Origin of the sequence: Dactylosporangium sp. NPDC050588, from assembly GCF_040654975.1 — a bacterium.
Taxonomy (GTDB): domain Bacteria; phylum Actinomycetota; class Actinomycetes; order Mycobacteriales; family Micromonosporaceae; genus Dactylosporangium; species Dactylosporangium maewongense.
This window is the reverse complement of record NZ_JBFAJA010000048.1, coordinates 56,094-104,016: the sequence shown is the minus strand read 5'-3', so window position 1 is coordinate 104,016 and position 47,923 is coordinate 56,094. Positions and strand designations below refer to the sequence as shown.

The 47,923-nt window shown below is 72.8% G+C and carries 45 protein-coding genes and 4 pseudogenes; 10 read left to right on the top strand and 39 right to left on the bottom strand.

Annotated elements, in window-relative coordinates:
* Nucleotides 1–92 precede the first annotated feature (92 nt).
* The gene (locus AB0I21_RS30770) at nt 93–713 is read left to right on the top strand and encodes a hypothetical protein (RefSeq protein WP_360566370.1); all 621 of its coding nucleotides are present in this window, start codon (nt 93–95) and stop codon (nt 711–713) included.
* A complete protein-coding gene (locus AB0I21_RS30765) occupies nt 686–826 on the top strand; it encodes a hypothetical protein (RefSeq protein ID WP_360566369.1) in 141 nt (46 codons plus the stop codon). The genes AB0I21_RS30770 and AB0I21_RS30765 overlap by 28 nt, the downstream gene beginning before the upstream one ends.
* A 3-nt stretch (nt 827–829) precedes the next feature.
* Here AB0I21_RS30765 and AB0I21_RS30760 read toward each other — a convergent pair whose 3' ends face one another.
* A complete protein-coding gene (locus AB0I21_RS30760) occupies nt 830–1,567 on the bottom strand; it encodes a VOC family protein (RefSeq protein WP_360566367.1) in 738 nt (245 codons plus the stop codon).
* 10 nt (nt 1,568–1,577) lie between these two features.
* The gene (abc-f, locus tag AB0I21_RS30755; RefSeq protein WP_360566365.1) at nt 1,578–3,308 is read right to left on the bottom strand and encodes a ribosomal protection-like ABC-F family protein; all 1,731 of its coding nucleotides are present in this window, start codon (nt 3,306–3,308) and stop codon (nt 1,578–1,580) included.
* A 249-nt stretch (nt 3,309–3,557) separates the two neighbouring features.
* Between abc-f and AB0I21_RS30750 the strand changes: the two genes are divergently transcribed.
* The 4 genes from AB0I21_RS30750 (at nt 3,558) to AB0I21_RS30735 (ending at nt 6,873) form a co-directional block, all read left to right on the top strand.
* On the top strand, nt 3,558–3,872 hold the full coding sequence (locus tag AB0I21_RS30750; RefSeq protein ID WP_360566364.1) for a hypothetical protein: 315 nt from the start codon (nt 3,558–3,560) through the stop codon (nt 3,870–3,872).
* 409 nt (nt 3,873–4,281) lie between these two features.
* Complete coding sequence (locus AB0I21_RS30745; RefSeq protein ID WP_360566362.1) at nt 4,282–5,463, top strand: hypothetical protein; 1,182 nt, start codon at nt 4,282–4,284, stop codon at nt 5,461–5,463.
* 154 nt (nt 5,464–5,617) lie between these two features.
* Nucleotides 5,618–5,962, top strand: a complete 345-nt coding sequence (locus AB0I21_RS30740; RefSeq protein ID WP_033364323.1) for an RNA polymerase-binding protein RbpA — start codon at nt 5,618–5,620, stop codon at nt 5,960–5,962.
* A 65-nt stretch (nt 5,963–6,027) separates the two neighbouring features.
* Complete coding sequence (locus tag AB0I21_RS30735; protein ID WP_360566381.1) at nt 6,028–6,873, top strand: pentapeptide repeat-containing protein; 846 nt, start codon at nt 6,028–6,030, stop codon at nt 6,871–6,873.
* On the opposite strand, the gene AB0I21_RS30730 is transcribed toward AB0I21_RS30735, so the two are convergent.
* Nucleotides 6,791–7,183, bottom strand: a complete 393-nt coding sequence (locus tag AB0I21_RS30730; RefSeq protein ID WP_360566360.1) for an STAS domain-containing protein — start codon at nt 7,181–7,183, stop codon at nt 6,791–6,793. The two genes, AB0I21_RS30735 and AB0I21_RS30730, sit on opposite strands and share 83 nt — an antisense overlap.
* Nucleotides 7,184–7,312: 129 nt before the next feature.
* On the opposite strand from AB0I21_RS30730, the gene AB0I21_RS30725 reads away from it, so the two are divergent.
* Nucleotides 7,313–8,593, top strand: coding sequence for an MFS transporter (locus AB0I21_RS30725; protein WP_360566359.1), 1,281 nt, complete (start codon nt 7,313–7,315; stop codon nt 8,591–8,593).
* 123 nt (nt 8,594–8,716) lie between these two features.
* On the opposite strand, the pseudogene AB0I21_RS30720 reads toward AB0I21_RS30725, so the two are convergent.
* The 21 genes and pseudogenes from AB0I21_RS30720 to AB0I21_RS30620 form a co-directional block, all read right to left on the bottom strand.
* Nucleotides 8,717–9,445, bottom strand: a pseudogene (locus AB0I21_RS30720) (amidase); the annotation flags it as partial.
* Between the two features lie 113 nt (nt 9,446–9,558).
* A complete protein-coding gene (locus AB0I21_RS30715) occupies nt 9,559–10,053 on the bottom strand; it encodes a hypothetical protein (protein WP_360566357.1) in 495 nt (164 codons plus the stop codon).
* 184 nt (nt 10,054–10,237) lie between these two features.
* The gene (locus AB0I21_RS30710; protein WP_360566355.1) at nt 10,238–10,714 is read right to left on the bottom strand and encodes a GNAT family N-acetyltransferase; all 477 of its coding nucleotides are present in this window, start codon (nt 10,712–10,714) and stop codon (nt 10,238–10,240) included.
* 44 nt (nt 10,715–10,758) lie between these two features.
* A complete protein-coding gene (locus AB0I21_RS30705; protein ID WP_354890730.1) occupies nt 10,759–11,304 on the bottom strand; it encodes a hypothetical protein in 546 nt (181 codons plus the stop codon).
* A gap of 71 nt (nt 11,305–11,375) precedes the next feature.
* Nucleotides 11,376–11,546: a hypothetical protein gene (locus AB0I21_RS30700; protein WP_360566383.1), complete on the bottom strand. Its 171-nt coding sequence runs from the start codon at nt 11,544–11,546 to the stop codon at nt 11,376–11,378.
* Between the two features lie 19 nt (nt 11,547–11,565).
* Nucleotides 11,566–11,697: pseudogene (locus AB0I21_RS30695) on the bottom strand (DUF4037 domain-containing protein); the annotation flags it as partial.
* A 35-nt stretch (nt 11,698–11,732) separates the two neighbouring features.
* The gene (locus AB0I21_RS30690) at nt 11,733–12,347 is read right to left on the bottom strand and encodes a uridine kinase (protein WP_360566354.1); all 615 of its coding nucleotides are present in this window, start codon (nt 12,345–12,347) and stop codon (nt 11,733–11,735) included.
* A 31-nt stretch (nt 12,348–12,378) separates the two neighbouring features.
* Nucleotides 12,379–12,906 (bottom strand): FxsA family protein, encoded by a 528-nt coding sequence (locus AB0I21_RS30685; RefSeq protein ID WP_360566353.1) that lies wholly within the window; start codon nt 12,904–12,906, stop codon nt 12,379–12,381.
* A gap of 9 nt (nt 12,907–12,915) precedes the next feature.
* Nucleotides 12,916–13,710, bottom strand: coding sequence for a polyprenol monophosphomannose synthase (locus tag AB0I21_RS30680; RefSeq protein ID WP_360566351.1), 795 nt, complete (start codon nt 13,708–13,710; stop codon nt 12,916–12,918).
* Nucleotides 13,707–15,305 (bottom strand): apolipoprotein N-acyltransferase, encoded by a 1,599-nt coding sequence (gene lnt / locus AB0I21_RS30675; RefSeq protein WP_360566380.1) that lies wholly within the window; start codon nt 15,303–15,305, stop codon nt 13,707–13,709. The genes AB0I21_RS30680 and lnt overlap by 4 nt, the downstream gene beginning before the upstream one ends.
* Nucleotides 15,306–16,148: 843 nt before the next feature.
* Nucleotides 16,149–17,354 carry a glutamate mutase L gene (locus tag AB0I21_RS30670; protein WP_360566350.1) on the bottom strand — a complete coding sequence of 402 codons (1,206 nt, stop codon included), beginning with the start codon at nt 17,352–17,354 and terminating at the stop codon, nt 16,149–16,151.
* Between the two features lie 11 nt (nt 17,355–17,365).
* Nucleotides 17,366–17,755: a hotdog domain-containing protein gene (locus tag AB0I21_RS30665; protein ID WP_360566349.1), complete on the bottom strand. Its 390-nt coding sequence runs from the start codon at nt 17,753–17,755 to the stop codon at nt 17,366–17,368.
* Between the two features lie 8 nt (nt 17,756–17,763).
* The gene (locus AB0I21_RS30660) at nt 17,764–18,495 is read right to left on the bottom strand and encodes an OAM dimerization domain-containing protein (protein WP_354890735.1); all 732 of its coding nucleotides are present in this window, start codon (nt 18,493–18,495) and stop codon (nt 17,764–17,766) included.
* On the bottom strand, nt 18,495–20,045 hold the full coding sequence (locus AB0I21_RS30655) for a lysine 5,6-aminomutase subunit alpha (protein ID WP_360566347.1): 1,551 nt from the start codon (nt 20,043–20,045) through the stop codon (nt 18,495–18,497). The genes AB0I21_RS30660 and AB0I21_RS30655 overlap by 1 nt, the downstream gene beginning before the upstream one ends.
* Nucleotides 20,046–20,067: 22 nt before the next feature.
* The gene (locus tag AB0I21_RS30650; RefSeq protein WP_360566378.1) at nt 20,068–21,624 is read right to left on the bottom strand and encodes an amidohydrolase family protein; all 1,557 of its coding nucleotides are present in this window, start codon (nt 21,622–21,624) and stop codon (nt 20,068–20,070) included.
* Nucleotides 21,621–21,905 (bottom strand): annotated as a pseudogene (locus AB0I21_RS30645) (hypothetical protein); the annotation flags it as partial. The gene AB0I21_RS30650 and the pseudogene AB0I21_RS30645, both read right to left, overlap by 4 nt.
* A 735-nt stretch (nt 21,906–22,640) precedes the next feature.
* Nucleotides 22,641–23,306, bottom strand: a pseudogene (locus AB0I21_RS30640) (zinc-binding alcohol dehydrogenase); the annotation flags it as partial.
* 62 nt (nt 23,307–23,368) lie between these two features.
* Nucleotides 23,369–23,950 carry an ATP/GTP-binding protein gene (locus AB0I21_RS30635; protein WP_344504939.1) on the bottom strand — a complete coding sequence of 194 codons (582 nt, stop codon included), beginning with the start codon at nt 23,948–23,950 and terminating at the stop codon, nt 23,369–23,371.
* Complete coding sequence (locus AB0I21_RS30630) at nt 23,931–24,245, bottom strand: DUF742 domain-containing protein (RefSeq protein WP_360566376.1); 315 nt, start codon at nt 24,243–24,245, stop codon at nt 23,931–23,933. The genes AB0I21_RS30635 and AB0I21_RS30630 overlap by 20 nt, the downstream gene beginning before the upstream one ends.
* Before the next feature lie 356 nt (nt 24,246–24,601).
* Nucleotides 24,602–25,012, bottom strand: a complete 411-nt coding sequence (locus AB0I21_RS30625) for a roadblock/LC7 domain-containing protein (protein WP_344504941.1) — start codon at nt 25,010–25,012, stop codon at nt 24,602–24,604.
* On the bottom strand, nt 25,009–27,492 hold the full coding sequence (locus tag AB0I21_RS30620) for a nitrate- and nitrite sensing domain-containing protein (protein ID WP_360566345.1): 2,484 nt from the start codon (nt 27,490–27,492) through the stop codon (nt 25,009–25,011). Before AB0I21_RS30620 ends, AB0I21_RS30625 begins: the two co-directional genes overlap by 4 nt.
* Nucleotides 27,493–27,636: 144 nt before the next feature.
* Here AB0I21_RS30620 and AB0I21_RS30615 point away from each other — a divergent pair, with 144 nt between their 5' ends.
* Nucleotides 27,637–29,040 (top strand): lysine 2,3-aminomutase, encoded by a 1,404-nt coding sequence (locus AB0I21_RS30615; RefSeq protein WP_360566374.1) that lies wholly within the window; start codon nt 27,637–27,639, stop codon nt 29,038–29,040.
* Nucleotides 29,041–29,475, top strand: coding sequence for a hypothetical protein (locus AB0I21_RS30610; RefSeq protein WP_360566343.1), 435 nt, complete (start codon nt 29,041–29,043; stop codon nt 29,473–29,475).
* Nucleotides 29,476–29,804: 329 nt separating this feature from the next.
* On the opposite strand, the gene AB0I21_RS30605 is transcribed toward AB0I21_RS30610, so the two are convergent.
* The 11 genes from AB0I21_RS30605 to AB0I21_RS30555 form a co-directional block, all read right to left on the bottom strand.
* Nucleotides 29,805–30,533: an SDR family NAD(P)-dependent oxidoreductase gene (locus AB0I21_RS30605; protein ID WP_360566341.1), complete on the bottom strand. Its 729-nt coding sequence runs from the start codon at nt 30,531–30,533 to the stop codon at nt 29,805–29,807.
* A 63-nt stretch (nt 30,534–30,596) separates the two neighbouring features.
* Nucleotides 30,597–30,911: a hypothetical protein gene (locus AB0I21_RS30600; protein WP_360566339.1), complete on the bottom strand. Its 315-nt coding sequence runs from the start codon at nt 30,909–30,911 to the stop codon at nt 30,597–30,599.
* On the bottom strand, nt 30,908–31,891 hold the full coding sequence (locus tag AB0I21_RS30595) for an LLM class flavin-dependent oxidoreductase (protein ID WP_360566337.1): 984 nt from the start codon (nt 31,889–31,891) through the stop codon (nt 30,908–30,910). The genes AB0I21_RS30600 and AB0I21_RS30595 overlap by 4 nt, the downstream gene beginning before the upstream one ends.
* Nucleotides 31,888–32,865: an enoyl-CoA hydratase/isomerase family protein gene (locus AB0I21_RS30590; RefSeq protein WP_360566335.1), complete on the bottom strand. Its 978-nt coding sequence runs from the start codon at nt 32,863–32,865 to the stop codon at nt 31,888–31,890. Before AB0I21_RS30590 ends, AB0I21_RS30595 begins: the two co-directional genes overlap by 4 nt.
* Nucleotides 32,866–32,875: 10 nt before the next feature.
* Nucleotides 32,876–33,865 carry an LLM class flavin-dependent oxidoreductase gene (locus AB0I21_RS30585; protein ID WP_344504952.1) on the bottom strand — a complete coding sequence of 330 codons (990 nt, stop codon included), beginning with the start codon at nt 33,863–33,865 and terminating at the stop codon, nt 32,876–32,878.
* The gene (locus AB0I21_RS30580; protein WP_360566333.1) at nt 33,862–35,394 is read right to left on the bottom strand and encodes a class I adenylate-forming enzyme family protein; all 1,533 of its coding nucleotides are present in this window, start codon (nt 35,392–35,394) and stop codon (nt 33,862–33,864) included. The genes AB0I21_RS30585 and AB0I21_RS30580 overlap by 4 nt, the downstream gene beginning before the upstream one ends.
* Complete coding sequence (locus AB0I21_RS30575) at nt 35,391–36,389, bottom strand: LLM class flavin-dependent oxidoreductase (RefSeq protein ID WP_360566331.1); 999 nt, start codon at nt 36,387–36,389, stop codon at nt 35,391–35,393. Before AB0I21_RS30575 ends, AB0I21_RS30580 begins: the two co-directional genes overlap by 4 nt.
* Nucleotides 36,386–37,492, bottom strand: coding sequence for an LLM class flavin-dependent oxidoreductase (locus AB0I21_RS30570; protein WP_360566330.1), 1,107 nt, complete (start codon nt 37,490–37,492; stop codon nt 36,386–36,388). Before AB0I21_RS30570 ends, AB0I21_RS30575 begins: the two co-directional genes overlap by 4 nt.
* An 85-nt stretch (nt 37,493–37,577) precedes the next feature.
* Nucleotides 37,578–38,549, bottom strand: coding sequence for an acyl-CoA dehydrogenase (locus tag AB0I21_RS30565; RefSeq protein WP_360566329.1), 972 nt, complete (start codon nt 38,547–38,549; stop codon nt 37,578–37,580).
* Between the two features lie 12 nt (nt 38,550–38,561).
* A complete protein-coding gene (locus AB0I21_RS30560; protein ID WP_360566327.1) occupies nt 38,562–39,713 on the bottom strand; it encodes an acyl-CoA dehydrogenase family protein in 1,152 nt (383 codons plus the stop codon).
* Nucleotides 39,700–41,232 (bottom strand): AMP-binding protein, encoded by a 1,533-nt coding sequence (locus AB0I21_RS30555; RefSeq protein ID WP_360566325.1) that lies wholly within the window; start codon nt 41,230–41,232, stop codon nt 39,700–39,702. Before AB0I21_RS30555 ends, AB0I21_RS30560 begins: the two co-directional genes overlap by 14 nt.
* Before the next feature lie 67 nt (nt 41,233–41,299).
* Here AB0I21_RS30555 and AB0I21_RS30550 point away from each other — a divergent pair, with 67 nt between their 5' ends.
* Nucleotides 41,300–42,268: an MBL fold metallo-hydrolase gene (locus AB0I21_RS30550; RefSeq protein ID WP_360566324.1), complete on the top strand. Its 969-nt coding sequence runs from the start codon at nt 41,300–41,302 to the stop codon at nt 42,266–42,268.
* A 302-nt stretch (nt 42,269–42,570) separates the two neighbouring features.
* Here AB0I21_RS30550 and AB0I21_RS30545 read toward each other — a convergent pair whose 3' ends face one another.
* The 4 genes from AB0I21_RS30545 to AB0I21_RS30530 all read right to left on the bottom strand — a co-directional run bounded on the left by AB0I21_RS30545 (nt 42,571) and on the right by AB0I21_RS30530 (nt 47,851).
* Nucleotides 42,571–43,224, bottom strand: coding sequence for an ATP-binding cassette domain-containing protein (locus AB0I21_RS30545; RefSeq protein WP_360566322.1), 654 nt, complete (start codon nt 43,222–43,224; stop codon nt 42,571–42,573).
* Nucleotides 43,221–43,904, bottom strand: a complete 684-nt coding sequence (locus AB0I21_RS30540; RefSeq protein WP_360566321.1) for an ABC transporter ATP-binding protein — start codon at nt 43,902–43,904, stop codon at nt 43,221–43,223. The genes AB0I21_RS30545 and AB0I21_RS30540 overlap by 4 nt, the downstream gene beginning before the upstream one ends.
* Nucleotides 43,891–46,545 (bottom strand): hypothetical protein, encoded by a 2,655-nt coding sequence (locus AB0I21_RS30535; protein WP_360566319.1) that lies wholly within the window; start codon nt 46,543–46,545, stop codon nt 43,891–43,893. The genes AB0I21_RS30540 and AB0I21_RS30535 overlap by 14 nt, the downstream gene beginning before the upstream one ends.
* Before the next feature lie 103 nt (nt 46,546–46,648).
* Entirely contained in the window at nt 46,649–47,851 is a 1,203-nt protein-coding gene (locus AB0I21_RS30530; RefSeq protein ID WP_360566317.1) for an FAD-dependent monooxygenase, read from the bottom strand.
* Between the last annotated feature and the right edge of the window lie 72 nt (nt 47,852–47,923).

The following is a 47,923-nucleotide window of genomic DNA, read 5'->3' as shown; positions in this document are numbered from 1 at the left end:
TCTTAGAGTGACCACCCTCTATACCGGAGCTCCGCTGCTTCACGTCTCAGACACGCCCTTGACGAACCACCGAACCACCTAACTGAACGGCGTTGGAACTAGACGACGGGTTCCGGCAGGTCGGCACCGGACCCGCCGCGGTGCGCCTCGAAGCGTTCTGGCCTGGGATCGGTCTCGGCCCGTACCGGCCGTACGACAGGCAGCAGCGGACCTTCGCCCACTTCCAGGCGTACCCGCTGCACACGCTGCCGAGCCTGGACGAGGCGTCGTTCACCGGCGACTTCTCCTGGTTCGGCGACGTCGGCGACCCCTTGGACTACCGCACCGCGGTGACCGACCCGATCGCGGCGGACCTGGCCGCGGACGGGCTGACGCTGCCGGCGGACTTCGTCGCGCTCATCACCCGCGCGAACCTGCACCGCCGCCTGGACCGCGAAGGGCACCACGCCTGCTGGACCGACGTGACCGGGCCGCTGCCGAGCCCCGTGCATCCGGATGACCGGATGGTCCTGGTCTTCCGTGACCAGCAGAGCTGCATCGTGTGGTACCTGTACCTGCACCGCGACGGCGGCAGCTGCGTGGTGTGCTCCGCCAGCGACTTCACCTATGAACCTGGCTGCGCTACGGACCCGACGGCAGCCCCGCGGCGCCGCGCCGCGACACCGTGTACTGGTGCGGGCCGACCGTGGAGCTGTTCGCCTACCGGTTCCTGATCGAGGCGCGGCTCGCTACCGCGATCGACGAGCAGCTCCGCGCCGGTGATCTCGACCCGGAGGTTCTCGCGTACCTCGCCCACTACGTCCCCGGGCAGGCCGTCACGCGCTGATCGTCAGCCGGGGGCGAGGACGCAGAACTCGTTGCCTTCCGGGTCGGTGAGGACGACCCACGAGACATCGCCCTGCCCGACGTCCGCGGGAGAGGCGCCCAGCGCCAGCAGGCGGGCCACCTCCGCCTGCTGGGTGTCGCCGCGGCCCGGCACGACGTCGAGGTGCGCCCGGTGCCGTACGCCTGGAACGTGGGGTGTGCGAGCGAACTCCAGGAACGGTCCGGTGCCCTTCACCGATCGCAGCAGCGCATGGTCGCCGGTCGTCTCGTGCACGGTCCAGCCCGTCGCCTCGCCCCAGAAGCGCGCCATCACCTGCGGGTCGGCGCAGTCGACGACGACCGCGCCGATCGGCCCGGTGCCCCGGTACGGCTCCCGGGGCCGCAGGACGCAGAACACGTTGCCTTCCGGGTCGGCCAGCACCGTCCGCCCGCCGTCGTCCTGCTCCTGGCCGGCGGGCGTCGCACCGATTTCCTGCAGACGTGCGACCAGTTGCAGGTAATGCGCGTCGGAGGTGGTGGCGAGTTCCAGGTGCGCGCGGTAGTGCACCGTCGACGGGTCCGGGACGGCGATGGCGTCGACGCAGACGGGCGCGTCGGGGTCGGTCCAGTCGAAGCCTTCGGGTGCGGCGCTGGTCGCGCCGTGCCCGCCGCGGGCGACCCAGCCGAGCGCCGCCGCCCAGAACCGTCCGAGCGCCGCGTCGTCGCGGGCTTTGAGGTTCACCTGGACCAGTCGCAGCGCCACGCCGCCCACCCTATGCGAGCGCGGAGCCGGGCATACGGACCAGGCCGCCCGGCGCGACGTGGACCTGCCGTGTCGCGGCCGAGGCCCCTGCCCGCGAGCGCCACCGCCGGTCGTGGGTGACGGTGAGCACGGCGCCGGGATAGTCACGCAACGCGTCCTCCAGCTGTTCGAGGAGTTCGGGGGCGAGGTGGTTGGTGGGCTCGTCGAGCAGGAGCACGTCGCTGGGGCGGGCGACGGCGACCGCGACCTCGAGACGCCGGCGCTGCCCGACCGACAGCTGCGCCACCTGCCGGTGCAGGTCGTCGGGGTGGAACAGGCCGAGCCGCAGCAGCGTGTCGGCGGCGACGTCCCGGTAGGCGCCGACGGCGGCGGCGAACGCGTCGAGGAGCGTCGCGCGTGTACCGGTCGTGACGTCCTGCCGCAGCCAGGCGACGCGAATACCGGGTCGCCGCCAGACGGTCCCATGCTGGGGTGCGAGCTCGCCCGCCAGGACGTTCAGCAGCGTCGTCTTCCCGGCACCGTTGGGTCCGGAGATCAGCAGCCGGTCGCCGGGCGCCACCGCAAGCGCGTCCAGCCGCAGCCTCGGCCCGCCGTCGTCCAGGCGGACGCCTTCCGCCCGGATCAGCACGGCGTTCTCGTCGGTGGCGCCGGCGGCCGGGTCGGTGAAGACGGGTGTGAACCGGAGCGGGTCGGCGGGTCGCGGTGCGGGGTCGGCGTGCAGCCGCGCGACCCGTTCCTTCGCCATCCGGATGCGTCCCATCGCGCCGTGGTCCCGGCCGCGGGCCCGGAACGCGCCGTGGCCGAAGACCGCACGTTCCGCCTTCCGTGGTATCGCGTCGAGCCGGAACGCGTTGGCGGCGACGATTTCCTGCTGACGGGCGAGGTCCTGCCGCCATGCCTCGTACTCGTCGAGGAGCCGGCGTCGTTCGCTCGCGCGCGCGATGAGGTATCCGGTGTAGCCGTCGCCGTATCGGCGCAGCGCGCCGTCTTCGACGTGCACGATGTCGGTCGCGAGACGGTCCAGCAGCGCACGGTCGTGGGTGACGACCACCAGCGCGCCGCGGTGCGCGTCCAGGAGGTCCTCCAGCCACGCGATGCCGGCGTCGTCGAGGTCGTTGGTCGGCTCGTCGAGCAGCAGCAGCTCCGCCTCGGACGCCAGCGCGGCGGCGAGCGCGAGCCGGGCCCGTTCGCCGCCCGAGAGCGTGTGCACGGGCCGGGACCGGTCGAGGCCGCCGAGCCCCAGCCGGTCGAGGCCCGCGTCCACCCGCTGGTCGAGCCGATACCCGTCGCGGGCCTCGAACCGGTCGACGGCGGCGCTGAGCTGCGCGAGCAGTCCGCCCCGCTGGTCGGGGCCGGCGGCCGCCAGCCGTTCGGCGGCCCGCTGGGTCTCGGCCTCGAGTGCGCGGATGTCGCCGAGCAGGTCGTCGAGCGCTTCCGCGACGGTCGCGCCCGGCCGGAACCGGGGTTGCTGTTCGGCGAACGCGACACCGCCGGGCAGTTCGACCGCCCGCTCACCGGCGGTCAGCTCCACGGTCCCGGCGAGCACGCGCAGCAGCGTCGACTTGCCGGCGCCGTTGTCACCGATCACGGCGATCCGCTCGGCCGGGCCGACCACGAGGTCGATCCCGGCCAGGACGACCCGTTCGGCGAACCGGACGGTCCCCCCGCGGATCACGCACACCCGGTGCGGGCGTGGTGCCGCCGGCTGCGTCCGGTACAGGGAACTTGGGGAACGGGTCACGGGAACTCCTCCCCGCGACACGCAGGTGACCAAGACCTGCCGTCGCGGAACACGTGCCGCTGTCGGGCACATGGATGGACGGGGACCTCGCGCGGCCGGCGCAGTGGCCGGCGAGCGCGCCAGGGACTCACCGCGGAGAAAGCCTCAACGCGGTGTCCCGTCCTAGAGGAACAGTGAACCCATGACGACCAGGCTACCCAGCGAGCCCCAGCCACGCCCGCGAATTTCCCCGGCGTGGTTCGGGGCTGCTTGCCGCGTGCTGCGCTGGCCCGTCAGGAGCTTGCCGAGGAGGCCGGCCTGCGGGCTGCGTCCCTCACGCATCTGGGCCACCTGTTCGAGGCTTATGGCTTCTCGACCCAGGGCTTCGACGTCTATCTCGCGGAAGGGCTCGCCGAGGGTGAGCCCGACCGGGAGGCAAGTGAGCAGGACATGATCCATCGAGCGTTCACCGATCAGGAGATCGCCGGGATGATCCGCTCGGGACAGATCGTGGATGCGCCGTCGCTCGCGGCGCTGACGCTCTTCCAGCTCCAACTGTCGTCCGGCAACTCCTCTGCTTCATAGCCACGCTCGTGCCTGCCGCTTGCGGGACGAAGCTCGATCTTCGCGTCTGGGACGCGGAACAGCGGCGGCCTGTTCGTAATCACTGATGCGCAGCGCCGGCGGCCGAGGCACCGTCATCGCAGCGTGCACCGCCGCCCGCTCTCGGTGCAGCAGTCATCAAGGTGCCTCGCCTCAAAACTGGCAGACGAATTTCCCGCAGGCGGGGCTGGCGCAGCAACCACCGCCGGTGTCCGTCCATCGACGGCCGCGCGCACATAACGGTGATTATGGTGTACGGCGCCAGCGACTAATTATCGAATTATCGGTAACAACAATTCGGTAATCCGGCGAGTTGCGAGCGGAGAAGTTCTGGACTACCCCTACGCTCATCGGTGTACGAACGCAGCGCGGTGAGACCGGGGAGGGTCGCGTGAGCAGAGCGGTGCAGGAACCAGTCAGCGACATGGGGAACGTGACGCTGGACGAGCAGGCGCTCGACGCCGAAGAACGGCCCTGCGCGCACTGTCACCGGCCGGTGCCGCAACGCAACTCGGTCGGCCGGCCGTTCCGGTACTGCCGCGACAACGACAACGCGTGCCAGAAAGCGGCCCGCAACGCCCGGCTGCGGCACCGGTCCTCCCCCGGCCTGAGCGGGCAGGTCGCGCGGGCGTTCGAGGTCGCCGAACGCCTCGACCAGGTCGTGGAGGCGCTCGTGGACGCCCTGCACGCCGAGGTGTCCCCGACCGGTGTGGAACGGCAGATCGCCCAGGCCAGAGCCGACGCCGCCGCGACGGTCCTGACCGCGCACGCCGAGCGCGACGACGCCCGCGCCGCCGCCCAGCACGCCCAGGCGGCCGCCACCACCGCCGCCCAGCACGCGAAAACGGTCCAGGACCAGGCCGACGCCGCCGTCAGCGCCGCGCACGCCGAGCGTGACGCCGCCCGTACCGACGCCGAAAACGCCAGACGGGAGGCCGCCGCCGCCAGGAGCGCCGCCGAACAGGCCGCGGCAGCGGCCCGCGCCGCCGCCGAGGAGGCCAGGGTGCAGGTCGCGGAGGCCAACGCCGCCGCGGCGCGGCAGGTCGAGGCCGCGGAACGGGTCGCCCGCGACGCCGACGCCGCGGCCTCGGTCGCCGCCGTCGAACGTGACACCGCCCGCCGGGAAGCGGCGACCGAGGCGGCGCTGCGCGCGGAGGCGTACCGGGAACGGGACGCGGCCCGCGCCGCCGCCGCGACCGCCGTCCGGGACCGGGAAGCCCTCGAACGGACCCTCGACAGCCGCGCCGAGGAGACCACCCGGCTACGGCGGCGCCTCGACGCGGCACACGAACGCGCCGAACGGCTGCAGGAGGAAACCACCGCCTCGCAGGGTGAGATCCGCCGGCTCGAGGGTGAACTGGACCGGGCGAGGGACCGCGCCGAAGACCTCCGCGGACAGCTCACCCGGGCCGTGGAACGCGAGGTCACCGCCCAGAAACAGCTGGAGGCGCAGCTGGCGACGCTCAGCGGCGCGCTGGCGCAACTGACCGGTTCCCGTCAACCGGTGACGGCACCTGCCGAAACTACGGGTGGTGAGACGCGCCACGGTGACGCCAAACTGGTCGATCATTGAAACCCAACGTAAAATAACCGTACCGACCCGGCGACTGGACTACCGCCAGACCCGGAAGGTCGTGTAATCTGCCCGCCCGCAGTGGGAATCGTCAGACCACCTGGTGTCGTTGGTTACAACGAAGCGCAACACGATTCGAAGGGGAAGACCGACCATGGGCGAGCGCATGCTGCGCGGCAGCCGTCTCGGAGCCGTCAGCTACGAGTCCGACCGCAACACCGAGCTGGCTCCGCGTCAGACCCGAGAATACCTGTGCGCCAAGGGGCACCAGTTCGAGGTGCCGTTCGCCGTCGACGCTGAGGTCCCAATGACCTGGGAGTGCAAGTTCGACGGCAGTGTCGCCCGGCTCGTCGACGGCAACGAGCCGGAGGCGAAGAAGGCGAAGCCGCCGCGGACCCACTGGGACATGCTGCTGGAGCGGCGCTCGATCGCGGAGCTCGAGGACATCCTCAACGAGCGTCTCGAAGAGGTCCGCCACCGCCGCGGCCGTTCCGCGTAAGCGACAGCGGCATCAGCACACCGGACAGCACGCACGCCCCGGCGGTCGACGACCGCCGGGGCGCTCTGCGTGCGGACTGCGCGAACTGTTTCGGGCTGTGCTGCGTCGCGCCGGCGTTCGCCAGGTCCGCGGACTTCGCGATCGACAAACCCGCCGGGCACGCCTGCCCCAACCTCGCTGCCACGTTCGGCTGCGGCATCCACACCGACCTGCGGCAGCGCGGGTTCGCCGGCTGCACCGTCTACGACTGCTTCGGCGCCGGGCAGAAGGTCGCGCAGGTGACGTTCGCCGGCCGTGACTGGCGGCAGGACCCGGGGTCCGCGCCGCTCATGTTCGACGTGTTCGCGACCATGCGCCACCTGCATGAGCTGCTGTGGTACCTGTCGGAGGCGCGGGACCTGCCCGCCGCCGCGCCCGTGCACGCCGACCTCGACACCGCCCTCACCACGATCCGCCGGCTCACGGACCTGCCGGCCGCCGACCTCGCCGCCGTCGACGTCGACGCCCACCGGACCCGGGTGGTGCCGTTGCTGCGCCGGGCCGGCGAGCTCGCCAGGGCGGAGCATCAGCGTGGGCGGCAGCCGTTCCAGGGCCGGCACCTCGTCGGCAAGGACCTGCGCCGCACCGACCTGCGCGGCGCGGACCTGCGTGGTGCCGTCGCCGTCGGCGCCGACCTCCGCGGCGCGGATCTGAGCGGCGCCGACGTGACCGGCGCGGATCTGCGTGGCGCCGACCTGCGCGGCGCGGACCTGCGACGGGCGCTGTTCCTGATCCAGTCGCAGCTGGACGCCGCCCGCGGTGACGCCACGACCCGGCTCCCGGCGGCCCTCACCCGTCCGGGGCACTGGACGGAGCCGCCGACGCGTCCCCGGGCGGGCCGGCAGGCAGGTCCGCGGTCAGGGCGTCGCTGACCGTTGCATAGACCGGGATCCGGCCGGTGAGCCCGACCGTGTCCAGCAACCTCGCCAGGAACGGCGACGGCGCCGCCAACCGCAGGTGACCACCCTCGGCGACGCACCGGTTGTGGCTGTACGCGAACGTGCCGAGCCCGACCGAGTCGCAGAAGTCGACGTCGCCGAGGTCCACCACGATCCGGAACCTGCCGCGGTCCAGCGCCCCGTGCATCGCCTCACGCAGCTGCGGGGCGGAATCGATGTCCAGAGCCCCGCGCAGCGTCACGAGCACGACACCACCGGCACAGTCCGTCACTGCAACATCCATGATTCGATCCTGCACCGGAACGCCCCGGCGCGCAGGACAGCGAGTGCGTCACCCGTCACACCCCGCCGACACCCGGTTGCTGTCCGGCCTGGTACTGCCGCGGCGGGCCCGGCCGGGTACCGTCACCCGGTGCTCGCCCGGCTCCTCACCGCCGCGGTCCTGGCGCGGACCGCCGAGGCGGGCGCCACGGTCGTGCTGCTCCTCGCGTCCGTCCAGCACTTCGGCGGCCCGGCGACCGGCGCGTCGGTCCTCGCGGCGCTGCTGGTCCCGCACGTCGTCGCCGGCCCGGTCGTCGGTCTCGTCACCGACCGGGCCCGCCGGCCGCGGCTCGTGCACGCGGGGTTCGCGGCGGTGTTCGGCCTGGCCCTCGGCGGTGTGCTGCTGCTCACGGGCGTGGCGCCGCTGCCGGTCGTCCTCGCGTTGGCCGTCGTCGCCGGCACGTGCGGCCCGATGATCTTCGGCGGGCTGTCGAGTCGCGTCGATGACGTTGTACCGGCACCGCGCCGCTCGCACGCCCGGGGCCTGGACGCGGCGACGTACAACGTGGCGGAGATCGCGGGCCCGGCGGCGGGCGCGCTGCTGGTGGCGGCGTTCGGTGTCCCGGTCGCCGCGGTGACCCTGTCGGCGGCGTGCCTGCTCGCGGCGGGCGCGCTGCTGACCGTCGCCCCGGCCGCCGCGCTCACCGTGCCCGGAGCGACGGAGGTCGCCGCCACGGTGCACGCGGCACCGGTCGGTGCGGATGCGGACGGTCCCGAGCAGGGTGACGCCGGTCCTGACCGCGTGCGCTCCGGTGCGGGGAAGCCGGGGCTCCGGGACGGGTTGGCGGCGATGGTACGCAGCCGCCCGCTGCTCGCGGTGACGGCGGCGACCGCGGTCGCCTCCTACGCGGCGGGGATGATCACGCCGGTGGCGGTGGTGCTCGGGGTGGCGGCCGGGCGGCCGGCCGGTGGTGGATTGCTGGTAACGGCATTAGGGGTCGGGGCGTTGTGCGGGTCGCTGCTGGTGGCGCGGTTCCCGGCGCGGGTGCCGGCGCACCGGGTGGTGCTGGTGTGCCTCGTCGCGGTCGGGTTGGCGCTCGCCTGCGCGGCGGTCGGCGTGGCGGCCGGGGCGCCGTGGGCGGTGCTGGTCGGGGTGTTCGCGGTGACGGGTGTGCTCGACGGGCCGCTGCTGTCGTCGGTGCTGGAGGTCCGGTCGCGGGAGGCGCCGCCGGGGACCCGGACGCAGGTGTTCACGCTGGGAGCGGGGATCAAGCTGACCGCGGCGTCGGCGGGTGCCGCGACGTTCACGCTGCTGGCCGGCGCGCCGCCGGCGGTGCTGGTCGGGGTGCTGTCCGCGGGGCATGTGGCGGCCGCGGCGCTCGGCGTGGTGCTGCTGCGGACCCGCCGTGCCACCGCTGCCCGACCGCGGTAGCCCCTGAAACGCCGCCATGGCCCGCGATGGAGGAGCTGTCGGTCCCGCTCGTCGAGCACCACTGAGCTGCCGGTAGAGCGCCCCGTACCGGGGGAACCACTCGGCGTGGCTCTGTGCGGCCTCAAAGCGGTTCACCGTGTACAGGTCTTCGGCGTCATGTGTGAGGTCCGCGAACATGGGGACGCGGCGCACGGGGAACCCGGCGTCCGACAGGGCCGCCACCTGCGCTTCGAATGCCGCACGGGCCTCCCGTCCGGCCTGCTCCAGGTAGGGCCCGTCGGGCACGCCGAGCACTGGGCGCTGCACCTCGGCGTCCCGCACCGGTTGCCAGCCGTCGCACAGCACGGCCGCGGCGATCGCCGCCGCGGCGGTCGTCGCGGCGAAGACCCCGATGGTGTCGAGGGTCGGCGCGTTGGCGATCACGCCGTCGACGGGGATCCGGCGGGCGGTCGGCTTGAACCCCACGACGCCGCAGTACGCCGCTGGACGGATCGTCGACCCGACCCTCTGGGTGCCGATGGCCAGCGGCACCATGCTCGCTGCGACAGCTGCCGCCGACCCGCTGCTGGAGCCGCCGGGCGTGTGGTCGTGGGCGTGTGGATTGCGTGTCGGGCCCGGCGCGGTCATGGCGAACTCCGCCGTCACGGTCTTTCCCGCGATCAGGGCTCCGGCGTTCCGCAGCCGGTCCACGGCTCCTGCCTGTCTGCCCTCGAACACCTCCGGGGGCAGCGCGGAGCCGCCTCGCGTGGGCAGTCCGTCCACGCGCACGATGTCCTTCACCGCTACCGGGACGCCGAACAACGGCGGCCGCGCGGACGGCGAACCGCTCGCCTCGTACGTTGTCGTTCGCACGCGGTCAGACTGTCAGAGCTGGGGCCGCACGCCGCCCGAGCGGCGGGGGCGGAAACGCCGGCGGGCGGCGCCCCGGGTGATGGGGTGCCGCCCGCCGTGTTGTGCCGCCTGGGTCAGCGGTGGTGGTGCCGGCCGCCGTAGACGTGGGCGACGAGCAGGTACTTGCCGTTGGAGCCGACCCGGTAGCAGTCGCTGTCGTCCCAGCGGTCGCGGACCTCGCCGATCCAGCCCGCGAAGTTGCAGGCCTTCTTGTTCGGGTAGGTCTTCACGGCCCAGGAGCGGACCCACCGGTTGTCGCGGCGGTGGCCGTCCCAGTTGCCGTTCCAGCTGCCGTTGTTGTTGCCGTTGCCCCAGCCGCCGGGCCCGTGGTGGTTGCCGTTGTTGTTCCCGCCGGGGCCGTTGTTGCCGCCCGGGTGGTTGTTCCCGCCCTGGTTGTTGCCGCCGCCGTTGTTGCCGCCGGGCCCACCGCCGGGGCCGGGCTGGACGGCGGTGGTGTTGCTGTCGGCGGACGGTGCGGCCGAAGCGGCGGTGGCGCCCATGCCGAGGACCGCACCGGCGGCCAACGTCATGCCCGCCAGGGCCAGGAACCGTTGTGTGGCGTTGCGCATCTCTGACTCCCCCTCATGTCGTGATGACGCGGTAACACTATGTAGTTGAAAGCCGCAAAATGCGCAAAACGCGTCAGCCTTTCAGCCAAAGACTGGACGACTTTAGGGCAGCCCGTGACGCCCGCCGGCGTGCCTCGTTAACCGGACGAACCAGTACAAGAGCGACACGCGGGAAGCGGAAGTCCTACGTGAGCGGGAGCTCCAGGACGGCCCCGCCGGCGGTGAACGGGTCCCGGCCGGTGACGGTGAACCCGGCCCGGGCATACGTGCGCAGCGCCGCGGTGTTCCCGCCGGCGACCTCCAGCTCGACCCGGCAGGTGCCCTGCCCGCGCGCCCATCCGGTGACGGCGGCGACGAGCCGCCCGGCGGCCCCGAGCCCCCGCGCGGCGGGGCACACCCACATGCTGATCAGGTGCGTGACGTCCGGCGCGCCGGGTGTGATCCACCCGCACGCGATCCCGACGGGGTCGGGGCCGTCGAACGCCGCGAAGTAGCTGCCGTGCCGTGGCCAGTCCCGCCATTCGGCCTCGGACCGGGCCGCTTCCCGCAGGTGGCTGCTGGCGAACGCGTCCGGGCTGTCCAGCAGCGCCGCGAGCCGCAGCTGCCGCTTCAGCTGCCAGTCGTCGCCGGTGAGCTGCCGGGTGTCGAAGCGGCGGGGCATCCCTGGACCATGCCAATTCGCCCGCCGCGACACAACTGGGATTTTTACCGTGCCGCGCGGTCGGTGTCGAGTTGCTCGACGACGGGCCGGACGACGTCGTCGAGGTGCCGGACGAGGACGGCGACGGCCCGTTCGGCGGCGGCGTCGATGTGCCGGTTCTCCGTCGGGACCGGCAGCCCGTCCAGCGGCAGCGGCGTCTCCAGCAGCAGGGTGCCGCGTAGGTGCGGGTGCCGGGACAGGTCCTGCGCGGACGGCTGCACGAACTGCCCGAACAGTTCCGGCCAGCCGCGCCACCCGCGGTCCCGCCACCACGTCCGGGACACGGTCAGCGGCGCCGGCAGCGGCGACACCAGCTCGACCCGGGCGGTGAGCCCTCCGTCGAACGGGTTCCGCACGCACATCGCGGACAGGACCCGCCGGTGCCATCGCACGTACCCGGGGTCCAGCAGCGGCGGGGTGGCGACGGCCCAGGCGGCGCACGCGAACCCGACGGGGGCGATGTCGCCGATGGTGTCGGCGAAGTCGGCGGCCCGGTCCCGGACGGCGGTGAGGTACCGGTCCCGGTCGCGGTCGAGCCAGAACGTCTTCACGTAGCCGACGGTAGCCCGTCCGCGTCCGGCCCGTGCCCCGACTGAGCACGTCTCGGATAGGACCCGGACGTTCAGCGGGACCCGAGGACGGCGGCGGCGACAGCCCGGCGCAGCGCCGGCGTGCACAGCAGGTCGGCGTTGTCGACGTACTGGTCGATCCCGCCGACGGGTGGCAGCTTCCGCAGCGCCGGGTCGCTGATCGCGTCGTGGAGCGCGGCCGCGTACCGTCCGGCGTCGATCACGTCGTACGGCCGGCTGGGCGATGTGGGTCCACTGCGCGGCGAGCACGTACCGCCACACGTCATCCGGATACCACGCCACCCGGTTCCGCAGCGCTGTGAGCGTGCCCTGGTCGTCGTGGTAGACGGCACCGCCGACGGTTTCGGCGAACACCTGACACAACTGCACCCCCGGCAGGAACTCGGGGGTCACAGGACGACGGCGGGGTGCCGGGGGTCGTCGGCGCGGACGACGACGTCAGCGTATTCGTGTGGCATGGCTTCGTCGTTGTACCGCTGGAACGCCGGCAGCGTCCACTGCAATTCCGGTGGGGTGCGGCGGGCGATCGCGGCCGCGGTCTGCGTCAGGTGGACGGTGACGTCGAAGTCGAGGCCGGCGCCGAGCAGCATCGTGCCGGACACGACGACGACCGTCCCGGCCGGCAGGTCCAGGTACGGGGCGCGGGTCGCCCGGTCCGTGACGGGGTCCCACAGCGACGGCAGCACCCGCCCGGTCCCGCCGGGCGCGGCGGGGGTGAGGACTTCCCGGGTGATGGCTCGCAGGTCGAGCCAGTCCTCGTAGTACGCGTCCGGGTTCGTCCTGCCCCGTTCGAGGCGCAGCGACGCCTGCCGCAGGAACCCGCCGGCGGGGACGTGGACGGCGTGCCCGCCGTCGCCGTGGACGGCGTCGACGATCCGCCCTGCGAGCACCTCCGGCGCGGCGGTGGGCGCGCCGTCGACCGCGACCCGGGTCGCGCCGGCACGGACGATCCGCGCGGCGATGTCGGACGCGAGCCCTCCGACGGTGACCGGCCGCGCCTTCACCGGACCCGCCCGGGGCAACCGCGGACGGCGGTCACGGCGTGTGGTGACGGTGCTGCGGGTCGATCACGTCACCTTCGATGACCTCACCCTGCAGCACCTCCCCGCCACCCGGCTGGGTCGGGACGGGGCCGTTGTCGGCGCGGGTCGCTTTCACGATCCTGGGCCCGAACAGGTCACCGGCCGCGGCGGCGGAGATCCGCGACTCGGTCGCTTGCCGGATCCGCCGGCCGGTGAACGTCCGGACCGGCGGGATCAGCAGCAGCAGCCCGACGGTGTCGGTGATGAACCCGGGGGCGAGCAGCAGCAGCGCCGCGGCGAGCCCGGCGACGCCGGTCCCGGCGTCACCGCCGGGTGGCCGGCCCTCGTTCACCGCGGTCCGCAGCCGCTGCCACGCCCGGACCCCTTCCCGTTTCAGCAGCACCCCACCGAGGATCGTGGTGGCGAGGCCGGCGAGGACCGCGACCCACCAGCCGATGGCGTGCGCGACCAGCACGAACACGACGATCTCGGCGATCACCAGCAGCAACGCTCCGGCGGCGGCGAACCCCAGCTTCCGCATGAACGCTCCTCAGCCGCCTTGCCGGGCGTCGGCGCGGGCGTCGCGGGGTCCGCCGCCGGCGACGCCGCGGCGCAGCGCCTGCCACCGGTGCGACGCCCCCCACACGGTGACCCGCCACAACGCTTCCCGGACGATGTTGGAGCTCATCTTCGAGTGCCCGCGCTGCCGTTCCGCGAACGTGATCGGGACCTCCTGGACCCGGAACCCGTTGCGGTGCGACCGCCACGCGAGGTCGACCTGGAAGCAGTACCCCTGCGACGCGATCGACCCGATGTCGATCTTGTCGAGGACGGGAACCCGGTAGGCGCGGTATCCGCCGGTCGCGTCCCGCAACGCCATCCCCAACGCCATCCGCACGTACAGGTTGCCGCTGCGGGAGATCAGGTGCCGGTGCCACGGCCACCCGACCGTCTTGCCGCCTTTCACGTACCGGGACCCGAGGACGACGTCCGCGTCCCGGAGCGCGTCCAGCAGCCGCGGCAGCTCCTCCGGCGCGTGGGAGCCGTCGGCGTCCATCTCCACGACGGCGTCATACCCGTGGTCGGTGCCCCACGCGAACCCCGCCAGGTACGCGGCGCCGAGCCCCTGCTTCCCCGGCCGGTGCAGCACGTGCACGCCCGGGTCGGCGGCGGCGAGCTCGTCGGCGATCCGGCCGGTCCCGTCGGGGCTGTTGTCGTCGGCGATCAGCACGTCGACGGCGGGGTTGGCGGTCCGGACCCGGTCCACGATCGGCCGGATGTTGTCGGCCTCGTTGTAGGTGGGGATGATGACGAGGACCCTACCGACCCCAGGGTATTCGTTCACGCGTCCTCCTCGGTCGGTGCTGCCGGGTGCTGACGGGTGCGTCTGCGGACGGCGGCGGCGGCCACCAACGCCCCGATACCCAGCATCACGATCACATATTCGGGTCCGGCGCCGACCGTGGTCGCGACGGTCCTGCCCGACCCGAGGTGCAGCTCCCGCAGGATGACGGCACCCTCGTTGAACCGGGTCTCGTCGCTGGTCCCGCCGGACGGGTCCGCGAACGCGGAGATCCCGACGGTTGACGCCATCAACGCGTCCCGGCCGTGCTCCACGGCCCGCAACCGGACCATGGCCAGCTGCTGCCGGGCCTCGGCCTCGTCGAACGTCGCGTTGTTCGTCTGCACGGCGAGCAGCTGCGCGCCGCCGGTGACGGTGTCACGGACGAGCCCGTCGTAGGCGACCTCGAAGCAGATGACGTCACCGACGACGGCGGGCCCGACCCGCAGGACGCCTGGCGTGTGGCCGGGCGTCATGTCGGAGACCCGGTCGACCTCTTTGCTCACCATCCGGGCGATGTCCCGCAGCGGCATCGTCTCCGCGAACGGCACCGGGTGCCGTTTCGTGTACCGGGCGGACACCCCACCCTGCCGCGGGTTCCCGGCAGCGTCGACGTCGGGCTCCCATACGAGCCCCGCGTTCTCGACCCCGACGGCCGGGTCGGTGAGGACGGCACCGACGAGGATCGGCACCCCGACGGCCCTCGCGGCGGTCGCGATCGCGGCGGCGGCGTCGGCGTTGCGCAGCGGGTCGATGTCCGATGAGTTCTCCGGCCACACGACCAGGTCGGGTCGCCGCGCCCCACCCTCGGTCACCTTCCGGCCGAGCTCGACGGTCGCCCGGACGTGGTTGTCGAGGACGGCGCGGCGTTGCTCGTTGAAGTCGAGGCCGAGCCGCGGCACGTTGCCCTGCACCACCGCCACGTACACGCCGGCACCCGTGGCCCGGTGGACCGGCACGAGCAACGCCCCGGCGACGACGACCGCGGCGGCGACCGGCCCGGCGGCTGGTTTCACCCACTCGAACCACCCGCGGGTGACAGTGTCCTCACCGGCGGCACCAGATGTACTGATGGTCTTGACGAACGGGACGGCGAGGAGGGCTCCGGTGACCGCGACCGCGAACGTGACCAGCGGCGCCCCGCCGACCGCGGCGAGCCGCAGCAGCGGCGACGTGTCCTGCGAGAACGCGAGCCGCCCCCACGGGAACCCGCCGAACGGGGCCCGGTCCCGCAACGCTTCCTGCGCCGTCCACAGCGCCGCGACCGCGCCCGCCCACACCCACGGCCGGGCCCGCAGCCCGCTGACCCATGCGGTCGCCGCGCCGAGCAGCCCGATGAACAGCGCCTGCAGCGTCGACAGCAGCAGCCACGGGACCATCCCGGTGTGCAGGTTCGTCCATTCCAGCAGCGGCGTGAAGAACAACGCGCCGGTGAGGGTCCCGAGCCCGAACCCGGCCCGCAGCCGCCGGCCGTGGACGGACACGGCGGCGAACGCGACCGCGACCGGCGCCGCCCACCACCACCCGTACGGCGGGAACGCGACGAGCATCACAGGCCCGGCGACCGCGGCGAGGAGGACCGCGGCCCACAACGGCAGGGTCCGGCCGGCGGGGGCGGGGCCCGGGCGGGCGGGGACACGCGCGGCGGGCGCCTCGTCGGAACCGTCCGCTGCGCTGCTGGTGCTGACCAACGTCACCTGCGCCAACTCTCCTGGCCGTCGTCACCCGCGCCCGCCGCCGCGGCGCGGGCGTGCAGGGCCGTCGCGGCCTGCGGCGCCAATTATGCGGCCACCCGGCCCCGGACACGGCATCGCAGCGGCGCGGGCGGCTGTGAATGTGCTGGGATGTGGCTGGACTGTGTCCGGACCGCAACCGAACCGGCCGTCACCACACCCTCGCGACCGTTGCCGGTGACCGCCGGCCCGGACCCACCCCGTGCGGGGCGCTGTCGGCGCCCTCACGGGCGTCGTGCCGGGCTGCGCGGCAGGGGCTGAATCGGGGCGCGACCGGAGTCGCGCCCCGCGCTCCCAGGCCCTTTGTCCGGCCGGTGGGCAGGTCGGATACGGCGCGGCCTTCGTTCCGGCGCGGCGCGGGCTGGCTGCCCGGGCCGTGTCGTTGTCTACTGGTCGCGTGACCCCCCTGCCCTGACACCGGTGGATGCCCGGCCCGCGGCCCCCGCCGACCCCCGCCCGCTGGATCAGGTGGCGTCCCGCCGGTTGGCGGGGACGTCCGATCAGTGGGCGTTGGGGAGTAGCGAACCGTGGTCACCCGCGCCGAAGTAGGACGCAAAGACGTTACGCGCTGTCCCGGGGGGACTGTCAACCGTCGCACGCGATGTAATTCACCGCGGTCGGCGTGTCGGGTGTACCGGTCGCGGTGTGTCGGACGGCGCCCGCCGAAGTTCACCCACCGCGGATGAAGGACCGCCGTCCGGCTTTTCGTCACCCATTGTGTATGTGCTCGCGGAGCAGCACGGCCGCCGCGCCGGGGTGGTCGGCGGCGAGGAGCCCGGCGGCGGCGAGGACGTACCGGTCGTCGACGGTCACCGTCGGGTGCCGTGGCAGCGCCCACCCGCCGGCGTGGTCGGTCAGCACCGGCCGCAGCGCCGCGACCGCCGCCGCCCGCGCCGCGTGCCGGAACACGCCGCCGGACGCGACGACCGACACGACGTCACGCAGGTCCCGTCCGCTGCGTGCGTGCCGCCGCACCGCGATCACGGTCGCGGCGGCGGCGACGCCGAGCGGACCGTCACCGACGGCGACGTGTTCCCGGGCGGCGGCGGCGTGGACCCCGTCGACGTTCCACCGCACCCCCAGGTCCCCTTCGACGGTCCTGGCCCGCCACAGGGTCCCGGCGACCGCGGTCCCGGCACCGTCGGGGACGAGCGCGGAGTACACGTCCGTCGTCGCCCCGCCGACGTCGACGACGAGCAGGTCCCCGCCGGTGGTGTCGGCGTGCAGCGACACCCCGGTGAGGACCGCGTCCGGGGTCGCCATCCGCACCAGCCGCCCGAACCGGGGGCCGCGGGACAGGTGTTTGCCGCCGATGACGTGCCGCAGGAACACGTCCCGGATCGCGGCGCGGGCCGGGACCGGGTCGACGACACCGATGCGCGGCAGCACGTTCCCGGCGCCGACCGCCGGCACCTTTCGCGCCGTGAGCAGGTCGACGGCGGTGTCGCGGACGTCGGTGTTCCCGGCGACGACGACCGGCACCCGCCACCGGGCCGCGGCGAGCCGGCGCGTGTTGTGCAGCAGCACGTCGCTGTCGCCGCCGTCGGTGCCGCCGACGACCAGCACCACGTCCGGTGCCGCCGCCCGCACCTGCCGGATCCCGTCCGGGGTCTGCGGCCCGGCGGCGACGTGCACGACCCGCGCCCCGGCGGACAACGCGACCCGGTGCGCGGCGTCGGCGGACACGAGGTGCTCGTAGCCGATGACGGCGAGCCGCAACCCACCACCCGCCGACGAGCAGCAGTACACGTCCTGCACGGGTCCGGCGTCGGCGAGGAGCGCGTCGACGCCGGACAGGACGTCACCGCGGGTCGTCGGGTGCGTCCCGGTCCGTATCAGGGTCCCGTCGGTGACGTCGACGACGGCGAGTTTCGTGTCCGTCGACCCCACGTCCAGGCACGCGACGAGCGTCATGTCGGGCGTCTTCAGCTGCCGGGGACGACCACGGTGCCGGTCGCCGACACCGCGAGCAGCGGCGGGTCGAGCACGGCGGCTGCCGACGCGCCGGCTTCCGGGGTACCGCGGCAGACGACGTGACACGTGAACTCGACGGTCCGGGACCGGGTCCCGACCCTGACGACCGTCGCCGTCACCTCCAGGACGTCACCGGCGCGGACCGGCGCGTGGAACGCGACCGTGCTGTACCCGGCGAACAACCCTTCGTCGCCGTCGGTGCGGATGCACAGCTCGGTGGCGACGTCACCGAACAACGCGAGGCTGTACGCGCCGTCGACGAGGTTCCCCGCGTAGTGCGCGTGCGAGTACGGCACATACCGGCGGTGCTGCACCGTCACCCCGACCGCCGCGCCAGTCACCGGGCCAGTCACCGGGCACCGACCGCGTGGACGAGATACGACGCGACCTCCCGCGGGGTCGTGCCCCGCCCGAAGATCCGGTCGACGCCGAGGTCCGCGGTCTGCAGCTCGTCGAACCTGGGCCCACCGACGACCAGCAGCGGCCGCCGCGCCGCCGGGAACGCCTCACGGAACGCCGCCGACATCTCCCGCGTGTTGTGCAGGTGCGCGTCGCGTTGCGTGACGACCTGACTGACGAGGACCGCGTCGGCCTTCTCCGCCCGCGCCTGCTCGACCAGCGCGGGCACGGCGACCTGCGCGCCGAGGTTCACCACCCGGCACTCCCGGTAGTACTCGAGGCCCTTCTCACCGGCGATCCCTTTCACGTTGAGGATGGCGTCGATCCCGACGGTGTGCGCGTCCGTGCCGATGCACGCACCGACGACGACGAGTTTCCGGCGCAGCTTCGCCCGGATCCCGGCGTTGACCTCCTTCGCCGACAGCAGCGGATAGTCCCGTTCGGCGACGACGACCTTCCCGGGTTCGACGAGGTGGTTGACCCGCCCGTACACGACGAAGAACGTGTGCCCGTCACCGATCTGCTTCGCGTGCACGACCATCGCCGGGTCGATCCCCATCTTCCCCGCCAGCTGCAACGCCGCGCCCTCGCCGCGCTTGTCCGCGATCAGCGGCAGCGTGAAACTGACCTGCACCATCCCGTCGCCGGTCGTGTCGCCGTACGGGCGGATCACCGCACTCATCACACACCCCCGTCCAGCAGGTCGATCGCCGGGTTCCAGTACCCGGCCTCCCGCGCCGCGACCCCGTCGAGACCCTTCCCACGGTCGGCGGGCCGCCGCATGATCCCGAACGTGCCGGCACCGATCGCGTCCAGGAGCCCCTGGTCCCCGATCTGCCGCAGCAACGTCACCGCCTCACCGAGGACCGTGTGCGCACGGCCACGGATGAACGCGCCCGGCGTGAAGTCCTCGTGCAGGTTCCCGGCGGCGTTCAGCACGTACCGCACGTTCTGCAACGCGATGTCCCGGTCCGACAGCCACGGCGTCACCACCGCCTCCGTCATCATCCCGACGAGAAGGATCCCCTGCCCGGTGAGCGCACCGGCGAGGTTGAAGAACCCGTCCAAAAGGTTCCCGCGGAACACGTCCCCGGTCATGTGTTTCGTCGGCGGCATCCACTTCAGCGGCGCGTCCGGGAACAGCTCCCGCGCCAGCAGCGCGTGCGCGAGCTCCAACCGGAACGACTCCGGCACCTCCGGGTTGATCTCGAACGCGTGCCCGAGCCCCAGCTGCCAGTCCTCAAGCCCCGCCTCGTGCGCGAAGTACTCGTTCAGCAGCTGCGACACCGTCACCGTGTGCGCGGCGTCGACCGCGTCCGCCGTCGTCAGGTAGTTGTCCTCACCGGTGTTGATGACGATCCCGGCCCGGGCGTGGATCTGCCGGGAGAACCGCTGGTCGACGAACGTCCGGATCGGGTTGATGTCCCGGAACAGGATCCCGTACATGGAGTCGTTCAGCATCATGTCGAGCCGCTCCAGGCCGGCGAGCGCCGCGATCTCCGGCATGCACAGCCCGGACGCGTAGTTCGTCAGCCGCACGTACCTGCCGACCTGCTTCGACGTCTCGTCGAGCGCGGCCCGCATCAGCTTGAAGTTCTCCTGCGTCGCGTACGTCCCGGCGAACCCTTCCCGGGTCGCGCCCTCCGGCACGTAGTCCAGCAGCGACTGCCCGGTGGACCGGATGACGGCGATGACGTCCGCGCCGGCCCGCGCCGCCGCCTGCGCCTGCGGGATGTCCTCGTAGATGTCGCCGGTCGCGACGATCAGGTAGATCCACGGCCGCTGCTTCGGGTCCCCGTGCCGCCGGATGAGCCGTTCCCGTTCCGCGCGCCGCCGGTCGATCCGCGCCAGCCCGGCCTTCACCGCTTTCACCGCGGCCCGTTTCGCCACCGTTCCGGCGGGCCCCGCGCGGAACGTGACACTGCCGGCGGCGGCCTTCTGCGCGAGCAGCGTCAGGTCCTGGTGCCCGTCGTCGGTCAGCGCCTGGAACACCGGCCCCGTCACCCCACCGCCGAGCCCGACCTGGTCCCGGACGACGTCGACGAGCCGGTTCACCCACGGGATCCCGTCCGGGTCCGCGCCGGTGATCCCCGCCAACCTGAGCGTCGCCCGTTCCACGGACACGGTCGTGTGGCTGCGCGCCAGGTCCACGACCGGCCGGCCCGCGGCCGCCGCCAACCGGCGCGCCGTCTTCACGGTCCGCTGGTCGAGCTTCAGTTTCCCGCCGCTCATCGCTGCGCGCCCACCTTCCTGCTCATCGTGGCTCCTGCCGGGAGTGGATCGGCCGGCCCCGCAGCACCGTCACCCGCGCCTGCGGGTTGCTGTCGGTGTGCAGCACCTCACTGATGTCGTCGGCCGTGTCCCACACCGCGAACGTCGCCGACCAGCCCGGGTTCAGGACCCCTTCGTCGTCGATGCCGACAGCCCGCCACCCGCCGCGGGTGTGCGCCGCGAACGCCGCCTTCGCCCCGATCCGCTGCACCGGGTTGTGGTGCCGCATCGCCGCCCGGCACGACCCCCACGGGTCCAGCTCCGTCACCGGCGAGTCCGACCCGAACGCCAGCAGCACCCCCACCCCGGCGAGCGCACCGATCGGGTTCGACGCCAGCGACCGCGCCTTCCCGAGCCGCTGCGCATACATGCCGCGTTCCCCACCCCACAACCGGTCGAACGCCGGCTGGACACTCGCCACGATCCCGAAGTCCACCAGCCGCGCGATCGCCTGCTTGTCCAGCAGCTCCACGTGCTCGATCCGGTGCCGGCCGGCCCGGATCCGCTCCACCCCGACCTGCTTCGCCGCACCCGCGAACCCGTCCAGGACCGTCACGATCGCCTGGTCGCCGATCGCGTGGAACCCGCCCTGCATCCCGTGCCGCACACAGTCCACGACGTGCTCCGTCACCTGCCCCGCCGTCAGGTACCCGTGCCCGTGCTCGTCCACCCGCTGCCCGTGCTCGTCCCGCCCGTCCAGGTACGCGCTGCTCAGATGCGCCGTGCGGGCGCCGAGCGCACCGTCGGCGTACAGGTCACCGGCGGCGCCGACCGCACCCAGCTCCTTCGCCTTCGCCGCCGCGTTCGGCTCACCCCACAGCCCGTACACCTCCGGCAGCCACAACCCGTGCGACATCGCGGCGACGAAGTCGTCCTCACCGGACGTCCCGGGCCCGCCGCACTCGTGCACCGACGCGATCCCCAGCGACGCCGCGTGCGTGAGCGCCGCCCGCTGCGCGTCCACGATCTGCGCCCGGCTCACCGACCCGTACGCGACCTCCCGCACGAGGTGGTGGGCGTCGCGGCGCAGCCACCCGGAACTGTCATACCCCGCTGTTACCTTCACGGCGTCGGTGAGCAGCTTCGACGAGACGAGGGCAGCGTGCACACACGTCCTGGACAGGTAGACGGCACGGCCCCCGCCGGCCCGGTCGAGCTCCGCCGCCGACGGCGTCGTCTGGTCCGCCCACCCTGACTCGTCCCACCCGTGCCCGATCACGATCGCGTCGGCGGGGAGGGTCGCGGCGTGCGCGGCGACCGCGTCGAGGACCTGCTGCCGGGACCTGGTCCCGGCGAGGTTCAGGCCGCGCAGCGTGAGCCCGGTCGCGGTGGTGTGCACGTGCGCGTCGACGAACGCCGGGGTGACGAGCGCACCGTCGAGGTCCACGACCCGGTCCACGCCACCCGCCGCCCGGGTCGGCGCGTCCGCGTCGGGGCCGAGCCAGGCGATCGTGGCACCGTCGACGAGCAACGCGGTCGCGGACGGGTCGGCGGGGGTGTGGACGCGGCCGCCACGGAAGAGGGTTCGCATGCGGCTCAGTCTGCCAACCCGGGCGGCGCTTCGGCCCGCAACCGCGCCTGGAACAGGTTCCGGACACCGCTGTCGGATCGCAGCAGCCGCAGTGCGTAGTCGGCATGTCCCGGGACGTAACCGTTGCCGATGAGCATCGTCACGTCCGCGGCGAGGCCTTCCGCGCCGAGCGCCGCCGCGGGGAACGACGTCGCCATGGAGAAGAACACGACGGTGCCGCCGGCCGAGGTGGCGAGGACCGCGGCGTGCTCACACCCGGGGACGTCGACACACACGACGGTGACGTCCGCAGCGCCACCGCCGGCGCCCGTCCCGGCGGCGGCCGCGGCGGTGGCGTCGGCGCGGCTGTCTGCGCTGGTGCCCGTCCCGGCGGCCGCGGCGGTGCCGTCACCGGCGGCGGCGAGCCCGGCTGCGGTGGCGTCTGCGCGGCTGTCTGCACGGGTGCGGCTGGCTGCGCCGGCGCCGGCGGCGTTGGTCGTGGTGGCGTTGGTCCCGTTGAAGGCGCCGTCGAGGGCAGCGGCGAGTCCGACGGCGTCGCGGGCGTCGGCGATGACGATGGCGTCGGCGAGTCCGGTGCCGGCGAGCCGGTCCCGTTCCGCGGCGTCCCGGACCACCCCGACGGTCCGCACCAGCGCTGCCGGTTGTCCGCCGCCGCCGGTGTACGACCCGCCGCCGCCTTCCGCCGGGGAGTGTGCGCCGGTTCCGCTCGCCACGACGTCGACAGCGCCGGGGGTTGCGGCGACGGCCGTCGTGCCGATGATGCCCACCGGGTCGGCGGGGGATTCGGGGGCGGCCACGCCCGCGTTGGCCGGGGCGGCGTCCCCTGGGCCGGTCGTGCCCGCGGGTGCAGGCAGGCGTGTGGTGGTCGCCGCGCTCCTGGGGACGGCGATGGCGTCCGCGGGGCCGGTGGTGCCCGCCGCGCTCGTGGCGTCGGGCAGGCCGGTGGGGTCGGCTCCGCCCGCGTGCCGGGTCGTGTTCGCCGGGGCGGCGGTGAGGTTGTGGGTGAAGGTGCGGGCTGCGTCGTGGGCGGCGGCGAGGGACAGGGAGCCGCTCTTGCCGGCGGCGCCGAGGACCGCGACCGTCAACGGCCGCGCGCCGGGGGACGCAGCGGGGGACGCAGCGGGGGATCCGGTGCGGGCGTGCAGGGCCTGGGTGACGACGCGGGCGACGAGGGCGGGGGCGCCGCACACGTCGAGGACGGCGAGGGACAGCTGCGGGTCCAGGTCGTCGGGCAGGACGGCGGCGATGGAACGGGCGAACAGGATGGCGTGGCCGTCGCAGGGGACCTGCTCCGACAGGCCGTCCCACCGGGTGAGGTCGTCGGCGATGTGCAGCGGGGTCAGGGTCAGCGACACGAGCGTCGCGACCCGGTCACCCGGTCGCAGCCCGAGCGGCGACGCGGGGCCGGCGGCGTCGACGGTGCCGATGAGCATGCCGCCGGAGCCGGTGACCGGGTTGTGCATCTTGCCGCGGCTGCGGACGATGTCCAGGACCGCGGCGCGGACCTTGCCGCCGTCACCGCCGTGCTCGGAGCGCAGCTGGTGAAACGAGGCGGCGTCGAGGTTGAGGCGTTCGACGCGGATGCGGACCTCGTCGGCGCCGATGACCGGGTCCGGGTCGAGACGGTCGGCGGCCTGCGGCAGCACCCCGGCCGGCGCCAGGACCCGGTGCAACCCGATAGGCGAAGTCATTTCCCGCACTGCCACAAGTTAGCCGAAGATTTTCCGGCGCACCAGCCGCAGTGCGGGAAGAACTACCGTGAACGGGCGGTGGACAGAGTCAGGACATGCTCCACCAGACCGATCAGGACCGCCTTGCTCGACTCCCGGTCCCGCGCGTCACACAACAGCAACGGCACATGCCCGTCCAGATCCAGCGCCTCCCGCACCTCCGCCTCCGTGTACGACGACGCGTCGTCGAAACAGTTCACCGCCACCACGAACGGCGTCCCCCGCCGCTCGAAGTAGTCGATCGACGGGAAGCAGTCCGCCAACCGGCGCGTGTCCGCGAGCACCACCGCACCCAACGCACCCAACGCCAGCTCGTCCCACAGGAACCAGAATCGGTCCTGACCCGGCGTCCCGAACAGGTACAGCACCACGTCCTGCCCGATCGTGATCCGCCCGAAGTCCATCGCGACCGTCGTCGTCGACTTGCGTTCCACCCCGGTCAGGTCATCGGTGCCGACCCCGGCCGCCGTCAGCGACTCCTCCGTCTGCAACGGCCGGATCTCGCTCACCGCACCCACGAGAGTCGTCTTCCCCGCCCCGAACCCACCCGCGACCAGAATCTTGATCGCCGTCGGAACCGGCCGGCTAGAGCGCCCGTAGTCCATTGATCACCGCCTTGAGGATGCTCTCGCTCGGCAGCTCGCCCGCCACCGGAGGGTGGTACATCTCGATCAGCCCCTGCCCCAGCAGGTCACCCAGCAGCACCCGCACCACACCCAACGCCAGGTCCAGGTGCGACGCCAGCTCCGCCACCGCGAGGGGGTCCCGCGCGTACGCGAGGATCGCCCGGTGCTCCGGCTGCAGCCCGTACCCGACGTCGGCGAGCGCGGCCCGGTTCGCCACGACCATCGCGACCACGTCGAACGACCCCGACACCGGCGTCACCCGCCCACCGGTCATCGCGTACGGACGGACCACCGGACCCGCGTCCCGGTCCACCCACGTGTGATCCGTCCACGGCTCCGCCGACAGGTCACCGCGCCGCTGCTCCGGCCACGCGTGCTCCCCCGACCCGCCGCCGTGCTCGAACTGCCCGTCCGGCGCACCCTGCGCGGACCAGGTCGCCCGGTACTGGTCGGCGCGCTGCTGCTCCGCCCACTGCTGCTCGACCCACTGCTGCTCGGCCCGCCCCGGCACCTCCCGGCCCACCTCGAGACCCAGCTCCCGGCTCAGCTCCCGACCCGGGTCACGGCCCGGGTCACGACCGGGATCACCGCGGTCCGGCTGACCGGCCGCATGCCGGCCCGGCGGCGTCGTCATCCGCCGGCCGCCGGACGCACCGACGTCGACAGGTTCTGCCCCACCCGCTGCACCAGCATCGCCATCTCATACGCGATCAGACCGATGTCCGCGTCCGCCTCAGCGAGCACCGCCAGACACGCACCACGACCAGCCGCCGTCACGAACAGGAACGCCGACTCCATCTCGATGATCGTCTGCCGGACCGGGCCACCACCGAAATGCCGCCCCGCACCCCGCGCCAGACTCTGGAACCCCGCCGCGACCGCCGACAGATGCTCCGCATCCTCCTGCGACAGCCCCTTCGACGCGCCCATCATCAACCCGTCCACCGACAGCACCACCGACCGCTGCACCGACGGCACCCGATCCACCAGGTCGTCAAGCAACCAGTTCAAGCCGATGTTGCTTCCCTGCGCCGCCGTCATCCCGCCACCCCGTCACGGCCCGTGCTGCTCTGGTCATCGCTGTCACCGTCACCGGCACTCGCATGCCGGCCCCGCGCCGTCCCCGCCTGGAACGACGACATCATCCGCCGCAACTGCTCCGGCGACCGGCCCGCCTCCGGCACCTCCACGTCCTCGACGTCAGCCACCGCCGTCGAGTCCTGCTGCAACTGCGGCGCCAGGCTCTGCTGCCGCACCCGCTTCGGCAACCCCCGCGGACCCACCGGCCGCGGCCCGTCGGACGCCTCACCCGCGGCCGCCGCCCGCGGACCCGAAGCACCCGCACCACCGTCCCGGCCCGCCGGCCGCTGCCGCGGCAACGGCCCCGGACCGGACCGCCGCCCATCCGGTACACCACCCGCCGCCGCCGCATCGTCCCGCGCCGCCGACTGCACCACCGACAGGGCAGGCCGCTGCCCGATCGACGACGCCGGCAGCACCTGCGTGTGCTCCCCACCCTCACCGGCACCCTCGTGCGGCAACCACGAGAACGGCTCCCGCGCCACCACCTGCATCTCATGCGTGTTCGACAGGTCCGCCGGCGCACCCGGCGGCAACGGCGACGGCACCTTCGACGGCTGCGCCACCACGAGGTCCGTCGGCAGCAACGCCACCGCCGTCACCCCACCGAACGGCGAGGACCGCAGCACCACCCGCACCCCGTGCCGCACCGCCAGCTGCGCCACCACGAACAACCCCAGCCGGGCACTGTTCGCCGGATCGAACTCCGGCGGCTCCACCAGACGCCGGTTCGCCTCCGCGATCGCCTCCACCGACATCCCCAGCCCACGATCCTCGATCTCGATCACGAAACCGTTCGGAACCAGCTGACCCGTCACGTTCACCCGCGTGTGCGGCGGCGAGTACGCCGTCGCGTTCTCGATCAGCTCAGCCAGCAGGTGGATCACGTCACCGACCGCCCGGCCGACGACCGCACCCTCACCGATCTGCTGCACCTGCACCCGCGCGTAATCCTCGACCTCCGACACCGCGCCACGCACCACGTCGATCACCGACACCGGGTTCCGCCAACCCCGGCCGGGCGCCGCACCCGCCAGGATCACCAGGTCCTCCGCGTGCCGCCGCATCCGCGTCGCCAGATGATCGACCCGGAACAGGTCCGCCAGGTCATCCGGCTCCGACGTCCGCCGCTCCATCCCGTCCAGCAGCGACAACTGCCGATGCAGCAACGTCTGCGACCTACGGGCGATGTTCAGGAACACCTCATTCATCCCCTGACGCACCGACGACTCCTCGACCGCCGACGCGACCGCCGTGCGCTGCACCGAGTTGAACGCCTCACCCACCTGACCGATCTCGTCCGTGCCCAGCCGCAGCGGCGGCGCCTCCACCGCCACGTCCACCTGCACACCCCGCCGCAGCCGCGACACCACCGACGGCAGCCGCTCGTCCGCCAGCTCCAGCGCCGCGACCCGCAGCCCGTCCAGACGCCTGGCAAGGGACCGGCCGATCCGCACCGACAACAGCAACGACAACACCACCGCCAGCAGACCCAGCACACCGGCGACACCCAGCCGCCAGAAGATCGCGTCGGCCGCGTCCTGCGCCGCCTGCACGTTGTGCCGCTGCACCTGCGCCCGGAAGTTCTTCAGCTCCACGTTCACCGGGTCGAACGCCGACCGCCACACCTGCAGGTCGATCCCCGCCGACTCCGCCGACCCCGGCGCCGACCCCAGCAGCTGGTTCTCCAGCTGGGTCAGCTTCGACATCGCCTGACCACCGGAGATCGCACCGAACCGCTCCTGCGTCGCCGCCGGCAGCAGCGTCACACCGTACGGCAGGATCAGCCGCTTCTGACCGATCAACGCCACCAGCTCCGTGTGCGCCTGCGCCGTGTACGCGCCGCTCACCGCCGCCTCCGTGACCAGCGCGTCCTCCTGCGAGAACAGGTCACGGGACAGACCGAGCACGAACACACCCGTCGCCTCCTCCGTCACCTCGGAGTCCTGGTGGTTCGTCACCGACTCCGCGATGCCGTACGTGCCGGTGATGATCTGCGAGTACGCCTGCCGCACCTGACTCGACTGCCCCGAGGTGTCCGCGAGCTGCCGCAACGCCGCAAGACCGTCCACGGCCTTCACCGACGTCGCGATCGCCTCCTTCGCCTCCTCGCTCGCCACCGCCAGGAAGTCCTTGTCGGAGCTCAGGTCACGGAACTCCGCGACCTCCACGTCCGTCTTCGCCCGCTGCTCCCGCAGCGCCGTGCCGTTCTTACGGCCGCCGGCGATGAACACCGTCGTCAGCTGCCGCTCGACCTGCAGCTCCTCGACCATCGCCTCGGCCGGCTCCGTGACCTTGTCACCGACCAGCTTCGAGTTCCGCAGGTCGAGTGCCGGCTGCAGGGTGAAACTCACCGCGAACAACCAGATCGCGACGAGCATGACGATCGGGATCGCCAGCATCGCCGTGATCTTCGCGCGGATGGACCAACGGTTAATCATCAAGGACCTCGGGTGCGGTTCGGTTGCGGACCGCCACCGTAAGCGGGTCGCGACGTGACCGACCGTCATGTCCGCGGGTCCCGTTTTCCGACCAGCCGGATGACAGACAGAAGATCCTCCCGCCCAGACTCGAAGAGCCGGAGAATTTTCGCTACTGTGACAGTTCTAGCGCAGGATTTCTGGAGGTGTGTCGTGCAGCCGTACGCGTATCAACGCCACGAGCTCGTCGAGCCGGACTGGCGACGCCTCCCCGGCTGGCGAGACGTCACCCGCGACGAATGGGAATCCGCCCAATGGCAGCGGGCCCACTGCGTCAAGAACATCAACCAGCTCCGCACCGTCTACGGCGACCTCATCACCGCCGACTTCTACGACGACCTCGCCCTCGACCAGGCCACCCAGGCCACCATGTCGATGCTCGTCCCACCCCACATGATCAACACCATGGTCCCCACCGGCGAGATCACCGACAAAACCCTGCGCGCAGACCCCGTCCGCCGCTACATGCTCCCCGTCGCCTCCGACCGGCTCACCGACTTCCCCTCCCACCCCCACGCCACCCGCGACTCACTCCACGAACACGACATGTGGGTCGCCGAAGGCCTCACCCACCGCTACCCCACCAAAGTCCTCGCCGAACTGCTGTCCACCTGCCCCCAGTACTGCGGCCACTGCACCCGCATGGACCTCGTCGGCAACAACACCCCCACGGTCGCGAAACTCAAACTCACCCTCAAACCCGTCGACCGCTACGACGCGATGATCAACTACCTCAAGGGGCAACCCGGCGTCCGCGACGTCGTCGTCTCCGGCGGCGACGTCGCCAACGTCCCCTGGCCCCGGCTCGAAACCTTCCTCATGCGACTGCTCAACATCGACACCATCCGCGACATCCGCCTCGCCACCAAAGCCCTCGCCGGCCTCCCCCAGCACTGGCTGCAACCCACCGTCGTCGAAGGCCTCGAACGCGTCGCCCGCACCGCCGCCCGCCGCGGCGTCAACCTCGCCATCCACACCCACGTCAACCACGCCCAATCCCTCACCCCACTCGTCGCCCGCGCCGCCCACACCGCCCTCGAGGTCGGCGTCCGCGACGTCCGCAACCAGGGCGTCCTCATGCGCGGCGTCAACGCCACCGCCGCCGACCTGCTCGACCTCTGCTTCGCCCTCCAAGGCGAAGCCGGCATCCTGCCCTACTACTTCTACATGTGCGACATGATCCCCAACGCCGAACACTGGCGCGTCGCCGTCTGGCAGGCACAACAACTCCAGCACGACATCATGGGCTACCTCCCCGGCTACGCCACCCCCCGCATCGTCTGCGACGTCCCCTTCGTCGGCAAACGCTGGGTCCACATGGTCACCGACTACGACCGCGAACGCGGCATCACCTACTGGACCAAGAACTACCGCACCAGCATCGAGGACTCCTCCATGGACCTCGACCGCACCTACCCGTACTACGACCCCATCGACACCCTCCCCGCCTCCGGCATCGCCAAATGGCGAGCCGAAGCACAACTCCCCCTCGTCGCCTACGCTGGGTGAGTGCGCCGTAACCTCCTGCGCCTGCTCGGAGTGAGCCTCGCCGCGGCCGCCGTCATCCTGTACATCAACTCGATCGACGGCGGCTCCGGCGACACCGGCCCCGACCCCGCGAACCGCCTCCAGTGCGCATCCGGCACCCACGTCGCCGCCGCCTACGCGACCGCCGCCCCCACCAGCCGCGAAACCCGCACCCCCGAACAGCTCGCGACCGCCTGGGCCACCGTCCGCTCCAAGGCCCTCCTCGCCGGCCTCCACACGGTGTACGAACAGCCCGACCGCATCGACATCGCGTTCGACGCCAAGGCCCACACCGTCGCCGTGCTCACGTTCCGCTCCCACGAGCCCCTCGGCTGGCACCTCGAAGCGGTCGTCGCCTGCCAGTCCCCGCTCACGCAACGCTCCGGCACCCAGACGGCGCCGAGCAGCGGTCCCTGAGCAAGGAAAAACGGAAGTCTGCCGCGTAGCGGCATGTCTTTTACTGGCGTGGCGGTAGCCACGTCGCCTAAGGCATCCTAGGACGCTAGGAATGGGTTCTCGCTGGTCGCAGGACGCTCCGAAACCTGCCAGGTCGGATCAGGCCTACCTGGGCACCAGCCGTTGCAGCGCGGACCGCCCGCGCCTGTCGACACCGCGGACACGACGGTGGTCCGGCCAGGCACGCAACCCGACCGGACCACGATCGCCGGCCGTGAAGGGTGCGGCGGTCGCACCGCACCCGACCCGGCCAGGTCGCCGCGGCGCGATCCCAGCGCCGCGGCGACCAGTCAGCGGGGCGCCATCCGCAGGGCGCCGTCCAGGCGGATGACCTCACCGTTGAGGTAGTCGTTGGCGACGATCGACAGGGCCAGCGCCGCGTACTCGGCCGGGGTGCCGAGCCGGGCCGGGAAGGGCACACCGGCGGCGAGACCGGCCCGGTACTCCTCCGACACGGTCTCCAGCATCGGGGTGAGCATGATCCCCGGCGCGATCGTCATGACCCGGATGCCGTGCTGGGCGAGGTCACGGGCGGCCGGCAGGGTGAGACCGACGATGCCGCCCTTCGAGGAGGAGTACGCCGCCTGCCCGATCTGCCCCTCGTACGCGGCGACCGACGCCGTGTTCACGATGACACCCCGCTGGCCGTGCGCGTCCGGCTCGGTCGCCGCGATCCGCTCCGCCGCCAGGGCCATGACGTTGAACGTGCCGATCAGGTTGACCTGCACCACCTTGGCGTACATCGCGAGGTCGTGCACCCCGCCGCGGCCGAGGATCCGGGCCGAGGGGGCGATCCCGGCGCAGTTGACGACGACCCGCAGCGGATCGGGGCCGCCCGCGGCGACCGCGACCGCCTCCCGGACCGCGTCAGGGTCCGTCACGTCGACCTGGATGCCGTCGAAGTCGGCCAGGTCGAAGCCGTGCACGGTCGCGCCCGCCGCGGTCAGCGCGGCGGCGGTGGCCGCGCCGAGGCCGGACGCGGCACCGGTGACGATGGCGGCGGTGTTGGTGAGATCCACCCGGGCTCCTGTCGTGAGGTCAGATGTCGGTGATACGCAGGCCCGCGCGGGCCACGTACCGGATCATGGCAGCTTCTCGTACAGCACGACCGGGTTGCCGCCCGGGTCCGTGACCAGCACGCGCCGCTCGTGCGGCCCGGTCATCACGTCGTCGCCGGAGTAGCCCAGCGCGGCGAGGTCGTCGACCTGGATGCTCAGCACCGTCCGGCCGGGCACCGGCTGCTGCGACGCGTCGGCGAGCCCGATGGTGACCGTGCCGTCGGTGACCGCGGCGTACCGGTCGCCGTCGCGGAACCGGGTCGTCAGCCCGAGCGCGGTGTAGAACGCCAGCTGCGCGTCGAGCGCGTCGGCGGGGACGATGACGTGACCGATCTTCATGGGCGGAACCTCGGCATGACCTCGCGGGCGAAGCGTTCGACGATCTCGATCGAGCGGGCGATCGGCAGCCCGAGCCACTGGGCCCGGAACACGAAGTGGTTGAAGCCGGCGTCGGCGAAGTCCCGGACCTTCGCGGCGATGTCGTCGGGCGAGCCGAAGAACAGGGCCTTCTGCTTGATGCCTTCCCACTGGGTCTCGAAGTAGTCCATGCCGTACTGCACGTATTCGCCGTAGGAGCGCTGGACGGCGTCGCCGGCGATGGCGTAGGCGTCGTCGAACGAGTCGGCGACGCACAGGTCCCGGTGGATGGGGAAGACCGCGCCGTCCTCGGTGAACCCCGCCTCGAGGCGGGCGGCGCGGTAGTCGGCCAGGTTGCCGACGGCCCAGTTGCGCCGCACGTTGGACGGCGCGAGCCACGGCAGCCCTTGCCGCGCGATCCGGGCGATGCCGATCGGCCCGTTGGCGCCGACCCACACCGGCGGGTGCGGCCGCTGCACCGGCAGCACGCTGCACCGCACGCCGTCCAACGAGAAGTGCTGTCCTTTGTGGTGCACCGGCGAACCGGTCCACAGCTGCCGCATCACGTCGAGCGCCTCGTTCATCCGGGACACCCGGGTGCGGCGTTCGATGCCGAACGAGGCGAACTCGTCGTCGCGGTAGCCGGAGCCGATGCCGAGGACGAACCGGCCGCCGGACATCTGGTCGATGGTGGCGATCTCCTCGGCCCAGTGCACGGGGTGCCCGAGCGGCAGGATGAGGATGCCGGTGCCGAGCTCCATCGTGCCGGAGTGGTCGATGAGCCGGGACAGCAGCGGCAGCGGCTGCGGCGTCGACAGCGACGACAGGTAGTGGTGGATGCCGAAGACCGAGTCGTAGCCGAGGTCGCGGACGTGCTGGACGTACTCGACGATCTCGCCGGTCCGCCGGTGCAGGTCGTCGCCGGGCTCGTACTGGTGGTCGAGCAGGATGCCGAACTTCACGCGGGTTCCTCTTGCGAACGGGATTCGCTGAGCCGGAAGTACGGCGCGACCATCCGGTCCCGGTCTTCGAGGGCCTGCCGGATGCCCTTCTCGCGGCGCTCCTTGAGGAAGTTCCAGTCGCCGTCGTCGAAGCTGACGTTGGTGGCCCAGCCGTGCCCGACCCAGCCGGTCATCGCGCCGAGACCCTTGCCGCGGGCCTCCATGACGACCTGCATCATCGACTTGCCCATCATCAGCGAATCGAGGGGCATGACGGCGATCGCGTCGGCGTAGTCGTCGGTCCAGCGCTGCAGGTCTTCCAGCGGCACGACCTTCGTGACGAGGCCCTTGCGCTCGCCCTCCTCGGCGCCGATGGCGCGCATGGTGAGCATGACGTCCTTCATCGTGGTCAGGCCGACCTTCTCGATCCAGTGGTACATGTCCTGCGGGGCCGGGCCGAGGTAGCGGAACGCCGGGTGGGTGAAGCGGGCGTTGGGGGCGGCGATGACGATGTCGGCGGACAGCGCGATCTGGAAGTGGCCGCCGTAGCAGTACCCCTGGACCTGGCAGATGGTGGCCTTCAGCGACTCGATGATGGGCCGGGTGAAGCCGGAGCTGAGCACGTTGCGGTCCGGCAGGATCCGCTGCCGCTGCGCCGGGCGGCGCCGCGAGGCCTTGTCGGTGCCGGACTTGTAGCCGATGTAGTGGCCGAGCTCGGCCGCGTCGGCGCCGGTGCCGAAGTGCTCACCCTCGCCCTTGAACACGATCACCTTGACCCGGTCGTCGGCCTCGGCCTCCCGGACCAGGTCGCCGACCCGTTCGAACGCGGCGACCGGGATCGCGTTGAGCCGGTCCGGGCGGTCGAAGGTGATGGTGGCGACGGATCGCGCCTCGTCGACGTCGTAGCGGACGTACTTGGCGAGGACCTCCGGGTCGACCTCCATGTTCTCGACGTCCCACTGGTTTTCCAGCAGCTCGGCTTCGGTCTTCTTCACGGCGGATTCCTTACTGACGGAAGGCGGGGAACACTTCGGAGGCGAACAGGCGCAGGGAGGCACGGACCTGCTCGGTGGGCATGCCGAGCCAGCCGGGCCGGAAGATGAGATGGTCGAAGCCCAGGTCGCGCAGCGCGCTGATGCGTTCGATGAGGAACTCGGGCGAGCCGAGCAGCAGGGTGTTGCGGACCAGCTCGTCGAAGCGGTCGCGCTGCCAGCGCAGCGCCGGGTATTCCGCGTAGGTGGAGTACTCGACCCGGGCGTGCGGCAGCGCCTCCTCGACGGCCCGTTCGGTGGTCGGTGCGCAGTACAGCTCGACGCCGACGGGCCGGGAGATCCGGGACGTGTCGCGGCCGTACTCGGTGAGGGCGTCGTTGTAGACGGCGAGGTGCTCGGGCAGGAACCGGCGGCTCGGTGAGTTGCCGGGCGCGTACCAGGCGTCGCCGAGCCGGGCGGCCCGCCGGACCGCCTTCTTGCCGCCGGCGCCGATCCAGATCGGCGGCCCGCCCGGGGTCAGCGGCCGGATGCCGATGGTCGCGTCCTTCTGCGGGTAGAACTCGCCGTCGGTGGTGACCGGTTCGCCGCCCCACAGCGCCCGGATGAGCCGCAGGCTCTCGTCGAGGCGGCGGAAGCGGGTCTCGGGGTCGATGCCGAACGCGGCGAACTCGTTCTCGCGGTAGCCGGCGCCGACGCCGAGGATCACCCGGCCGCCGGACAGGTGGTCGAGGGTGGCGAACTCCTCGGCGATGTGCACGGGGTGGAACATCGGCAGCAGCAGGATGCCGGTGCCGATGAGCATGTTCCCGGAGCGCGGGATGAGGCTCGCCGTCATCGAGATCGGCTGCGGGGTGTTGAGGTTGGACTGGAAGTGGTTGATCGTCCAGACCGAGTCGTAGCCGAGCTCGGCGGCCAGTTCGACGGTGCCGAACAGGTCGCTGAGGTGCTTGCCGAGGTCGTCGCCGTGCGGGTACTGGTGCGACGCCATGATCCCGAACTTCATCGGTGTCCCTCTCCGGCGGCCCGGCTGATCTTGCCGGTGCTGCTGCGTTCCAGTTCGGGCACGAACTCGATCCGCCGCGGTGTCTTGAAGTGCGCGAGCCGGTCCCGGGCGAACGCGACGATCCGGTCGGCGAGCTCGTCGTCGGCGACCGTGTCGTCGGCGGCGCGCACGACGAGGGCCACCGGGATCTCGCCGAGCCGGTCGTCGGGCCGGCCGAGCACCCGCACGTCACGCACGAGCGGGTGCTCCCGCAGCTCGTCCTCGATCTCCTCGGGCCACACCTGGAACCCACCGCACTTGATCATGTCGCGCTTGCGTCCGACGAGGAACAGCACGCCGTCCGCGTCGACGTACCCCATGTCGCCGGTGTGCACCCAGCCGTCCTGGACCAGTTCGCGGGACGCCTCGGCGTCGTCGACGTAGCCCTTGGTCAGCTCGGACCGCACGACGACCTCGCCCTCGGCGCCGGTCGGCAGGGCCGTGCCGTCGCCGTCGCGGATCTCCAGCTCCACGCCGGGGTAGACCCGGCCGGCGGAGCCGGGCTTCCACCGGCCGGCCTTCATGTCCCGGCCGTTCCAGCCGGCGATGTGGCCGGCCTCGGTCGAGCCGTAGTTGACCAGGATCGGCACGTGGTAGCGCTCCTCGAAGGCGCGCCGGACCGGCCACGAGATCGCCTGACCGGCGACCAGGACGGACTTCACCCCTGCGAAGGGCAGGTCCCGGTCGGAGTGCACGATGTCGAAGACCATGGTGGGCAGGAAGAAGAAGTTGTCGAACGCGAACCGGTCCATCAGCTCGGCGAGCCGGTCGACGCCGAACCGCTCCCAGACGACCGCGGGCCGGCCGACGAAGAACGCGAAGAGCAGCGAGTGCTGGCCCCCGCTGTGGAACAGCGGCAGGGCGATGAGGTTGGCCTTGGCGTCGGTGGCGGCGGTGCCTTCGGCGTCGCTGCCGGTGGAGACCCGGGCGAGGCGTTCGAGGGAGGCGCGGGTGCCGCCGTGGGTGACGCTGACCGACTTCGGCCGGCCGGTGGTGCCGCCGGTGGACAGGATGCAGGCCTCGGCGTCGCCGGCGACGTCCACGGCGGGCACGGTGACCGGCTGCCGCCAGTCCAGGTCGGGCACCCCGGCGACCGTCCCGCCGGCGGACCGGACCTCGATGCCCGGGCCGCCGGCGAGCAGCCCCGCGATGACGTCCGGACGCCGGTCGTCCACGACCAGCAGCCGCGGCGCGGTCTTCGTGAGGGACTCGGCGAGCTCGGCGGCGTTGTACAGGCTGCTGACGGTGACCGGGACGGCGCCGATCTTCCAGGCGCCGAACAGGAAGAACACGATCTCGGGGCCGTTGGTGAGGTAGCAGGCGACGCGGTCGCCCGCGCCGATCCCTTCGGCGCGCAGGGCCGTGGCGACGCCTCCGGCGAGCCGGTCGACCTCCTCGAACGTCCAGGACCGGCCGTCGTCGCCGTACAGTGCGGGCACCCGCGGCCGGTCGGCGGCGCGGTGCTCCAGGATGCGGGCAAGGTTGCTCACGTCGTCACCTCCGCCGGGGTGGTGACCCGCGGGATGATCTCGGCGCCGAAGCGGGCGAGCTGCTCCATGGCCTCGTCCTGGCCTGCGCCGACGAACTGGTGCCGCAGCGACACCTCGGTGATGCCGAGCTCGGTCTCCCAGCGGCGCAGCTTCGCCACGATCTCGTCCGCGGACCCGACCAGGCAGTCCTCGGCGAGGTACCGGTCGACGTCGATGGCCTGGGCGTCGTCCCACGACTTGTAGCCGGCGTACTGGCGCTGCAGGTGCGGCCGGACGGCGGCGACGGCCGTCGCGTAGGTGTCGCCGACGCACGCCTCGCGGCTCATCGGGTACTCCCGGTCCAGGCCGTGGCCGTGCTCGGCAAGGACGTCGCGGTAGACGCCGAGCAGCCGGGCGAGCTCCGTGTCGTCGCCCTTCGGGCCGATCAGCCACGGGGCGTCGAGGCGGGCGGCGCGGCGCACGGCGGCCTCGGCGAACGCGCCGATCCACAGCGGCGGGCCGCCGGGCTGCACGGGCCGCAGCGCCAGCGAGACGCCGGGGACCTCGCCCCAGCTGCCGTGCGCGTCGACGGTGGCGCCGCTCCACAGGGCCCGCAGCAGCGGGACGTAGTCGCTGAGCCGGCGCAGCCGGTCGTCCCACGCGACACCGAAGGCGGCGGTCTCGCGCTTGCGGTAGCCGGCGCCGAGGCCGACGGTCAGCCGGCCGCGGGACAGCACGTCCAGCGACGCGAGGTCCTCGGCGAGCGCGATCGGGTTGAGCAGCGGGGCGAGCAGGACGCCGAAGCCGATCCGGACCCGGCTGGTGGCGCGGGCGAGGTAGCCGGCGAGCGGGACCGGCTGGACGAACGCGGACTTGGCCAGGTAGTGGTGGCCGAGGTAGACGGCGTGGAACCCGGCCGCCTCGGCCGCGGCCGCCTGGGCGAGCACGTCGTCGATGCCGTCGGCGGCGGAGGCCGACGGGTCGAACTGGGCGCTGAGGAAGCAGCTGATCCTCACCCGACGACCGCCGCGGCCTTGTCCTGGGACTGGGACGGGGACGGGGCCTGGCGCTGGGCCTGGGCGCGGAAGTGCGGGATCACCTTGCCGGCGAACTCCTCCATGGACCGCAGCGCGGCCGCGCGGTCCAGCGTCGGGATCCGCAGCCAGCCGATGTAGTGGTTGATCCCGAGCTGCTCGCGCAGCATCTCGATGGTGTCGATGACCTGCTGCGCCGAGCCGAAGTTGCCGCCGTGGGTCAGCGTCTGCTCCAGGGTCAGCAGCTCGATGTTCTTGGCGACGGCCGCGTAGTAGGAGCGCTCCTTCTCGATCGCCTCCTCCGAGCCGGGGATGACCTTGCCGACCGACTTGTAGTACTGCATCGCGGCCTGCGCGGCCTGGCGCAGCCCGGCCTCGCCGTCGCCGCACCAGACCTGCTGCATGAACGGCAGGTCGTAGGTGGTGATGTCGAAGCCATTGTCGCGCATGGCCTGCTGGTACAGGCTGAAGTTCTTCTGCATGATGCCCAGCGGCGTGAAGTTGGGCGAGGTGATGATCGACTCGCCGACGGCGCCGCGTTCGCGGAAGCTGTCCGGGGAGACGGTGCCCTGCAGGATCGGCGGCCCGCCGGGGGTGAACGGCCGCGGGTAGGTGGTGACGTTGTCGTAGTGGAAGATCTCGCCGTGGTAGGAGAAGTTCTCCTGCGACAGGGCGAGCCGCAGGATCTCCAGGGTCTCCTGGTAGCGCTGCTTCGACTCCTCCAGCGGCACGCCGAACCCGGCGAACTCCGACGGCTGGTAGCCGCGGCCGACACCGATCGACACCCGTCCACCGCTGAGCACGTCGAGGGCGGCGATGTCCTCGGCCAGGCGCAGCGGGTGGTGCAGCGGCAGGACGAGGACGGCGGTGCCGATGGTGATGCGCTTGGTCCGCTCCGCGACGGCCATGCCGAAGTTGATCGGGCTGCCGAGGATGCCGTACTTGGAGAAGTGATGCTCGGCCAGCCAGATCGAGTCGAAGCCGAGCTCGTCGGCCAGCTGGATCTCGTCGAGCGTCTCCCGCAGCACCTGGTGGTCCGATGTGCCTTCGTTCACCGGGAACAGGTTCATGATGCCGAACTTCACGATCTCTCCTCGTTTATTCCGACCAGCCGGTATGTTACTGGTACCGCGCCGGCATTCGCAAGATGTTCGCAGGCCAGCGCCTATGTCAGGACTGCGCCTGACGGGCCCGCACCCGCAGGGTTCCGACGCGACGGCGGTGCCAGGACCCGGCGCCGAGCACCGCGTCGAGCACGAGCCCGCGGCGCAGGAACAGGTGCGGGTCGGCCTCCATGGTGATGCCCATGCCGCCGTGCACCTGGATGCAGCGTTCGGCGGCGAAGACCGCGGCCCGGCCCGCCGCGGCCTTGGCGGCGTGCACCTGGATCTCCGCGTCGGGCCGGCCGTTGTCGACCGCCCACGCGGCGTACAGGGTGAGGTCCCAGGCGGCCTTGCGGACCGTCGCGGCGTCGGCGAGCTGGAACGCGACCCCCTGGTAGGAGCCGATCACCCGGCCGAACTGCTCGCGGGTGCGGGCCTGCTCGGCGGCGAGGTCGATGGCGCCCTGCGCGACCCCGCACAGCTCGGCGGCGACGACCAGGGTGGCCCGCCACGGCCCGGTGCCGGCCGGGGTGACCTTCACCGGTTCGGTGAGGGTGACGTCGGACAGCGGCACCGACGGGTCGAGGGACTGCCGCGCGACGACCCCCTCGACCGGGACGATCCCGACCCGGCCCGGCAACAGCACGGCGAGGCCGTCGGCCTGGGCCGCGTACCGCACGAGACCCGCGCCGTCCATCGCCGGCGTGAGGACCCGCTCCCCCGCGAGGACGTCCTCGGGCAGCGGGCCGCCGGCGCCGCTGAGCAGCTGCACCGCGGCGGCGTGCGCCGGGAACCGGCTCGGCACCAGGTGCTCGCCGAGGACCTCGACGGCGACGAGCAGGTCGACGAGGTCCGAGCCGATGCCGCCGGCCTGCTCCGGCACCCCGAGGAGGCCGAAGTCGCGCAGCAGCGGGCCGTCGCACGCCGGGGCCTGCCAGCCGCGCTCGAGGGCGCCCCTGGCGGTGACCCCCTCCCCCTCCGCGAGGGACCGGACGGTCTTGGCGATCTCCAGTTGCTCCTGGGTGAATGTCGCGCGCATGCCGGGCTCCGCTCAGCGTGAACGGGGCAGGTGCAGGACCCGCTCCGCGAGGATCGACTTCTGGACTTCTTCGGTGCCACCCTCGATGGTGTGCGCGCGGGCGCGCAGGTAGCGGCGCATCCGGGCGGCGGCGCCCGGGCCGTCCAGCAGCACCCCGCCGCCGTCGTCGAGCTGCACCGCGAGCCGGTTGGCGTTCTGCACCACCCCGGCCCACAGGCTCTTGAGCGCCGAGGTCTCCGGCCCCGGTACACCACCGGCCTGGGTCTCGCCGAGCATCCGCATCGAGCCGATCCGGACCGCCTCGGCGTCGCACTGCAGCTGGCCGACCGTGTCCAGGAACGCGGTGTCGTTCGCGACGCCGCGCTCGAGGGCGACGTCGATGGCCCGGTCGACGGCCTGCCGAGCCCACACCCACAGGTTCAGGGCCATGCTGCCGCGCTCGAACGCGAGGGTGGTGAGGGCGACCTTCCACCCGTTGCCGACCCCGCCGAGCACGTCCTCATCGGGCACGAACACGTCGTCGAGGAACATCTCGTTGAACTCGGTGTCCCCGTTGATCATCACCAGGGAGCGGACCGTGAACCGGTCCATCGGGGCCAGCAGGTAGCTGATGCCCTGATGTTTCGGTGCGGCGGCGTCGGTACGGGCGAGCAGCAGGCACTTGGAGGCGTTGTGCGCGTTGGACGTCCAGATCTTCGACCCGTTGACGAGCCAGCCGCCGTCCACCTTCGTCGCGGCGGTGCGCAGGCTGGCCAGGTCCGACCCGGAGCCGGGCTCGCTGAAGCCCTGGCACCAGTACTCGTCGCCGCGCAGGATGCCGGGCAGGTGCCGGGCCTGCTGCTCGCGGGTGCCGTGGGCGATGATCGTCGGCCCGGCCAGCATCATGCCGACGCCGTTGAGCGGGTAGGGGGCGCCGCGGACGGCCGCCTCCTCGTTGAAGATCGCCTGGGCGAGGGAGTCCATGCCGCGGCCGCCGTGCTCGGCCGGCCACGACAGCCCGGCCCAGTTGCCGGCGCACAGCCGGTCCTGCCAGACCCGGGACCAGTGCTCGCGCTGCTCCTGGGTCAGCTCCTCCTGGTCGGGCACGTCCCGCAGCGCCTCGTCGAGCCAGGCGCCGGCCTCCCGGCGGAACGCCAGGTCGGTGTCGCTGTCATCGAAGTCCATGCGCGGTGACCTCGCCTTCTTTGAGCCGTGTCTTGTAGAGCTTGCCGTTGGGGTCCCGGGGCAGGGCGTCGTGCACGACGTAGTCACGGGGACGCTTCGGCTTCGCCAGCCGGGCCTCCAGGTGCGTGCGCAGCGCCGCGACGACCGTGTCGCCGTCGGGGGCGCCCTCCAGCAGAGCGATGTGCGCCTTCGGCACCTCGCCGAACTCGAGGTCCGGCGCGCCGACGACCGCGGCGTCGGCGACCCACTCGTGGGTGAGCAGCGCCGCCTCGATCTCGGCTGGGTAGACGTTGACCCCGCCGACCAGGATCAGCTCGGCGGCCCGGCCGGTGATGTACAGGAAGCCGTCCTCGTCGACGTGCCCGACGTCCCAGACCGTCATGAGGCCGTCGCGGCGGGCGCCGTCGGTCTTGCCCGGGTCGTTGTGGTACTCGACCTTGTCGTTGCCCTGGCGCATGTACACGATGCCGGTCTGCCCGACGGGGACCTCGGCGCCGTGGCTGTCGAGGATCTTCAGGGTGGAGATCGAGGCGGGCCGGCCGACGGTGCCGGGGTGGGCGAGCCACTCATGCGGGCGGGCGACGGTGGTGCCGACCTCCGTCGAGCCGTAGTACTCGTACACCACCGGGCCGAACCAGTCGAGGATCCGCTGCTTCACCTCCCGCGGGCACGGCGCCGCGCCGTGCAGCACGTAGGCGAGGGAGGAGACGTCGTAGCCGTCGCGCACCTCGCGGGGCAGCTGCAGCAGCCGGTAGAAGTGCGTCGGCACCATGCTGGTGCCGGTGACCCGCTGCTCCTGGACCCGGCGCAGGAACCCCTCCGGGGTCCAGCCGTCCATCAGGACCAGGGTGCCGCCGGCGTGCAGCGCGCCCATCGCCGGGGTGATGTTGGCGGAGTGGTAGAGCGGCGCCGACACCAGCCACGAGCCGAACGCGGCGCGCTGCATCCCGAACTCGTTGAACAGCCACACGTAGGTGCGCGCGCCGGTGTCCGCGTCGATGCCGCTGAGCGGGCGCTTCACCCCCTTGGAGCGGCCGGTGGTGCCGGAGGTGTACATCATCAGCGAGCCGGCCGGGGTGTCCTGCGGGCTGGTGTCCGGCATCCCGTCCGTGAGTTCGGCCAGGCCGTCGGCCCCGTCGATGTAGAGCAGCGTCCCGGGCGGCGTCGCGGCGGTGACGACGTCCCTCACCCGCTCGGAGCCGACGACGACCTTGGCCCCGCTGTCGGCGAGGATGTAGGCGACCTCGGGCTCGGTCAGGTGGTAGTTGAGGGTCACCAGGTACAGCCCGGACTGCATCGCCGCGAGGTACAGCGCGACCATGCCGGGGCTGTTGGTCATCACCGCCGCGACGGTGTCACCGACCCGCAGCCCCGCGCGGGTGCGCAGGCCGTGCGAGATCCGGTTGACCTCGGCGAACAGCGCACCGTAGGAGATCCGCCGGTCGTCGGCGGTCACGATCGCGCACAAGTCCGGTTCGGCTGCTGCCCACAGCCGGAAACCGGTCCGGTCCTCGGTCATCGGACTCCTTGAACTAAATTCCGACCATCCGGTATGTTCTTGCCAACAGTAAGGGAGGGTCCCCGCGATGTCCATACCCGTGAGCGAGGCGCACGCCGCCAGCTACCGCGCCCGTGAGGTCCCCGCTCCCGCCCAGGTCATCGACGGTGTGTGGGCCGTCCCGGTGCCCCTGCACGGCAGCGCGCTGCGGGCCGTCACCGTGTTCCTCATCGAGACCCGGGCGGGGCTGGTCCTCGTCGACGCCGGCTACGACCACCCGTCCTGCTGGGCGTCGTTCCGGCGGTCCCTGATCGCGATCGGGCACTCCGTCGAGGCGATCTGCACCGTCCTCATCACCCACAACCACCCCGACCACGTCGGGTTCGCCGACCAGGTCCGCGCCGTGTCCGGCGCCCGGGTGATGATGGGCGCCGCCGACGACTTCGCCGCGATGCACCGCGTCCGCGGCGGCTTCCTCGAGCAGCTGCGCACCGCGCTGGAGCTGACCGGCGCGCCGCACGACGTCGTCGACGGCATGTACGCCGACGCGGTGAAGGTCGCCGAGCACCACGAGTCGCTGCGCCTGGACACCGCGCTCACCGGCGACACCGAGCTCGGCTTCGGCGACGTGACGATCCGCGCCCTGCACGCCCCCGGCCACACGTACGGGCACACCGTGTACTACGACACACGCGGACTCGTCTTCACCGGCGACACGATGATGGCCGAGGGCCCGACCCAGCTCGCCATCGTGAACCGCCCCGGCGACGACCCCGCCGGGGACCTGTTCCGGACCTTGGACCGCATCCGGGACCTCGACGCCGCGATCGCCTGCCCGGCCCACCAGTTCCCGTACCGTGACGTCGCCGGCCGCGCCGAGGAGCTCAAGGCCTTCCACCAGGCCGAGGTCGACCAGGCCCGGACCATTGCCGGCCCCGGCGACACCGCCTGGGACGTGGCCCGCCGCATACCGTGGAAGAAGCCGTGGGACGAGCTCGGCGGCGGCACCCGCCGCTTCTCCCTCGTGCACACCCTGGCCCTGCTCCGCGCCCGCTGACCGCGAGGATGTCCTCGAGCACCGGCAACGCGGCGAGCGACCCGGCGCGTTCGGGCCGCGACCGGCCGGACCGCCAGTACGACAGCGTGGCCCGGGACAGCCCGACACCACGCTCCCCCAGCAACACGGCGAGCCGCTCCAGGGTCAGCCCGCTCGCCTCGACCGCCACGTCCAACGCCACGGCGAACGGCCCGGTCCGCAGCGCCTGCGAGACATCCGGCTCGACCATCCCCCGATCGTGCCGCCGCCCGGCAGCGCTGTCCAGCGGGCCCGGCGCCCCTCCCCGCGCGACCGCGCCGCCGTCAGCCCCGCGGGATCCCGGCGGCGCGGGTGTCGGCGGCGAGGCGGCCGTCGTGCAGGGTCAGGACCCGGTCGGCACCGGCGATCACCTGTTCGTCGTGGCTGGCGACGACGACGGCGTGGCCCGCGTGGGCGTGGGCGCGCAGCACGTCCAGGAGCAGCTGGACCCGGGCGGGATCCTGATGGCCGGTCGGCTCATCGGCGAGCAGCAGCGCGGGCGACAGGCGCAGGGCCCGGGCCAGGGACGCGCGCTGCTGCTCCCCGCCGGACACCTGCGCGGGCAGCCGGTCCGCGAGATGGGCCAGGTCGAGAGTCCGCAGCAGCTCATCCGTCGGGTGGCCGGGGTGCGCCGACAGCAGCGCGGGCAGCTCCACGTTCTCCCGGATGCTCAGCTCCGGCAGGAGGGCCAGGGACTGCGGCACGAAGCTCGTCTCGTGCCACCGGCTCCCGAGCCGCGTCTGCACCGTCCCGGTGTCCGGCCGCTCGTGCCCGGCCAGGACGCTGATGAGGGTGGTCTTGCCCGAGCCGGACGGGCCCGCCACGACGGTCAGCTCGCCGGCGTGGATCTCCACCGAGACCCCGTCGAGCGCGGTGACCCTTCCCGCGCCCGGGTAGCGGCGCGTGACCGCGTGGGTCGTCACCACCGGCGTCGTCACAGCATCTCCTGGACGACCCGGCCGGCCTGGAGCCGGACCACCCGGTCGGCGCGCTGCCAGACGGCGGGGTCGTGGGTGGCCGCGATGACCGCCACGCCGGCGTCGGCGATGACCCGCAGGGCGGTGACGACCGCGTCGACGTTGCCGTGGTCGAGTTGGCCGGTCGGCTCGTCCGCCACCAGCACCGACGGCGGACCGACGGCGGCGAACGCGATCGCGACCCGTTGCCGCTCGCCGCCGGACAGCTGGTGCGGCAGGTGGTCCGCCCTGCCCGCGATGCCGAGCGGCTCCAGCAGCGCCTCGCCGGTCTCCTCGGGCACGCCGCGGATCTGCGCGGCGAGCCGGACATGCTGGCGGACCGTCAGGTAGGCGAGGAGGTTGTCGCCGGGGTCCTGGCGCACCAGCCCCAGCCGCTCCCGGCGCAGCCGGGCACGCCCGGCCGCCGGCAGCGCGCCGAGGTCCTGCCCGGCGATCGTGACCGTGCCCTCGTCGGGGCTGTCCATGCCGGTCAGCAGGCGCAGCAGGGTCGACTTGCCCGAGCCCGACGGGCCGATCACCGCGGTGATCATGCCGGCGGGGGCGCTGACGTCCACGTCCACCAGGGCGGGCACCAGATGGCCGTCGACGCGGTACGAGCGGGACACCCCGACGCAGCCGGCGCCCTGTTCAGTCGATGTCACGCAGCACCTCCGAGGTCCGGCTGCGGGTGAGCCGCCAGTGGGTCACCGCCGCCACCAGCACGGCGAAGCAGCCGACCGCCGTGAGCAGGCCGGCCATCACCGACCAGGGGAAGGACAGCACGGTGCCCGGCGCCGCGGCGGGGTCGACGTTGAGCTGGTCGCGGACCGTCACGGCGGCGGTGACCGCCAGGCCGAGCCCGGCCGCGCACCCGGCGACGAGGGAGCCCGCGAACTCCGCCAGCAGCAGCCACCCCTGCACCGCCGAGCGCAGCCCCATCAGCCGGAGCATCACGTAGCCGCGCCGCAGCACGCGCAGCCGCGACTCCAGGTACAGCAGGAACCCCACCATCGCCACCGTCGCGGTGAGCAGCGACAGCGCGGACAGGTACGCGAACGTGTACGTCACCGGCTGGTAGAACGTGCTCGCGTGGCGGTCGCCGGCGACGGAGAACACCGCGACCCGCAGGCCCGCCGCGTCGACGGCCGCGCGGATCGGGGCCGGGTCGCCGCGCACCCACAGCTGCGGCACGGCCCGGGCGAGCGCCTCCTCGCCGAGCGCCGCCCGGTCGACGAGCAGGACCGGATACCCGCCGCGCGGGGCGGGCAGCGCCGCCAGGGACGTGACGTCCAGCTCGACCGGCGCGTCGCCGCCGAACGTCATCGTGGCCGCACCGTCCGGCACCGGCGCGGACGCGACCGCGGCGAGACCGCCCGCGGGTGGTGCGCGCAGGGCGCGGGTCGCCTCGGCGAGGGTGGTGTCGTCGAGGCGGTCGTCCCAGTACGCGTCGCGGGCGAACGTCGCCGGGTCGACCGCCAGCAGCGACACCTGCTGGTCGTCGAGCTGCACGTAGTCCAGGCGCAGCACCGGCGTGGCCCGGCCGGCGAGGGCCGCGGGGACCGCACCCGGCTCGGCGAGGGTGATCACCACGTCGCTGCCGGCGCCGAGCCTGGCCTGCGCGGCGAGCGTGGCGCTGACGGTCCCGGTCGCCGTCGCGCCGTAGACGGCCACCGCGACGGGCACCGCGGTGATGAGGGCGAGGGTCACCGCGGCCGCGGCGGAGTGCCGCAGCCGCCGCCGGTACAGCAGCCGCACCGCCGACCGCACCGGCGTCGCCGTGCGGGTCCGGCGCCTGACAGCCGCCGTCGCCAGGCGCGCGCCGAGCACGCAGAGGCACAGGATCGCCAGCATCGGCACGACGAGCAGCTTCGCCGGGACCTGCACCATGGTCCCGAACTGGCTGCCGAGCCGCACCATGGACCGGTCGCCGCCGGTGGACCAGTACCCGGCCGCGGCGGCGAGCAGCAGCAGCTCCCACGGCGCCACGGCCAGCCGGCGCCGGGCCCGGGCTCTGGGCGCGGGCGCGCCGGTCAGGGGCCGGCAGGCGACGCCCGCGGTCACGCCCAGCACCGCCGTCGCGACGAGGAACCCGGACACCGCGGCGATCAGCGACTGCGCCAGCGCCGCGCCCGACACGTCACTGCTCGGCCCCACCTGCGCGACGAGGAGCCGGGCCAGGGCCCAGCCGCCCGCGGCGCCGGCGGCGAGGGCGGGCAACGCCTCCAGGGCGGCCTTGACCCCCAGCCAGCGCGCGGTCGCGCCGAACGTGGCGAGGACGACGAGCTCCCGCTCGCGGCGGCGGACCCAGAACGCGCCGGCCGCCATCACGACCGACAGGCCGACCAGCAGGCCGCCGGCGCTGATCGGCAGCACCGTCCCGCGCAGCTCCCGCTCGACCAGCGCCGCCCGGCCCGCCAGCGGTGGCAGGGCGGTGCGGTACAGGATCCGGCCGTCGTACGCGGTGGTCCGCAGGCGGTCGTGCATCGCGGTGATGCCGGCGGCGAGCCGGGTCGCCTCGGGCGCGGTCAGGTCGATCGTCGCCGGGGCCCGCTCGATGCGCTGGGCCGTCTGGATGTGCGCGCCGCTCGCGACCGCCAGCATGGTCGCCCGGTCGGCGAGGAGCAGGTCGAGCACCGGCACGTCGCTGCCGAGGCCACCCGCCTGTTGGGCCGGGTCGCCGCGGTACAGCGTCGCGATGCCGCACCAGAACGGGTCGTCGCCGGACCGGTCGCGCAGGTCCCGGTAGATCGCCACGACCGGCACCGCCGTCGGCTGCCAGACCTGCCGCCGGCCGTCGGCGGTCCACGCCTCGACGTTCGGGGAGATCGTGAGGGTGTCACCGGGCCGCAGCCCGTGCTCGGCCGCGAACCGGTCAGGCAGCCACAGTCCGTGGCCGGGACCACCGGCGATCCGCTGGACGTGCCCTTCGAAGCCGCTGCGCCCGGCGATGTTGACCCTGTTGTCACCGACCGCCACCTGCGCGCTGACCAGGGTCACGGCGGGGTCGCCGAGCCCGTCCGCCGCGGCCTGCGCCTCCTGCGTCACCGCCGCCGCCAGCACGGCGGGGTCGACGGGCCGCTCCGGCGCGATCACCTGCGATCCCAGGGCCGCCGGGCACACCGCGGCGGTCCTCGCCCGCAGCGTCGCGCTGCCGGCCGACGACAGGAACAACGGACCGGCCGCCGCCGGCAGGACCGCCACCGCCGTCGCGACCGCGATCGCGACGGCCACACTGGGCCGCCGCAGCAGCAACAACGGCGCCCGCCGCCACGGCGCCAGCGACAGCCACCCGCCACGAGCCATCCCGCGCATCCATCCTCCGGCCCGCAACGTACATGACCATCGGTGAGATAGACCCGCACCACCCGCTCCCGGTTGCCCCGCCCCACCGTCCGCGCGGCGCCGCTCAGCCTTCGATGAGCGTCGCGATCCGGCGCGCGGTGGCGCGGTCCTGCACCAGCCCGCCGAGCACGTCGCGGAGCGCCTCGCCGGTCTCGTCGCCGGCTTCGAGCGCGACCTGCAGGCGCGTGAGCGCGAGGGTGCGCTGCGCGGCGGGGTGCCGCTCCGACTGGTAGGCATCGAGCAGGGTCTGCGGCGCCGCGCCGCGCAGCACCGCGGCGAGGGTCTTGCCGAGGGCGACCGCGTCGAGCAGGCCGGCGTTGATGGCCGAGCCGCCGGCGCTGAAGATGTGCGCGGCGTCGCCGGCGAGGAAGACTCTGCCGTCGCGGTACCGTTCCGCGTGCCGGCTGTTCGCGACGACGCTCCTCGCGGCAGAGGCCGTCGTGTACGGCAGATCGGCACCCAGGACGCGGCGAAGGCTCGCCCGCAGCTCGTCGTCGCTCAGCTCATTGCTCGGCTCGCTGTCACCGCGCGGTTCGTGCGTGCTGACGATGTACACGTCATCCGGGGCAGAGCGGTCGAGCACATCGGCGGGGGCAATGGTGATCGACCCGTGTCCGGTCCGGTTGGGCTGGAATGGCACGAGCCGGCCGATGCCGCGCAGTTGGATGTGATCGCCGACCCTGGCCGCGGCTCCCGCCGGGATGGTGACCCGGGCCAGCCGGGAGATGTTGGTGCTCGTGCTGCCGGGGAAGCCGATGCCGAGGCTCTTGCGCACAAAGCTGTGCGCGCCGTCGCAGCCTACGAGGTACCGGGCGCGCAGCTCGACGGACGAGCCTTCGGCGGTGGCCTGGACGGTCACCCCGTCGCCGTCCTGCTCGAACCCGGTGACCTCGCGCCCACGCAGCACTGTGGCACCGAGGCGCACGGCGCGCTCCGCCAGCAGGCTCTCCAGCCGGTGCTGCGGCACCGGGAGCACGTGCAGCGGACCGCGCAGCAGGCCCAGTTCGAGGGTGAACGGCCCGAAGCGAAACCGCGGTGGCCGCACCACCCGCAGCCCGGTGCCCCGAAGGAGCCTGCGCCGCCGCAACTCCAGCGCGCCCCGACCGACAACGCCGTTCCCTTTCGGGATCTGGACCGGCTCGGCGATGCGGTCGAGAACGACCGCACGGACGCCCGCACCGGCGAGGTCGCCGGCGAGCAGCAGCCCCGTCGGCCCCGCGCCGACAACGACCACGTCAAGAACCGATGCGCCAGCCAGGGTCGACATGCCTGTCAACCTAACTTGACACACAACCCCCTGTCAACCTTGGTTGACAGGGGAGGGTGGCCGCGCGGTCGA

Bases quoted from the DNA above. Each gene is read 5' to 3' on its own strand.
- AB0I21_RS30740 (WP_033364323.1), top strand. From the start codon at position 5,618: ATGGGCGAGCGCATGCTGCGCGGCAGCCGTCTCGGAGCCGTCAGCTAC.
- AB0I21_RS30730 (WP_360566360.1), bottom strand. From the start codon at position 7,183: ATGGATGTTGCAGTGACGGACTGTGCCGGTGGTGTCGTGCTCGTGACG.
- AB0I21_RS30715 (WP_360566357.1), bottom strand. From the start codon at position 10,053: ATGCGCAACGCCACACAACGGTTCCTGGCCCTGGCGGGCATGACGTTG.
- AB0I21_RS30710 (WP_360566355.1), bottom strand. From the start codon at position 10,714: ATGCCCCGCCGCTTCGACACCCGGCAGCTCACCGGCGACGACTGGCAG.
- AB0I21_RS30685 (WP_360566353.1), bottom strand. From the start codon at position 12,906: ATGCGGAAGCTGGGGTTCGCCGCCGCCGGAGCGTTGCTGCTGGTGATC.
- AB0I21_RS30670 (WP_360566350.1), bottom strand. From the start codon at position 17,354: ATGACGCTCGTCGCGTGCCTGGACGTGGGGTCGACGGACACGAAACTC.
- AB0I21_RS30660 (WP_354890735.1), bottom strand. From the start codon at position 18,495: ATGAGTGCGGTGATCCGCCCGTACGGCGACACGACCGGCGACGGGATG.
- AB0I21_RS30655 (WP_360566347.1), bottom strand. From the start codon at position 20,045: ATGAGCGGCGGGAAACTGAAGCTCGACCAGCGGACCGTGAAGACGGCG.
- AB0I21_RS30635 (WP_344504939.1), bottom strand. From the start codon at position 23,950: ATGGACTACGGGCGCTCTAGCCGGCCGGTTCCGACGGCGATCAAGATT.
- AB0I21_RS30630 (WP_360566376.1), bottom strand. From the start codon at position 24,245: ATGACCGGTGGGCGGGTGACGCCGGTGTCGGGGTCGTTCGACGTGGTC.
- AB0I21_RS30625 (WP_344504941.1), bottom strand. From the start codon at position 25,012: ATGACGGCGGCGCAGGGAAGCAACATCGGCTTGAACTGGTTGCTTGAC.
- AB0I21_RS30620 (WP_360566345.1), bottom strand. From the start codon at position 27,492: ATGATTAACCGTTGGTCCATCCGCGCGAAGATCACGGCGATGCTGGCG.
- AB0I21_RS30600 (WP_360566339.1), bottom strand. From the start codon at position 30,911: ATGAAGATCGGTCACGTCATCGTCCCCGCCGACGCGCTCGACGCGCAG.
- AB0I21_RS30585 (WP_344504952.1), bottom strand. From the start codon at position 33,865: ATGAAGTTCGGGATCATGGCGTCGCACCAGTACCCGCACGGCGACGAC.
- AB0I21_RS30565 (WP_360566329.1), bottom strand. From the start codon at position 38,549: ATGCGCGCGACATTCACCCAGGAGCAACTGGAGATCGCCAAGACCGTC.
- AB0I21_RS30560 (WP_360566327.1), bottom strand. From the start codon at position 39,713: ATGGACTTCGATGACAGCGACACCGACCTGGCGTTCCGCCGGGAGGCC.
- AB0I21_RS30555 (WP_360566325.1), bottom strand. From the start codon at position 41,232: ATGACCGAGGACCGGACCGGTTTCCGGCTGTGGGCAGCAGCCGAACCG.
- AB0I21_RS30550 (WP_360566324.1), top strand. From the start codon at position 41,300: ATGTCCATACCCGTGAGCGAGGCGCACGCCGCCAGCTACCGCGCCCGT.
- AB0I21_RS30535 (WP_360566319.1), bottom strand. From the start codon at position 46,545: ATGGCTCGTGGCGGGTGGCTGTCGCTGGCGCCGTGGCGGCGGGCGCCG.
- AB0I21_RS30530 (WP_360566317.1), bottom strand. From the start codon at position 47,851: ATGTCGACCCTGGCTGGCGCATCGGTTCTTGACGTGGTCGTTGTCGGC.